Here is a 57671-nt window from a genome sequence, read left to right on the forward strand (position 1 = left end):
CATCCTTCGAGGATGTCACCCATGCAGATGAAATGATTAACGTCCTCAAGAGCCGCATTCCCTTCAGTTCTATTTCTTCTTCCAACGATTTCACGTTTTGTGTCAACAGTTTACTAAAGGGCGTCTGCCTGATTGTGGTTGCCGGCGCACCTGAAGTGTTATGTATCAACGTTTCTCAAACTAGCAAACGCAGTGTAGCGGAGCCAATGACAGAATCCACCGTACGGGGACCTCAGGTAGGATTTACGGAGGATATTACAGTTAATCTGTCGCTGCTCCGCAAACGAGTCCGCAACGTGCATTTGGTTATCGAGCAGGTCACAGCCGGTACGGAAACCGAGACCAACATGGCCTTGCTCTATCTGGACAATTTAGCATCCGGCCCAGTTATCGAAGAATTTCGTAAGCGTCTCGCAGCCATCCATACGGACAGCATTCTGGATAGCGCCTATGTGGAAGAATGGTTGCGGGAGCGTGCCTATTCGCCGTTCTCCACAATCCTTAGTACGGAGCGTCCGGATATTCTGACCTCGCATCTACTGGAGGGAGGGGTAGGCGTCCTGGTAGATGGAAGTCCTATTGCACTGGTCGGCCCCATTACTTTTTTTCAATTCTTCATTGCCCCCGAGGATTATTACCAGAGTGCTGATATTGCTACACTGCTGCGCTGGGTTCGCTTCCTGTCGTTTATGCTGTCCGTATTGGTACCGGCTCTGTATGTAGCAGTCGTGTCTTTTCAACAGGAGCTACTTCCTCATTCTCTCCTGATTAGCATTGCAGGGCAGAGGGAGGGGGTTCCTTTTCCCGCATTTGTTGAGGCTGCGCTGATGATGGTGACTTTTGAAGTGCTGCGCGAGGCGGGTCTTCGAATGCCACGGATCGCCGGGCAAGCGATCTCAACCGTTGGCGCACTGGTACTAGGGCAAGCGGCAGTTACAGCCGGGCTTGTCTCGACGGCGATGGTTATTGTAGTGGCGATTACGGCCATCTCCAATTTCGTATCCCCATCATACAGCTTTGGCATCACACAGCGGCTACTACAGTTTTTTTATCTGATGCTGGCTGGCGCGCTGGGATTTTTTGGTCTGCTATGCGGGGTCCTGATTACAGTCGTACACCTTGCTTCTCTAAAATCATTCAACGTTCCATACCTGTCGCCTATAGCTCCAACCGTGTTATCAGACTGGAAGGATATTCTTGTCCGTGTACCCCGGCCATGGATGGACACCTATCCCAAAATGAACGGAACCAGGAAGAGAAGAAGGAAAGAGCCATGAATGCTACCTTCCAAAAGCTTGCAGTCGCCGGAATCACGCTGTGCTGCCTGACCGGCTGCTGGGATCGAATAGAGATCAACGAATTGGCAGTCGCCGGCCTGACGGGATCGGAGATCGATCCACACACTCATGAGCAAATCGTGTATTACCAAATTATCAATCCTGGAGCATACGCCTCGGAATCGAGCAGTCGCAGCAAGGCTCCAGTGTACACATATAAAGTGCAAGGGAAGACCAAGGGCGGACTGGCTCAATTATCCAGTGTCACGTTACCTCGCAAGCTTTTTACAGATCATTATCAGTCTCACATCGTGACCGAACAGTACGCCAGAGAAGGCCTGCGCACCTTCTTGAACTATTATGAACGGCAGTTCAACAGGCGCTCGAGCCTCTATTTGTTCGTTACAGACTCTCCGCTTTCGGATGTGATGATGACCTATACGCCGCTGGAACAGCTGCCCGGACGGCTTTTGCGGTCACTCATTTCGAATACGAACAAGACCACAGGCCGAATCAGCCTGAAATCGCGGGTGAAAGACCTGGTAGAGAATATGGAATCATCCACGTTTACAGTGCTGCCCATAATCAGTCTGAAAGGAGAGAAACCGCTTCCTAGCACGACTCGTTTCGATGAGATTAACGGCAATCAAGGGAATTTAATGCTAACGGGAGCAGCCGTGTTCAAGCAGGATCGGATGATCGGGAAGATCTCACTTTGGGAGAATGGTTATTACAATTTATTGAAAGGTCAAGCTGGAAACTTCTTCGAGTCGATCGTGTTAGATAATCGGGTAGTTGATCTATATGCTCATAAAATAAAAACCAAGCAGCACCTGTCACTTATCAAAGGTGTACCTACCTGGAATGTGGAGATCACGGCCCATCTGGCTCTGCGAAATGATGAACAGACCGAGAAGCTGACTTGGGACAACTTATCCAAGATTACCGATCAATTTGATCTCAAGCTTATCGAGACTTCACAGAAACTCTATGCACAGGCTATAGACAAGAAGTGGGATTTGTTCGGGCTGGAAGACGAGATGAAGTACAAGCGGGGAAGCGCATGGAAGAAGCTGCAACAACAAGAAAATGGCTGGACTGAGACCAAACTGAACGTAACGATTAAAAGCAAAATTGAAGATATCGGGGAAATTGTTGATCCATATAAAGGAGGGGCAGGAAATGGAAAAGAGTAGGCTAACGGTTTGGCAGTTTTTTGTGCTGACCCTTTCCTTTCTAATCGGCACCTCCTTTTTCTTCATTCCCGGTGGCTTAATCGCCGTTGCCAAGCAGGACGCATGGATCGTTCCGTTATGGGCGGGAACAGCAGGTATTCTTGCCGCGTTGATCTGGTTACATTTATCCAAACTGCATTCGGGATTGTCAATCGTACAAATCTGTATCCAGGTTGTCGGCAAGCCGATAGGTAGTCTCTTAGCACTCTTGTATATCTTCTATTTCATCCAGCTTGCGGCTTTTATTACCCGGAATCTGGGTGACTTTATGAAACAAACGCTAATGCCGTTAACCCCATTAACTGTTTTTCATGTGATGTTCCTCTTTATTATTGGTTATGCAGTTTTCAAAGGGATTGAGACCATCGCCAGATCGTCAGAATTATTGTTTCTGATCATGGTAGTCACCTTTATTTTTGTGGTCTGTCTGGCACTGCTTGAGTGGGATTGGGGACGATTTCAGGGAATATTCCGCATGGATGTCTGGAAGACAATGAAGGAGACTAGTTCTATCTTTGGATTTCCGTTTCTGGAGGGGTTGATCTTTCTTATGCTGTTTCCATTTGTTCAGAGCAACAAAGTGAAGAGCAGCTTTATTCTGGCGTATGCGTTCGCGACGATTCTGCTAAGTCTGTCGACCTTTTTGACCATAGGCGTACTTGGCGTGACCCGCGCTTCCCACGATACTTATCCGTTCTTTGTCATTGTCCAAGAGATTCATATCGGCAACTTCTTCGAGCATCTGGAATCTACCATGGCGCTGATTTTACTGCTTGCGATTTTCATCAAACTGTCGATCGCTTACTATTGCTCTGTCCTGGGAATCTGTCAATTGTTTGAGATCAAGAACAGGTTTTGGGTAACGCTCGCACTTATTCTGCTAATTTCCGGTCTCGCTATGGGCTACGATAATGTGGTCGAGAATATAGAATTCAGCAAAAAATATGATTTTGAATACACGCTCTTGTTCAGTGTAATTCTGCCGTGTCTACTCTTGCTTGTCACATGGATTCGGAGAATCCGAAAGAAGCGAACGGAGGAGCCTGCCTCATGATCTGGTTTATTCTTTTTATGGCGGCGGCGATCGGGCTGAGTCTGAGGGTAATGGTAAGGGTGCGTACCCAAACCAAGGAAATTCTGGTGTTCTTGGTTATTGTTCTGCTGGGTTTCGCGGATTGGATTAGTATATTTACAGACCACAAGTTCAAACCAACCAAGCTGATTTCAATGCTACTGGATCTTGTGGGACTGTGAGAATTGGATTTCATCTAAGAGAAGATCAGTGATGATCCGATATAGTTAATGCTGAATATGAGCGGATACATGCGAAGTTCGTGATCATTTTAAGCCGTGCTCTTGTTTAACAGAACATTAACTCCATCCCGAACGCCAGCAAAGAGTTAAGGTTCTGTTAAAGTTATGTTTTACAAGAGCTAATCTTGGGTTGCTACAATGAGGGGGAAATAAGCGGGGGGATCAAAAAAATAAAGCACCCAGAGAGGAACTAATCTATGAAGAAAATACTGTCTTTTATGCTTAAATCAATAGGCGTTCTATTCTTGGCCATTATTCTTTTTGTTGTCGGTGTGTTCGTCGTCAATAAGGTCAGCAACAACGCGGAGCTGGGGAAGATAGAACCTTATGGTCAGAAGGTGTCGGTGGATGGAAAGAACATGAATGTCTTGATTGAAGGGAAGGGAGACGAAACCGTCGTGTTACTTACAGGCTTTGCAACAGCAGCCCCAGGCCTTGATTATAAACTACTGATAGACCAGCTAGCTCCCTTTTATAAAGTGGTAGTGGTAGAGCCTTTCGGCTATGGACTAAGTGATCTCACAGACAAAGAACGCACTATTGATAATATCGTAGCTGAGACTCATGAAGCGCTGCAAAAGTTAAATATCAACCACTACACACTGATGGCACATTCGATTGGCGGAATCTATGGATTAGAATACGTGAATAAATACGAAAATGAAGTTAAAGCATTTGTTGGGATTGACAGTAGTTTTCCAGCGCAATTGAGCAAGGAAGATGAAGAGTTTCCAACAGGAGTGTATAAGTTCCTTCGGGACTCAGGGTTCAACAGATTGCTCATGAAATTAAATCCTGACCAAGTGTTTGCACCGGACGGCGATGAGCATATAAAAGATCAAACTAGAATGATTACGCTTAAAAATGCGTTTAATTCAGATATGTTGAATGAAGGGGAGAACTTCGCGCATAACTTTAGAACTGCTGCAAGCTATAGCTTCCCTAAGAACCTTCCGGTACTCTTCTTCTTAGTCAAAGATACGACAGATGTTGCAGGCTGGAAAGAAGGGCATGAAGAGCAAATCAAAGACTCTGCATATGGAAAGATAATCGAGCTTGAAGGGGAGCATTATCTGCACCATACCCGTTCCAAAGAGATCGCGCAAGATTTCAGAAGCTTTATGGCAGAAGTTAAGTGAAAAAATATAAGGGCCGAATGAATCCATACTCCTATGGGTTCGTTGGGCTTTTCTATTACTTTGGTAACAAATTGAAATAAATATGTAATTACTTGTTGCAATTATTCCCAGCAGAGTGTATAACTATTAATGAAAACGATTACATTGAATGTTTGAATAAACCTGAGCCCGCTAAATTTGACTTGTTAAGAGGAGGTGTGAACGGAGAGAGCTGGTAAAAATCAGATTCGACACTATTTTTTGCTGCAAAATGAAATCGATTTCATTTTCTGCTATTTTGCATTATAGCCTACAAATCAAAAAGGAGTTGAGTTCATGAAAATATGGAAAAAGAGTGCTCTTGTACTGCTGTCCGGTCTTTTGATCTCTGCTGGTTCAACAGTACCTAATGCGGCCCACGCTGCTGGGGAACAGGTGGAGGTATGGATTTCGACCTCAGATCCCAATTCTGAACCCGCTGTTGGACTGAGTCCGACTGCCCGGCTGACCCGGATCGCGGATAAGAATTTCAGTAGTAATTCTGGCAATGCTGATGTCACGATTACAGTGAATGAGAACCAAAGGTATCAACAGATGGATGGTTTTGGCGTCTCTCTGACGGATGCTTCGGCCTGGCTTATGAACTACAAACTGGATAACACTAAACGTGCAGAAGTGATGGAGCGGCTGTTCGGAACTACGGGAATTGGTCTCAGCCTGCTGAGGCAACCTATCGGGAGCTCGGATTTTGCTTGGGCAGCCTATACGTATGCTGATGCGCCAAACGATACGTCACTGAACCAATTTACAATCGACCGGGACAAGGCTTATATTCTTCCAATGGTGAAAGCAGCTATCGCTAAGAATCCTAATATCAAAGTCATGGGCTCACCATGGAGTGCACCAGCCTGGATGAAATATTCCAATACGTTGAATGGTGGCAAGCTAAGAGCAGAGCACTATGGAACTTATGCGAACTATTTCAAAAAATACATCGAGGCCTATCAAGCAGAGGGAGTACCTATTTATGCCGTAACCCTGCAAAATGAACCCCTGTATGAACCATCCCATTATCCTTCTATGGGCATGAATATACAAGATCAAACAGGCTTTATTGGCGACTATCTCGGACCTACGCTGCGTAATGCAGGGATCAACACCAAAATCATCGCTTTCGACCATAACTATCTGGATTGGAACTTCCCTAATCAGGTTATTACCAATCTTAAGAATGCGGGCAAAGGCAGCTACGTTTCTGGTAGCGCTTTCCACCACTATGATAGCGGGGACGGCTCGCAGATGACTTCGATCCACAATAATCATCCGGATAAGGACGTCTGGTTCACGGAGGGTGGCTTCGGCAACTGGAATGATCCGCAGAACGGTACATCGAGCGGGTTCGATAATATGATCAATGAGTTTATCAATATTACGAGAAACTGGTCCAAGTCGATCATTACCTGGAACGCTGCCCTGGATCAAAAAGATGGTCCGGCCCTGCTTGCGGCGAACAACAGCAATAAAGGTATGCTAACGATCCGCAATTCGGATAACCGTAATGACGCGCCTGAGAACAATGTAACGTATCATAAGCAATACTATTTGCTCGGTCACTTCAGTAAATTTGTTGTACCGAATGCTTATCGCATTGACAGTAACACCGGATCAGAAGTTAAAAACGTCGCATTCCGCAATCCAGACGGCTCTAAAGTCGTAGTGGCGTACAACTCTTCCAGCGCACAGCGTAATGTGAAAATCCAGTGGGGCAGCCAAAGCTTCACTGTTACTATTCCAGGCAAGTCGGTCATGACTTACAAATGGAGCGGGACCGTTTCATAAAATCATATCATCAGGCCTTCGATACTTGATATCGAGGGCCCTTTTATGATCTGATGCGATTCTTTGTATAGATTTACTTCATTTTGGAAATACCGCCGCTGATCAGGTTCACTTTGATATCGAGCTTGTCAATGCTATTCGAATCGAGAGGTACTAGCCCCTTATCATTTAACTTGTTCCACGTTTGTGCATTGTTACGATAGAAGACATCCGATAGTCCATATACATCGGCACCAATCTCTAGACCTTTTGTGTAAGTCTTCATAATTTGCTCATTAATCTCTTCTATAGCTCTCAGTTCAAGCTTTTTCTTACTTAGATTTGTGCTGATCTCAGGAAGAGTGGCCTGCATAGACAATTTTATCTCGAAGACAGGTTTGCCGTTCTTCAGCTTGGGACGAATGGAGGATTTAATTTTGTTCATGACCAACAAAGCGAGGATGTCGTTTTGTTCATCCTTAATAACCAGGGGTGTTCTTATCGTACTTTTTTCAAGCCATCTATTCCCTAAAACATCGTTATCCTTCAAGCAGCCCCGAAATTGCTGGTTCTGCAGAAAACAAATTCCCTTCATGCTAATATTGGGTGAGGACGCTTTGTTACTGGTCCAGGCCGGTATAATTTCTAGATAAGGTAGTTGAACCGTTTCCGCTTTTTCTCTCCACTTCCAAATAAACTTGTAGAGGTACATCGGAGCGATGATGGAACTCTGTTCATAAATTCGCATAGGACTGTTAAGCTGCGAGTAGATCACCGATAAATCGGCGATTGACGTCGTATTCAGCACTTTATCCATGGAATCACTAGTCCCCATGGTCCAAACGGTATAACGAAATTCATAGTATCGATCCCACACTTCCAATACCTGGTTTACAACCTCTCTCTTCTTTAGCGCTGCTTCACTAAAAACGATCGTCTTCACATTACTCCAGACAATTCTTTGCGGGCTAGTCGAATACAAATTGAAAATCGCAGTATCAAAGGATTCACCGTCAGCTTTTCCTACGTATGTTTTCTGTTCCTGGGCTTGACCTGATTCTTTCTTGGCGATGCCACTAAAGTTAACCATCTGGATGTAAACAACGACCTTGTTATCTACATAATCGACTCCGAGTGTATTCACATAGATCATGTGCTCAATTTCCTTTGCTCCCCAACAACCTGTAAGGAGTGTGGAAAGCAGTGCAGGTATAAGAATGCATCGGATTATTCTCATTATCGATCTCGTCCTTTAATCCTCGTATTGTCAGTTAATCTTTTTTTCCCCCATGGCATTCTGAAAAACACCTTATACCATTCCTTAAACTGTGGCGGGGATAAAGGAGAAAGATAGTAGGTCCCGAAGGAACGTAAATTGACCATAAAGAGGATCAGTGCAAGCAGACAAGTCATCGTTCCAAACAACCCAAGAAACCCGCTAATGATGAGCACGGCAACCCGAAACAAGCTAACAACGCTAACTAATGACTGATTTACTAATGTAAAAGTGGCAAGTACTGAAATGGCGATAACCACAATCGTACCTGGACCTGCAATCCCAGCAGATATGGCCGCCTGACCAATAATCAGACCTCCCACCACCGACAAGGTCTGGCCAAAAGCGGAAGGCAATCGCATGCCCGCTTCCCGGAAAATTTCAAACAAAATAAGCATGACAATGGCTTCTAAAGGAGCGGGAAGAGGCACTCCCTGTCTGGAGTTGACTAAGGTTGCAAGCAATGTAAACGGGATTTGATCCTGGTGAAACGTAGTGATTGCGATCCAAAAACCCGGTAAAAACAAGGAAAGCAACACACCGAATACTCTTAATAACCTCGAAAAAGCAACAAAGAAATTCACCATATGTGCATCTTCCGAGGTGTTTAGCAAAAAGTTAAAGGTCACCGGCGCCATTATTACAGTAGGTGAACCATTCGTTAAAAGTACAAATTTACCATGAAGAAGCGAATTGGCTGCATAATCAGGTCTTCCTGTATAAGTGAATAATGGAAATAACGAAAATCGGGTCAGACTTTCTTCAAGCTGGGTACTACTAATCAATCCCCTCATTTGAACATTGTTCAGTTTTGTCTTTATTAAATGTAAAACATGAGGCTTGATCGTATCCTTGAGATATAAGAGATGAACTTTAGTCGCAGTTTGGGTTCCAATCGTGAATTCTTCAACCGCTAATAATTCGGTTTGGAGTCTTTTGCGAATAAGGGCAATATTGGTGAAAGAATCTTCTGTAAAGCCATCCTTCGGTCCCCGAGTTGACACTTCCGTATTCGGCTCCTCAGGTTGACGTTTAGGTGGATCAGCCAATTTGACAGTGAAGAACTGATTCGAAGGTGTAAATATCAGAAGAAGATCACCGCCCAGCACGGTTTCTTTCATCGATTGTTCGATCTCATCCATTGGCAGGGAAGTCATATGAAACGGAACCTTCTGCTGAAGATCAAGTCCATTGGATAAAAGGATAGATTCTGGAATTTTTTTTAATTCGGGTATAATGAATTGCTCCACCTTGACTACATCGCACAATCCCTGACAATAAACCAGTTGTACGGCATAATCCGAGGTAGACAAAGAGAGATCCATTCTCAAGATATCCGAACTTGACCCGAATAATGTTATAACTACATCCTCGATTTTTTGGGAATCCTTTTGCTCTTGCCCTGTCATGATGCTGCTTTCCCCTTTCGATGAGCCAAGCTAATCAACCCCGCAATAACTACAGAAAAAATCAGCACCCCCCATAAAGAAAAGGGAAGTACGTAGGAAGATAATAATTTCAGAAAAAATTGATCACTAAAAGGGATAGCTGTGAACACTACAATCATTAAAAAAATGCATCCAAGTATCCACATCTTCATTTTTTTGCTTTGAATTTGGAATATGTCGAGAATAAGGAACATGGTTAGGGAAATTCTCAGAAAAGCACCGCTGAACCATTGGTAAACACTAAAAAAGTCCAAATGCTCAATGTAACTGCCAATCGTCAATAATCTCCATTCTTCATATGCAGGAAACCTGAGTTTACCTGCCTCATCCGGACCAAATTCAACAATTGCTCCAATAATCGGCCCCATGGTGAGACCCAAAATAAGCAGGATCATAATCAGAAATGAAATGTAGGAGAGGCGAGATTTGATGTGATGCTGCATAAATAGAAGCATGATGACCTCAACAAAACCCGCACCAACGTAGAGAGTTCCGTTCCAGACTGGTTGTAGGCCATGCTCAAGTATAGGTTTTAACAAGGAATAATCTTTATGGGTTGTGTTAGAGAACATTATAAAAAAGCCCAATATAACAACAAAAGGCAATAAAATACCGGCGGTATTAGCGAGGGAATGAATGCCTAAATAAGCATTTATGGCAGAAATAAAAAGTAAGATGAGAGTAAGTACCAGTATGGGGGTCTCCGGGGAAAAGGTGAGATGCACCCAATATACGGTGTCCCTAGTTGTAAGCATGCATATCACAAACAAATATACGCCAGCGAACACGGCAAGCATACGGCCAACGAAGGGATGATATGCTTTTGCCAGCCATTCGAAAAGATGCTGTTTCTTAATTTTGGTACTGCTAATGTGCAGAATAAAAATCCAGACTAGCGCACAGGCGCCTGCCAACAGTACCGAGATCCAAGCGTCCCGCTTTGCCGCATCCAGCAGGATAGGAATGATGATGACATGATTTAGAAGGCCAGTGCTCAGCATAATAATCATGGTGGATTGAATAAACGAGATGTTTGTTTTTATTTTCCCCATCCTCCTAAATAAACCGGCTCATCTTTACCTTATAGTGTCATTCTTTTCAGTGAAATATTCTGCTAAATCATCGAGAAGCTTTTACGAAATAAGCAATACAACGCAAAAAAACGTAGTCAGTGCACTTATTGTGCAGCGGCTACGGTTTTTTCACTGTGGGACCCTGGTTCAGTTCTTTCGAGGTTTAACTTTTGCAAATAGCTTAATATTGCCCGATAAGAATAGCCCAATCACAACAACGACAGTTGCCACGATATCAAAGGAGGTTACTTGTTCATGGAGAACAACCGCTGCCAGAATAAAGCCGAATATAGGCGTCATGAACAACCAATTGTTAGCTCTAACAGGGTCTTGTTTTAATAGATAGAACCAAAGCAACATAGTCCCGATGGAGATGACGAAGACCAACCAAAGCAGCGAGCCAAGGAGATGCATATCCGGCTTTAAGAAAAAGATATCCTTTTCGAGAAAATAGGCAATGGGCAGTGCTACGATCCCACCGATACATAACTGCCACGTGTTGATCACGATGCTGGGTAAATCCAGATTGATCTTCTTGAAATAAACACTCCCCACTGCCATTGAGAGCATCCCGATCCCTAAAATGATCAGGCCGCTTATACTAGCCTCGCCACCCGCGATAGACGGCCAGGTAGCTATCAACAATCCGCAGGCCGCGACTAACATCCCCAACCATTCTTTTATCGAAATGCCTCGTTTCAGCCAGAGATAGGAGAGGAAGGCAACGAGAAAAGGATTGGTGGCCACGAACAAATTAAACAAGCCCGCGGACACATAGGTTAACGCCCAAAAAGTCGCTCCCAAGTAAATTGTTGTGTTCAGAAGTCCCAGCACAATTAGCGGCAGCCATTGCCGGGGCTTCGGCCAGGAAAATTTCCTGTTCAATCCGTACACATACAGAAAAAGCAGCAGTCCGGCCGAAAGAAAACGAAACGTGGCCAATGCCAGTGGTGTTGTAGAGTCCAACCCGAATTTGGTGGCTATGGCCGCAGAGGACCATAAGAATGTGAATAGTAAACCCAATGTTGTCGACATGATTCTGCTCCTTCAAATGAAATGCCCAAAAACCGCGATTCACAGACAATCACAGTTATAAGGGGAACTTGCCATGTACTTGCACGGGTCAAGTTCATATTCATTTTACAGGGTCAGAAGTGGGCATTTTTGTCTGGATTTCAGGTTGATTTTACACCGTGCCAGATGTGGTATGCTGTTTACGGTATTGGCTCGGGGTTGTCTTCTCGATTTGTTGGAACAAACGGGTTAAGGAAGATTGATGCTCCAAGCCTACTTGAAGGGCAATCTGCAGCATGGAGTAGTTGGTTTCGCGCAGTAATTGCTTCGCTTTATTCAACCGGACGTCTTGCAGATAACTGGACGGTGTTGTCCCAGTTTCTCTAATAAACCAATCAGAATAATATGACCGATTATAATGCTCTAGTTCCGCTAACTGCTGCACCGTTATATTCTCGTGATAGTGCTCATGAATATACTGGATGGATCTAGGCTGCCGCTGACTGATTAAATTATGCGAAATATAAGGGTACAGCTCTTTAAGAGCGGAAGGAGAGGCCGCTTCTTGGCTCAATTCATTCAGGATAAGATACCGGATGCCTTTCCACTTGTTGTTTAACGCGTACGGGGTTCCTTTATGGTCCAGCCTGCTGGATGGAATCATCACATCTGGAATATCCAACACCAGAAACTCGTTACGTACATTGGAATGAAAAGAATGATCACATTTAGGAGGGACGTAAAATAATAGCTCGTCACCGAGCACATAATTTTCAGCACCTGCTTCGATAGCCATTTCACCTTGCAGCGGCAAAATTAATTGTGCATAGGGGTGGGAGTGTGTCACCCGAGAGGCGGTATAGGTTCGTCGTTCTGCTATAAGTTCTCTATGGATGTTCATGGTAAGTTCCCCCTCGACAGTTCAACAACGTTAATATATATATCCTTACGATTACTTTTGCCTAATTCTACGATGAATTCATTGATCTAGCAATCCCCGTATTTCTGTCTGTAATGACTTAATGCGAGCAGCGGCCAGATGTAACGGTAGCTATGATAATGGATATAAAAGTTGCCGGGGAGACCAGCACCTGTTGGATAAACAGTCTTCCAATCATCTTCATGCATGGAGGTAATAAGCTTGCGAATCCCTTGATCTATCGCGGGTATTGGCTTTGGGTGAGTGGCGATTAGCGCATCTAAAGCCCAGGCTGTTTGGGAGGGGGTGCTTTCACCTAAAGGGACATAATGAAGAAGGCGATCACTATGGCAGGATTCTCCCCAGCCGCCGTCCGGGTTTTGGATGCTTAAGAGCCACTGGGCTCCTTTTTGCACGGAATCATGACTTGTCGGCACGCCGACAGCCACCAAACCGGTTAATGCAGCCCATGTCCCATATATGTAACAAACACCCCATCGTCCATACCATGAACCATCCTTCTCCTGATTATGGATTAACCATTTACTGCCCCGTTTGATGAATTCGTGCCGCATATCTAGCCCGGTAAAGTTCCCGAGATACTCCAAGGTACGGCCTGTAAGATCTGCCTCGGAGGGATCGGTGGCTGCGGATTTGGCACCGTCGATGGCGAGCCATGTGAGCATTTCTTTGTTGGTGTTTTTTTCAAAAGCCGGCCAGCCGCCGTCTTTATTCTGCATGGACAGCACCCAATTCAGTCCGCGATTCCAGGATTCCTGATACGCTCCCGTTGTTCTTGACAAGCTATAGAGCGCCCGTAATGCAGCTGTCGTGTCATCTACATCCGGATTAATCGTATTAGACTCGGAAAAACCCCATCCTCCCGGTTCTACATTGGGATTGTGGATGCTCCAATCTCCCCGTTTATGGTGCTGTCTAGACAGCAAATAGGATGCAGCACGAGTAATCGCTTTGTGATCATCTCCTATTCGGGACTCTTGCAAAGCATAAGAGATTAGAGCAGTATCCCATATGGTGGAGGGAGAGTTTTGCATTGTTGTTTTAGCTGGGGAACGGTACTGCATCGCTGTAAGTCCTTCAATAGCTTTAGTAATCAGAGGGTGCTGCTCATCGTATTTCAGGGCCAGCAGGGCAAAAATCATCAGAATTGTACTGGTAGCGTAGCTGTAGAGGGTGCTGTCAGATTCGATGCGTTGGAGTATGAACTGTTCTGCCTTGTCCCTGGCGGCTTCATGGATAGAGCGGGGTGTTCCAATAAGTCTGCTTAAACCTGAGTGAATGTCATCTTGCATCTCCTGATACCCGTGTAAGTCCGGCTCCTCAACGTCAATTCGTGAGTCTAAGAGGTCTGACAGGTCGGGAGCATCAGCGGTTGTAATCGAGAAACGCCGGTCGGCCATGATCAGCATAGGGGTGAGGTGGACTCTTGAATAACCGGAGAACTCATAATAATTAATGGGGAAGTAATTGGGGAACATCAGCACTTCCAGCGGAATGAGGGAGATCGATAAAGGCCATTTGGATTGCCCGGTAGCAGCGAGAATGGCTTTAGTTAAAATGCTGGTGACTTTTGCAAGTCCACCTTTGGACTGGATATAACGCTTGGCTCGCTGGATAGGCTCGTCTGTGATTTTGCTGTATCCGGAATAGAGCAGGGCGTAGTAAGCTTCCACAGTTGCGGATAAGTTCCCGTCCTCTTCATCTGGGTATAATCTCCAGAACCCTCCTGGCTGCTGTTCGTTAAGGATACGGTCATACAGCTTCCGGATCAGCGCCTCATTCTGCACATTCAATATCCGGAACAGAATAATGACATAGGCATCAATGACGATTCCGTTCTCAAAACAATAATGCCACGATCCGTCTTGCCGCTGCTGCTGCAACAGAAATGATGTCAGCCGGTCAATTTCCTTATCTACTGTGCTAAGAACATCGCTCATTCTTGGGTACCTCCGAAGACCGTAATTAGTCGCATTATATGAAATTATATGATGATGGAATGGTGGAGATGATTGAGTCAACTTTATTGCAGCAGCTTGTGGCAGAGCCAATAAGAGTTTTTGTTAGATCGGATCATGTAATTCTGAATAAAAGTTATAGGGCTGCAAAGTTGCTAGGTAGCAACTCTACAGCCCTATTGTAGCTTGAAAGCGATTCCGTTTATTAATTTTCAACTATTCAATTACTATGCGGTTCAACTTGAGATTGACTGGAGCGGCAAGGGTGTCGCCTACAGGGCATTTACTCTCTAGAAATTGCACGAATTGCTCGATTCTTTCGGCAGGCGATGAGGATTTTATGTAGAAGGTGTAGCGAATATCGGAGTATCCTGGACGGACTTCAGATCGGTTGAAAAATCCATCGAGATCCAGATCACCTTCAACCTCAACTCTGAAATCTTCCAGCTCTACTTCAAACTTGGGAGCATAGACTCGGGCTACAATGGATTGGCAAGCGCCTAAAGAGGCAAGCAAAGCCTCGACAGGATTCATTCCTGTATCCGTACCTCCAAGGCTTTGAGGTTCGTCGATGATGAGCTCGAATTGTCTTGCCTTCGTTACGACTCTGACGCCGTCTTGCAGATGGGCAGTGGCTTTGAACGTTTGAACATTTGGCATGAGGTAGGCTCCTTTTTCTGGACGCTCCATAAAGTGATGGGAAGCTTCGCGGTGTTTTAAATCCTAGTATTTAACTTTGATTAATTTAGATTATAGTTCTATTGCTTACAATCTGTCAATCTTTGAGAGATTAGCACCTAGACATTAATTTGAATTGGTTATTTGACGTATAAGTAGAGTGGTGGGAGAATTAGTTAATGAAAATAATTCCCCGATGTTACATTTTCAAAGGTCAGTATAGTCATTACTAAAATGGAAAGAAGGATGACGACATGGGAATGCGTGGATATTACTTTGCTATGGATGACAGCTTGGTGCAGCAAATCGCAGCAGGCGAGATTGCATTGAAGAGTTTGAAAATAGACGATTATCCCGGACTGGACATTGATAGATCCTGGGAGGCAATCCACTATTTGCTTTGTGGAGTTATTTCCGATGGAGATGCCCCTCTTGGCTATGTTGTTCCGCTGACGTCAGACAAAGGTATCGAATTCGGCTCATTCGGGGCGTTCTCCTTACGCGCCGGGCAAGTTGCAGAAGCGCTTCAGGCTATGTCTGAGCTGGATGAAGAGCAGCTCCGCCTGCGGTATGATTTCCCGGCCATGGTAAAGGAGGAGGTATATCCCCTTGACCCTGAAACTGTTTCAGACGAGGATAAGGACGAGTTCTTTGGCTATATGCTTCAGTATTTTAACGAAATCCAGCGTTTCTACAGCCAAACTGTAGCCGAGGGTAAAGGTCTTATCTTCTATATTTTCTGATTCCAATAATTTGAATCCTCGCAAGCGGCTGCGGGGTTTATGATCATTCCTGGGGTGTGAGTCATACGGAGGGGGTCTATGAGCTAAGTCTGATATAATTAATAGATGCAGAGATTAAGGGAAGGAATGTTATTGTGAAGAAAGTTATCATCATTGGATCAGGAATTCTAGGAGCTTCGACAGCTTATCAGCTAGCAAAAATGGGTGCAGAGGTCCTTATCATAGATCGTCAGGATAGCGGACAGGCTACGGATGCGGCAGCGGGCATAATCTGCCCCTGGCTTTCTCAAAGGCGCAATCAGGCGTGGTACCAGCTGGCAAAGTCCGGCGCACGTTTCTACCCCGGATTAATTACTGAACTCTTAAACGAAGGGGAAACTGAGACGGGCTATGCACAAGTAGGCGCGCTTAGTATTCATCATGATCTGGAGAAAATCGGGAAGATGGAGGAACGGGCGCAAATACGCAAAACTGATGCACCGGAGATTGGTGAAATAACCCGACTTGATGACAAAGAGACCCATGAGCTATTTCCACTATTAGAAGAAGGTTATCATTCTGTTCAAATTAGCGGAGCCGCTCGGGTCGATGGCCGTGCATTACGCGATGCACTGCTTCGATCTGCGCAAAGAAATGGAGCTGTCCTTGTACACGGGGATGCCAAGCTACAATTTCAAGAAAACCGTGTAACAGGTGCAACTGTCGGTGCACAAAGCTTCCTGGCGGATGAGGTCATAGTTTGTGCAGGGGCATGGGCACCACAGTTGCTGCAACCTTTAGGGGTTCAATTCGAGGTTCGTTATCAAAAAGCACAAATCATGCATTTGCAGGTCGAAGACCAACAAGATATAGGTAGCTGGCCGGTTATCATGCCGCCGTCTGACCAGTACTTGCTGACTTTTGCTGGGCAGAAGATTGTGATTGGGGCGACTCATGAGAACGAGATTGAAGGCTATGATACCAGGATTACCCCCGGGGGGATGCAGGAAGTTCTGAACAAAGGGTTAGAACTGGCACCTGTTCTAGCCAATAGTACGTTTCAAGAGGTACGAGTCGGATTCCGTCCGTTCACACCCGGTTTTCTTCCGGTGCTGGGGGCTATACCTGGCTGGGAGGGACTAATAGCAGCCAACGGTCTGGGAGCGTCGGGGTTGACGATGGGGCCTTTTATCGGCAGCCAGCTGGCGAAGATGGCACTGGGATTGGATCCCGATATTAATATCCTTGATTATGATATTGGACAAGCTTTGAGCAAAATATGAGTTAAGATCACTAACTAATTCTATGAGAGCCTCCTTATCTGTACGACGTACGGGTAAGGGGTTCTTTGCGTTGCATTCGATGTGAACATAATATATGCATGTAAACCCAAAACAAGGTAATAATACAGTTGTTATCGGTAACAAATGGAGGACTCAAATTTGAAACTTACCCGAAATCAAATGATGTGGCTCGTCTTTTGCATAAATGTCGGGCTTCCGATCTATCTGTCCGGGACGATGAAAGTCACCAAGCAGGACGCCTGGTTCAGTGTGATTCTGGCGGGCGTCGCGGGCTTTATCGTGCTGGCATTGGCCGTACGTAACGCAAAATATTTCCCGGGCCAGACTTTTATAGAATTCAGCCAGGAAGTGCTCGGCAAATGGGTGGGGCGGTTTTGGGTGCTTCCTTATTTAGCCTATTGGATGATTTCACTTGGGAATACCTTGCGATCCGTCGTTGATTTTATAATCATGGCTTTGTTTCGGGAAACGCCACTTACGGCTGTAGTTATTGTCTTGTTTGTCGTCGTTGCCTTTGCTGTAGCTACGAATGGAATCAACACCATCGCCCGCTGCGCCGAACTGATGGGACCTTTCATTGTGTTGATGTTTTTTTGTATATATATATTGAACTTGAGCAACCTGGATTTTGCATTTCTATTTCCTATCGCTGCTGATACGAGTCCTTTAAACATGGCTAGAGGCACCTTCACAATGATGGAGATGTACGGGGATTCTTATTTGCTTGTGTTGGTCTATGGATTCTTGAACAAACAAAAGGGGGTAACCCCGAAGATTTATGTCGGATTTGTACTGGCGGTTGGGTTAATGGTCCTCACAACGACTTTTATCCTGTTAACCTTCGGACCGGGACTGGCCGCTAAGATGCAATATCCGCTTTATGAGCTGGTCCGGTATATTGAAGTCGGTGAGTTTCTGCAGCGGCTTGAGGTCGTGATGATCGCGCTGTGGGTCTGCAGCGCATTCATCAAGCTGGGGTTTTATTTATTTTGCCTTAGTTACGGGACTGCACAGTGGCTTGGTATTAAGCAATGGAAGCTGCTCATTATTCCCATTTCGGTGCTTGCCGTATGGGCAGCGGGTCTTACGTCCAGTCTGCTGACAACCCGGGCGCTTCTCTTGAGATACATTGATCCGATAGTGCTTCCGCTGCTTTACCTGGTCCTTCCGGTAGTTCTCTGGATCATGATTCTGCTGCACAGACGAAAGCAACAAAAAGCACAAACTGGTGTAGTCCCCAAAATCCCCAAGGTGAGCCTGGGGTGGAAATGGTCCGGGGTTACGCTGCTGATTCTTATGCTCAGTATGTATTACTATGTGTACATTCACTATTTCAAAGTCTAGCCACATGAATAAATCAGGATAAAGCGAGGGATGGTTTTGAGTAACCTGCCACGAAACCCGTCACGGTCAGATCAAACTCCAGACCACGAGTCGCATTCTATCCGTTTGACGGAAGATCTGGATCAGACTGAACAAGCGATGCGGGATATTTTTGCTGACTGTACGGATGTTATATTCAGACACTTTGAGTTTGAGGGCCCTTCCCGGCTGCTCTTCATTTATCTTCAGGGCTTTACCGATCCTCATTTGTTGAATCTCGATATTATTAAGCCTTTGAGTGAGCTTCATAGTAACGAGCCCTTTACTGCTGACGTGCTCAAAACCTACGTATCTTCTATCTCTGAACCCATCACTGATATCGATGAGGCAGCGGGTGCGATTGCTTGCGGTGACATTGTCTGCTTCAGTCATGGGGAAGCGGCTGCGTACAGTATGGAAGTTAGCCAGCCTCCTAAGCGAAGTATTGAGGAGCCCAGCAATGAGGTCGTAGTTCGGGGACCCCGGGAGGGGTTTATCGAGGATTTGAACACCAATATTACGATGCTACGCAGAGCGCTACCTAATCCAACGCTTAAGACCGAGGCTTTCCATGTGGGGGAGACCGTCAAGCGAAAGGTTGTCATCGCCTACCTTAAGAATATAACGCCCGTCGACATCGTGAATGAAGTCAGAGAACGGATTCTGAACATAAAGGCCGATCAGGTCTCGAATTACATGGAAGAGTTCATTGAAGAATCCGCGTTTACCCTGTTTCCGCAGATCCAGAACACAGAACGGCCAGACATTGTCAGCTCCAGTCTACTGGAGGGGAAAGTGGCCATTCTTATCGATGGCAATCCGTTCGTCTTAATTTTGCCGATGACCCTTTTGTCAGGCCTGCAAGCGGCTGATGATTATTACGAGCGGTTCATTTATACGTCGGCAATCCGGGCGGTTCGGCTAATCCTGTTTCTCATCTCCATCTATCTGCCGTCCCTGTACATTTCGATCACTTCCTATCATCCCCAAATGCTGCCGACTAACCTGTTACTGAGCATATTGTCCGCACGTGAAGGGATTCCCCTGCCCGTTGTATTTGAGGTGCTTATTATGGAATTTATGTTCGAAGGACTTAGAGAAGCAGGGCTCAGACTTCCGAAGCAGATCGGCTCTGCAGTCAGCATTGTAGGTGCACTGGTCATTGGACAGGCGGCTGTTCAAGCTGGAATTGTCTCCGCTCCAATGGTAATCGTTGTTGCGGCCACCGGGATTTCCTCTTTTGCAGCTCCCCGCTACAATATCGGTACAGCTGCGCGCATGCTCCGGTTTCCAATGCTGATCCTCGCGGCGTTATTCGGTCTCTTCGGGATTATAATGGGGACGATTCTCTTGATCGTTCGTCTAACGAACCTGTCTTCTTTCGGCACTCCTTATCTGAGTCCACTCGTTGACAGGGAGGGCCAGTCCCTGCGGGATACTTTCATTCGCGCTCCGCGCTGGATGATGCACCGCAGACCGCGTCCGGCCGTGCGGAAAACACCTCCAACGTCCGGCACACCACGATCAAATCCGCGTGAGGAGAGGAATTCATGAGATGGATGCTTCACAGACTGCTTCCCTTGGTTATTATTTCCTGTATGCTCGCCGGATGCTGGGATCGGCTGGAGCTTAATGACCGTGCTGTTATTCTTGGATGGGGGATGGACAAAGATAAGGATGGACAATATTTGGCCAGTGCGATGATTTTCATCCCACAATCGAATACTAACAACAACGGCGATGGGAATTTAGCTTCCCTGAGCAAGCACTTTGAAGTATTTACTGGAAAAGGAAAATCGATTATGGAATCGGCTAATCAGATTCAACCCAAGTTGTCACGTACCATTTTTGCCGGAAACCGTCGAATGATCGTCATCGGCGAGAGTATGGCCAGAGATGGGTTATCCAATATTTTGGACGAATATAGCCGGAATAAAGATGTTCGTCTTAGAACCGATATGATCATTGTGGAGAAGGGGACCGCCTTAAGCTTACTGGAGATGGTGTATCCGCTCGAGGATTCTCCGGCGACGGGAGCGCTGAAAATACATCAAAACACAGGCGGATTGGCAGACAAGGCCATGGTCTATTTTCTGCAAGCTATTAATGATCCGGGAAAGAGCCCAACACTCCCGCTTCTATCTCTATCCAGCAAGGAGCAATCGCATAAACAGGAAATGCAAATGACAGGTATTGCGGTCTTTGATAATAACCTGAAAATGAAATACAAATTAAATGTGGAGGAGACTCATTCCTTTTTTTGGCTCACTAAAAAAATCAATAAATTCAGTATCACGGTCCCCATAAAAGGAAAAGGGGTGATCAATATGGATATGCACCGCTTGTCCAGTAAAATTGCCGTGAAACTGGTTCAGGGAAAACCGCAATTTGAAGTGAAACTCAAAGGTGACGTAGTGATCGTAGAGAACGAAACTGCGCTGCATCTGGATCAGATGGAGGATTTCAGAAAGGCCGAGGAAGCACTTAATCAAAAATGTAAAACAGATATGGAAGCCTTCCTTCAACATATTCAGCAGGAGAAGACGGATGTCGTTGGGTTTAACGGTTATATTCACCGCAAATATCCTCGCACCTGGAGAAAGGTGGAGCCTAGCTGGGGGCATGATTTTGCCAATGCATCTGTTAAAGTAGAGGCGAATATGACTCTCCGCCAAATCGGCCTCACCGGAACCTCTATCGAAAATGAGGAGGACCCGGACTAGAGCAGCTTAATGTATAAAATTTCATTGATGCTATACCTTTTGAAATATGGTGCTAGAGCGTCTGTCGATGACTCGAGAAGGGCACTTCAAGAAAGAAGCTTTTTTCAGAACAAGTGAAAGTGGGCAGCCTATGTGGCATGATGCGTATCAATATTCTATCTTGAATGAAGAATGGAATGTTGATCACTGTAACAAATGAATATTCTTTCAAAAAACACTGATTCCCCACGGGAACAGTGTTTTTTTACAATGCCTTAGGGGCATTCACTGAGTCTCACTATAGATGGTCATTGACTTTCTTCAACAACTCTTTGAAGGTCTGTCGCTCATCCTCGGAGAGGGATTGAATGATTTCTGCCTCCACCTGTTGAAAGGACTGCTCGAAGGCTTCAATAAGCGCAATGCCTTTGGGCAGAACATAGATATTCTTTTGTCGCTCGTTATGGGCAGGGATTTTACGTTCGATGTATCCCTTTTTTTCAAGACCTTGAAGCATGCTGGTGATGCTCGCGCCGCGTACGTGGAAATGATCGGAAAGATCCTTTTGAATCAGACCCTTATCTTGATGTTCATAAATATAGCCGATCATCTTACCTTGCTGAGAATTTAACCCCAATTCTTTGATGCTCTCGTCGGCTCGTTTCTTTATTTTCAGTGAGACAAGTTGCAGCAAATCCAGGCTGAGTGTATCTTGCTCGGTATCCATTAAAGTGCCCTCCTTTGAAATTTGAACAATTATACTTCTAACTATCAGTAGTTGAACTATATAAGGATTTTCTAGTGTTTGTCAACCAACGCTATTAACAAACATCGCTTATAGAGCTTCTTGACAGGTAAATTGAATTAAAGTTATCATAGATACATTAGGTCTGTAATTGAAAAGATGAGCTTCTTGCTTAATATACACTGCCCTTACGACTGTGAAGGGCAGTGCTACAGTTCATTTAATTATAGATATAATATATCTGTATAGTATTTAATATATCTGATGGAGGTATTCAACTTATGACGATCTACGATTGTGCCATTGTCGGCGGCGGGCCGGCAGGATTAAATGCCGCACTGGTGTTAGGTAGAGCGAGAAAGAGTGTGGCGCTTCTTGATAACAGTCAGCCCAGAAATGGGGTGACACATGCCTCTCACGGATACCTTACACAGGATGGGGTTACGCCAGCCGAGTTTCGTCGTGTAGCCTATGAGGAGGTGTTGCGTTATCCATCTGTTCGCCATTTACCGACCGAGGTGATTGATATCCAGAAGACAGATCTTAGTTTTTCTCTGTCCACCTCTTCCGGTGAGCCTGTGATAGCTCGCAAGCTGATATTGGCTACCGGGATGAAGGAGGTGTTTCCCGAGATTGAGGGGCTTCGCGACTTTTACGGGAAAAGTCTGTTCAATTGTCCTTTTTGCGACGGTTGGGAGCTGCGAGATCAACCGCTTGTTGTCGTTTCCGACAATCCTGGTGTATTCCATAAGGTCAAGCTGGTCTTGGGCTATAGCCAGGACATCGTGGTTTGCACGAGCGGCCATGATATTCTGAATACCGATCAGCGGGAGCAGCTTACATCCAGGGGTGTGTCTATCGTGGACACGCCTGTCGCAGCTTTTTCCGGGAGAGAGGGGCTGCTGGAACGGGTACATTTTACAGATGGCACGATTGTGGAGCGCAGGGGAGGATTTATTGATCCTACTTTACTGCCTCACGCCCGGTTCGATAAATCATTAGGCTATGAGATTGCGGACAACGGTGCGATCGTTTCTGATGAGACGGGCAGAACCAAAGTAGCTGGACTATACGCAGCCGGAGATTCGGCCTATGTGATGCCTTCTCAGTTGATTTATGCCGCTGCTTCCGGCAGTAAGGCTGCAATGTCTGTTGTTGCTGATCTGATGGAAGAAGATTGGAGTAAATTCTCGAAGTAGGCTCTGAATAGAGAACTTGGGAACAAGTGAAAATCAAGAAGGCTTCTCATGGTTCGATTGAACACGTGAGGAGCCTTTTTATATGCAAACTTTGATTATGCATTTTACAAATTTATTTTGCGAATGTATCGGTCATCCATTGCGAGAATTTAGCTTTTTCTTCAAATTGAGGGTAATGAGCGGATTGATCGTATATTATAAGTTCCTTCTGAGGCGCCTCTAGCTTCTCCATATACTTATGAGCTGAATCCGCAGAAGTCATATAGTCGTATTTCCCCATAATAAAGTACACAGGTAAATTTAGTTTGGTGACTAGGCTTGGTAGAGGTTTATCCATAGCTGGCTTTAATAAAGTATCCTGTGAGTAAAATAAGCCGCGATAAAAACGGATGATATCCAGTAAGTTATACTCCGGTCCGAACAGGAAACCGTCCCTTATGTCGGTAGCTTCATCGATCAATCTTGCTGCCCCGCCATATTTTCGGAGATAATCTCGTGGAGCTAACTGCTCGCCACTCTGGATTTTATCGGTTAATCCTTGCAAATGCTGGACATCGGTTGTATTGCCGCTTGATTTGGCTTGATCGATCATGTAATTCAAGGCATCCAGTTCACTCTCTACGGTATCTGCCATCTGACCAATTCCTATGTAGGCTTCATATTTTTCAGGAGCTTGCTGTACTGCCTGTGTAGCAATATAGGTACCAAACGAATGCCCCATCAGAATAACCTTCTTCTTATCCAAACGATCACTTATATAATCTGTCAAAACCAGCAAATCCTTCACTAATAGATCACTCGTGAGATTCGAGTAGTCTTCTCCAAAGTGATACGATTTCCCGGTGGCCCGTTGGTCATAATGAACGATCGTGAAGTGCTTTTCTAATTCATCCTGGTATTTGGTCACATAAGGTATTTCAGAAACACCTGGACCGCCATGTACAAAAATGACAACAGGATTGCTCTTGTCCTGACCCCGGATCATCAATTCATGACCAGTGCCATTAATTTCGACTTGCTTGAGTTCGCTAATGCTGTTTTCTCCTTTTATTGCGGGTGTCCATGTTGGGAAGATCAACCCTATGCCCACAAGTAAAAGAATCGCGAGTCCGAGATACAGCAGAATCCGTTTTACTTTTCTAATAATCTCATCTCCTTTATCTGGTGTAAAAGAATAATATAGCATATAAAGAATTTTTACCCAATACAATAATAACCTTTAATTGGCTATAGTGGATAATTATTAAACGTGTAGAAAATATCAATAAAGTAATACACTTCTTTTATTTACATAATAGATTATGATTTTACAATAATCATTTTTTTCACAAAGGAGCTGAACAGGTCTTGATCAAAATATCCGATCACTCGCTGGACACAATGGCCAAGAAATTCGGTACCCAAATGGATGCCCTGACTTTTGTGGGCGGTGGAGGAGAGGAATCAGACGGTATTCTCTATGGCTATCGTTCCGGGTCCCGCGATATGGTTCTCAAGATTATGGCCGTTCCGAAGAAAGATGCTGATAGGGCATTTAAAGAAATGAACGAACGCACCCGGTTTATCAACTATCTAGGAACACATGGGATGGACATCGCTTATCCGGTAATGAATGCGAACAATAACCTTATCGAAACACTGGATACAGGTGACAATATCCTGGTAGCTTATACGATGGAGAGAATCCGCGGGAGTGTTCCAGGGGTCAATGATTTCACCAAGGATTTCCACACCAGATACGGAGCAATGATAGGAAAGCTACACCGGCTCACAAAGGATTATCCCACTTGGAAAGGGAATGCGCAGGAGAAAGACAGTGACGCAATGAACTGGGAGGGTGAATGGAACTCCTTTTATTCATGGTGTAAAGATGTAGAGGTTAAGCAGGCTTGGAAGAGCCTTAAGCGTGAACTGTCTGAACTTCCGATAAACCGGGATACCTTTGGCTTTATTCACAACGATCCGCATATAAATAATATTATGCTAGAACAAGACCGGATTGTCCTAATCGACTTCGATGTTGCCTGTTATCACTGGTTCGCGAATGATATTGCTATCGCTTCACAGTTTCTGTTGTTTTCGACAGCTGGTGGAATGAAAGAGCCGTTCAAGGATATGGATAGTTTGAAATCTTTCTACACGCATTTTATGAACGGTTATGAGACGGAAAATCATCTGGACGCCTTATTTCTAAATAACCTCGAATTATTTATAAATTACCGCAGATTGCTGATGTATACTGTTTCTCAGAGTTGGCTGGAATCGAACCCACAGGAAAATGAAGCGTGGAAGCGAATGATCCTGAACAGCCCGCAGCTTCATTTATTCAATTAAATCTAGTTCAGCTGGTGGACCCTTGACTAATATTATGGTTAAGGGTCTTTTGTATCTCTGAAAGTAGCGTTTCGGTCAGATCAATTACAATTCCTGTCTTTTTAATGAAGTAAATCCAAACAAATTATCGGGATTATGTCGATAAATAAATATATTGCTAGTAATTATCAACTCTGGAGGGATACTATTGAACTACTCAACGTTAGGAAAACAATTTATTGCTGGCGAATGGAGAGATGGCAAAAGCGGTAAAACGCTGGTCGACATTAATCCTTACAATGATGAGGTAATTACCGATTTTCAAATTGCGAGCGTTGCAGATATTGATGATGCTTATCAGGCTGCCTATAAAGCTAAGCTCGAATGGGACAAGGTTAACCCGTATCATAAACGTGATATCCTGGAGAATGCGGTTAAATATATTGAAGCGAATGAAGAAGAAATTACGTCCATCATTGTTCAGGAGCTGGGCGGAACACGGCTGAAGGCTGCTTTTGAAATCGGACTTGTGAAAAATATGGTTAAGGAAGCGGCGACGTTCCCACTTAGAATGGAGGGTAAGATTCTACCTTCTACAGAGGACGGTAAGGAGAATCGCCTATACCGCATTCCGGCTGGCGTAGTTGGTGTAATCAGCCCATTTAACTTCCCGTTCTTCTTGTCGATGAAGTCAGTTGCTCCAGCACTGGGGGCCGGCAATGGGGTAGTGCTGAAGCCGCATGAGGATTCCCCTATTACTGGTGGAACGCTGATTGGCAAGATCTTTGAAGAGGCGGGTATCCCGAAAGGTCTATTGAATGTTATAGTTACAGACATTAACGAAATTGGTGATGCGTTCGTCGAACATCCGATACCGCGAATCATTTCCTTCACAGGCTCGACAAAGGTCGGAAGCTATATTGGCCAGCTGGCAGTGAAGAACTTCAAGAAGCCACTGTTGGAGCTCGGCGGGAACAGTGCGTTCATCATTCTGGAGGATGCAGATATCGACTACGCGGTACAAGCGGCGACATTTAGCAGATTCACGCACCAAGGCCAGATTTGCATGTCGGCCAACCGGATTTTAGTACATAAGAACATCTATCAAGATTTTGTCGATAAATTCAGTGCGAAGGTCTCTACGCTTACAACAGGTGATCCGAGTGAGCCAGGGACCATCATTGGCCCTGTTATCAACAATCGTCAGGCTGACACGCTGCAGAAGCTGATTGCGAGGGGGATTGAGCAGGGTGCGGTTCCGCTGTTGCATGGTAAAATTACCGGTAGATTGGTAGAGCCTACAGTACTGGCCAATGTCACACGTGATATGGATGTAGCTCAAGAGGAGTTGTTCGGCCCCGTTGTGTGCATCATTCCATTCGAGACAGAAGAGGAAGCGATTGAGATTGCTAACGATACTCGCTTTGGACTTAGCGGGGCTATTCACACTTCCAATCTTGAGCGTGGTGTAGAGATGGCGAAGAAGGTCCAAACGGGTATGATCCATGTGAACGATGTCACGATTAATGACGAGCCTATTGTAGCTTTTGGCGGGGAGAAGCAGTCCGGTTTAGGCCGATTGAACGGGGAATGGAGCCTGGATGAATTTACTACGTTGAAATGGATTTCGGTTAATTATGGCCAAAGGGCATTCCCGTATTAAGAACTGGAGGAAAACGAATGAGTACAGTAACTGAAGAGCAAACACAGCATGAATTGATTAGAGCTTTTGTAAAGGTAGCTCCACTATTGAATAGCCTTACTAACGACGACATTACGATTGGCATTTATGACACGGAGAAGCTGATCATCAACATTCCAGGCGCTACCTTCTCACTGAATGTCAGCCCCGGGGACCCGCTACGGGAAGGGGATATAGTAACGAATGCAATCAAGGCTAATAAGCCTTTGTCCGCTGTCGTTCCCAAAGAGTTGTTCGGATTTCCACTTGCTGCACACGCGATCCCGCTGCATGATGAACAGGGCAGAGTTATCGGCGGTGTAGGGATGGGGACCAGTCTTGAGAAAGCAAATAAGCTTTTTGAGATGGCCGAGAGCTTCTCAGCAATTGTCGAACAGACTACTGCATCTATTGAAGAGATCAGCGAGGCTGTAACTCATCTAACCGACCGTGTGACTGACGTTACGAGTCAAGTGAAGGACGTTAGCGCCAGTGCGCAGCAGATCGGTAAAATTTCCACTGTGGTGAAGGAGATTTCGGATCAGAGTAACATGCTAGGTCTTAATGCTGCCATTGAAGCGGCACGAGCAGGGGAAGTGGGCAGAGGTTTCTCCGTTGTTGCCGATGAGATCCGGAAGCTGGCGACAAGCTCGAAGGAGAATGTAGACCAGATTAATGGGATTACGAAAAATATTCAGGAACTTCTACTACGCTTAAATAATACGTTCACTGATATTCACAAGCTAGCCGATGGTCAATCAGGCGCGATTCAGGAATTCACTGCAACCATCCAGGAGATCAGTGCTAAAGCAGAAGAATTAGCGCAGGTAGCGGAAGAATCCCTTTTTTCCAAAGATAACGGGTAATAAGGAGTAACTAGAAGAATCCCAATTTCTCAGGTTTAAAATGAGAGGTTGGGATTTTTTGCTGCTCCATTAAGGGGAAGATCAATCTCATTTGACCAAAATAACATTAAGCTTAGGGGTCACTTTAGTTCAAACCATTTTTTCTATATCATGTAAACCTAACAAATGATACGGTGAATTCATAATAATCACATGCCGTATCTGTGGGGAGGACACAATGTATACATATCGGAAAAATGAGGGTCCGTTGCACGCTATGTTGAATGATTTTACCACAAATGGTCATATACCGGCATTAGCTGTCGGAATAGTGAAGGGCAACGAAATTTACTTTACAGGTGGATATGGAACAGCCAATCTATCGACTGGTGATCCTGTTGTTCATAGCACTTTGTTCCACCAAGCCTCCGTCTCCAAAACATTCGTTGTTACGGCCATTATGCAATTGGTTGAGTGTGGACAATTAGATCTGGATTCTCCAATCACGAAATATCTTAGTTACTTTAAACTGGATGACGATCGGTATCCAAATATCACAGTTAGGCAGCTTCTGAATCATACCTCTGGCATGCCGGACGAAGAAGATTATGCGTGGGATCGGCCGGAATATGACGAGCAAAGTCTTGAAAGATACGTAAAGAGTATCAGCTGTTACAAGCTACTGAGTGAGCCAGGACTTAATTTTGCTTACAGCAATATAGGCTATGAGATTTTGGGTGACTTGATAGCAAAAGTGAGCGGTATGAGCTTCGAGCAGTACATGCAAGAATATATTCTTGCACCGGCAGGGATGCAGTCCAGTTCCTTTTTGAAACAGGAGGTGGAAGCTCAGCTTGCCGCACCCCATGTGCTAAGGACTTCGGATGGCTACGGCGGCTATATCAGTGAAGTATTTCCTTACAATAGGGCACATGGGCCTAGTTCTACTCTGTATACCAACGTTGAAGATATGTGTCAGTATATGCTGATGCATCTTAATCAGGGTCTTGCAAAGAATGGATATCGTGCCTTGCAACCTGACTGCTATGATGAAATGTGGAAGCCTCATGCTACAACGGGGTACGGGCAAGAGAAGAATCAGATTGGTCTGGGCTGGTTTATGGGGGAATATAAGGGTCACCGAATCCTTTCACATTCAGGATGGGATACTGGCTTTCTAAGTGATCTGATTCTGCTTCCTGATGAAAACATCGCTATTTCTGTGATGACCAATTGCGACTACATCTGGCTTGGTAGCGTAACCTTTCCAATTCTTGATCTAATGCTTGGTTCGAACATTCAGCAGCTAAAGAAATCAATGGCACATAAAGTTGCTGAGTTAGTCGTATCCGATGGAGTAGAGAAGGCGTTGGAAGAGTATCATCGCATCAATGGAATGGAGTATGGGCAGTATTATTTAGTCGATTTTGAATTTTTGCGAATCGCCGAAGCATTAACTTGGAATGGCCACGAAGAGGACGCTTTGCGCATTCTTACCTGTGCTGCCGCAATATTGCCTGATAGTGAATCAATTTCTAGAAGGTTGCAGCTATAGACTCTGAACGGGGAATATTTCAGGCTATCCACACAAGCCGTCGAAGCCACATGGCATCGACGGTTGAATTTTGTAAAAAACATTACAGCCGCATTGGATCAGACTTCTTTTCCGCAAGGTCTTTCTTGTATGCAAAAAAATTATCGGCATCAGCAATCCCCAATCTCAACACTCAAGCTTCTCAATCCGTTGAAGAAATTCAGGTGCATATTGATCAGTCTGTCTAAAAGACTTGGAAAGCTCCGTGATGATCGCCCCCATTTCTACAGCAGGAAGTGGCATGCCGTTCATGAGCCAGTCAACCATGATTCCGAACGTTCCGCTCAATTGATACTTCAGCGTATATCTATAATAGAGTTGTTTTCTTAATTCTTTCTCATTTCGATATAACTTACTATAGGTGCGTTCCAAACGCTCGAAATGATTCATTAATAAATGTTCAATGTTAGCTTTCATTAACCTCGTTGTGATGTTGCTCTCCCGCTCCAATTTCTCAAAGAGAAGCTTCGGAATGACATCCTCGTTGTCTTCACTGTACAATCTTTTAATATCCGTAATAAATTCATTAAAGAGTGTCTCCAGATACGTATCAACAATATCATCCTTACTCTTATAATTCCTGTAAAATGTCTGTCTGGCGACACCCGCTTTATGGGTAATGGCGGCAATCGTGATTTTCTCATAAGGGATGGTCTCAAGCAGGATCAGCAAGGCTTCCAGTATCCATTCTCTGGTTCGTTGAACTTGAGTATTGACTCTGTGTTGTAGTTGCAACACTTTCACCTCTTTTGTCCATTTTCGCCCATCCGACGGGTATTTCGTTTGAACTCCACTTCTATTCAAATTATAATACACTAGCAATAACTGTAACAAATGTCACCTTTACAACCTTATCACAGGCACGAAAGGAATGAACATTATGGGACAAAGATTAGAATGTGGTAAAGCTATAGTAATCGGCTCAGGTATTGCTGGATTAATGGCCGCACGAGTTTTGTCTGATTATTATGAGGAAGTCCTGATTGTTGAACGTGACGAATTCCCCACAGAACCTGTAAGTCGTCAAGGTGTACCCCAGTCGTTTCATCCCCACCGTGTGCTTCCCCGTGGCAGAATGATTCTTGAACGCTACTTCCCTGGCTATATAGACACTTTAATAGAGCTGGGCGCTCAACCTACCTTTGGAGAGTCAACAGTATCGGTTAATAAGTATGGGAGCTTTGTCAACCAAATCTCTGATAAAGATGCTTCTAGCAGCAGAGTTCTGCTGGAATGGGTTCTTTATCAGCGTGTTCAGCAGACTTCAAATGTAAGCTTTCTCACAAGCACAGAGGTCAAAGGGTTAATGACTTCAGAAGACCAGCAAACGATCATAGGTGTGTATACGAAATCTCGTGACGAACTGAAAACAGAAGCTTCATTGACAGCGGATCTGGTGGTAGATGCAGCCGGCCGATCTTCTAAAGTCATCAAATGGCTTGAATCGCTCGGACAACAGATTCCAGAACCGGAAATTCTGAAAGTTCCGCTTGGCTATAGCACCCGTAACTATAAAATCCCTCCACATGTTGATCAAAAATGGAAATCCTTCTTCTATGATACTCAGGCGGGCGAAGGGGTAAGTGCCGTCATGGTGCACCGGATTGAAAATCATATTGCGGGTGCAACCATCGCCAGTGCGGGAGGAGAACATTATCCTTCAACAAACACTGCTGAATTTGAAGAAGAGCTCAAGCGCTTAGTGACGCCGGATATAGCAGAGCTGCTCGAAGAATTAGAGCCGCATCAAGGACCACGGGGGTATCGGTTGGCGGAATCTGTTCGACAGCATTTTGAGCAGCTGGAGGGCTGGCCTTCAGGACTGTTAGTGCTAGGGGATGCCTTATGCAGCTTTGACCCTATTTATGGCCAAGGCATGACTGTTGCTGCGATTGAAGCCGAGACTCTGGCAGCAAGCCTGGAAGAGCAGCTAGCCAATCCTCAGCCTGAGTTTGAGCTACGTGCGCTGCGCAGAATGCAGCAAGCTCTTGAGCCTGCATGGTGGCTTAGCTCTGTTTCAGATTTACGTTGGAAAGGTGTCGAGCATGTCTATTCCAAACCATTGAAGGGCATCAGATTTGCCCAGAAATATATTGACCTATATACGAAAAAAGCGACTAAATTGGCCATTGAAGAAGGCAACAAGGCTTCCTTTTTCACCCTGTTTATGATGAACGGATTAGTCCTTCATCCTCGTGAATTTTTCAATGCTGATATACTGACCATGCTGTTGAATGACAACGGATCTGTGCAAGAGCAGCAATTAAGAGCAGAGCTGGGAGTAGAGGACCCTCAGAAGTTCCAAGACAGAATCGATGAACTTATTCCTTCTTTTGAAGCTGCCTACGATGACCGCCTGAAGGAGATACTGGCCGCAATGTATCAGCATGCAGCAGCAGAGTAATTTATGTCCCTACTAAAAGAACGATCGCGATGATTCGCGATCGTTCTTTTTTTGACTATGACAATGTTTGTCACTATTAATGGTTATACTTTCGCTTGTAAGTTCAACTTAAATCTTATTTCGAAAGGGGAAAGATTAAAAATGTCGAATTCTCATCATGAAATTACACCAGTGCGGAAATATTTTAAATCAGGAAATCTCCAGCTATCCTATCTAGACTTTGGCGGGGAGAGCGAACAAACAATGGTGATGCTTCATGGGGCGATGGCAAATGCCAGAACATTCTCGGAATTAGCGGTTAAATTCGCTAACTGGCGAGTGATTTGCTTAGATCAACGCGGTCATGGTTGGAGTGAGCATGCACCTGAGAGGGAATACTCTAGAGATCATTATGTCACGGATGTGCTGAATCTGATTCAAACTGAGCTTGGAGGGCAAGCTGTAACAATTCTGGGACATTCCTTAGGTGGGATAAACGCTTATCAATTCGCCGCCCGTTACCCTGAATTGGTCAATGCCGTGATTGTCGAAGATATCGGTGCAGAGATTCATTCGGACTTCTCCTTTGCGAACAAACTCCCATACCGATCAGCATCATTAAAAGAACTAAGAGATTCGCTTATAAACATAGGCCTCCGGGCGATCGATTATTTCTCAGAAAGTGTGCTGGAGGATGAACAGGGCTGGGGGTTCCGCACCGATCTGAAAGGTTTGCAAACTATCATAGTGCAAGTAAATGGGGATTGGTGGGAAGATTGGTTAGCATCCAGCTGTCCTATCCTGCTGATTCACGGTAGAAAAAGCTTCTTTTTCGACTTACCCCAAGCGAAACAGATGGAAGCAAGCAGGCCAAACACAAAACTTGCTGTTTTCGAAGATTGCGGACACGGTGTCCATTCCGATGATTTGAATGGTTTTTATCAAGTTATGAATGAATTTCTTAATGACCTAGGAATTCTCGATAATCCCGCCGTGTTCGGCAATATCCATAAATGTTCCAATTGCTATATTTAAAATACAGCCTCAGCAGTTCCATATCTGTGGTAGTACGAAAAAAAGACTGATGCCTCCTCACTGCCCTTCAGCAAGCTGACCATAGGAACACATCAATAACAATGAAAGCAAAACAAAAAGACGAGCTGAAAGCCCGTCTTTTTGTGCTGCCTTTGTAGTAATAACTACTTCTTTACTTGAAAATTGGAATGTTCATCATTTGATCACTTGCTGGCGCTGGCGACCCAAGACTGCTTTATCCATCTCCACCATTGGTAATGAAGTCGAGTTCATTCTTCTCGTAGCGTAATACATTAATCCTACTACAAGCCATCCAGAACCTAGCAGCAATGAAGAGATATCCAGCAGTGTTATGAGATAAAATACAAATCCAGCGCCGATGAGCGGACAGAGCAATCGTAAGAATAGATCCTTCGGAGAACGTTGTTTTTGACGAATCACATAATGGAAAATGACGGAGAGATTCACGAACAGAAATGCGGTTAATGCGCCAAAATTAACAAATTTTATCGCTGTTTCAAGACTGATGAAGATCGCGGATAACGAGATTACGCTTGCCAAAATAATGTTGAATACAGGGGTTCTTAATGTAGGGTGGACAGATGCGAATTTTCGCGGCAATAGTGAGGTTCTACCCATTACGAACAGTAGGCGAGTCACAGTCGTCATAGAAGACATCCCTTGGGACAGTACAGAGAAGATAATGACAAAGGTGAAGATGGAAGCAAGCAGACGTCCACCGATGGATTGCATAAGTTCAAATCCTGCCGAGTCCACGTTGCTGGAAGTGAAGGAAGGGTACATTTGCTGAATGAGATAGGCAGTGCCGAAATACATTAAGCCAGCCAACAAAACAATGATAAGAATGGCACGGGGGATGATTTTTTTCGGATTCTTGGTTTCTTCAGCCATCGTAGTAATGGAATCAAATCCGAGGAAAGAGAAACAGACAAGCGAAGCTCCAGCAAGGATAGATGAGAAAGACACACCTTCTTTAACTGCAAAAGGGTTCAATCCTGCAGTTATGCCACCTTGCAGCGCTTTATACACCAGCAACGCGCAGAAACCGGCAATGAAGAGGATCTGCATTAGCACAAAGATTTTACTGACATTGGCTGAAGTCTTAATCCCGATGATATTAATGATCATAACTACAAGGGTACAGCCAATAATCCAGACGGAAGAAGGGATGGAAGTGAATTGCGCATGCAGATTAATACCGAACATGAGTACTGCAATGATACAAGAGAATAGATAATCCAGTAGAATGGCCCAGCCCACCAGGAAGCCAATGAAAGGATTCATGGACTTCGTGACATACGTGTACGCAGAACCTGACACTGGGAAAGCGCGAGCCATTTGACCATAGCTCAAAGCCGTGAACAAGATCGCTACAAAGGCCAGGAGATATGCGGCCAGAAGCATACCGCCGGATCCTGCATATAACACACCGAAGCTGGTAAAAAAAATCATGGGCGACATCCAGGACAACCCCATAGTCACGACATGCACCAGAGATAAATTTCTTTTTAGGGTCAGATTATCTGACATAAAAATCTCCTCCTTCATTTCACGTAAAATACTTGCTGTTTTGCGCTTGTGTCATGACACCTCACATTTAATCAGGGTTTTTCGTAAAAAACAAGCTTTTTTTCTTTGGTTTTCAAAAATAAAAGCAATAACCTAACATTAAAATCATCGCTATTATTGAAATAACACAAAATCAAAATAATTCCTTGTCATTATGTTCATTTGTATGTTAGGATTGTTTACACAAATCGAATATCAAATGTTTTCTAGGGTTCCGAGCTGCTCTGGCGGTTGGCTGGTCCGAGAGAAAACGCATGGATGCCACTTCGCAACTATGTACACGGCGGGAAAAAAGCCCGGGAGAATTTACCAAGTCTTATCTTTGGTATTTCTCCCGGGCTTTTTTATTTTTTTCACTAACAGGAGGGAATGACATGAGTTCAATCCGTATTCAAGCAGGCGGCAAATGGTCTGGTTACATCCGTAGAGGGAAAAGCATCCGAATTACAGCAGCTGGCGAACGTGCCAATCTGACAACACTGCTATTTCATGCGTCTGATCCTTCCGAGCGCTATAACATGCCTGACACCTTAAAAGCTCAACATACGGCTTATTTGACAGCCGGCCATGTACTTATGAGTGATCAGGGCCGGGTGCTTGCCTCGATCACCGATGACACGGTGGGCTGGCACGACACTTTAGCTGGCTATACAACCCGTGATATGACGGATAGAAAATATGGTTACAGCCGTTATCAGGATGAACGTAATGCCTGGTTCCGCAGCGGTTATGAGAACCTGATCGTTGAGATGTACCGGCATGGGCTAGTCCCGCGCGATCTTAGTACTCCGGTGAACTTTTTTTCCAAAGTGGTGTGTGAGCTGGACGGCACTATGACATATGTGCAGCATCCAACGGCAGGTACATCGGTTACTCTACGCACGGAAATGGATGTACTGCTCGTGTTGTCCAACACACCTAATCCACTGGATCCGGAAGCGAGCTACCCCGATACTTCCATTGAACTCCTGTTCAGTGATGCTGAGCCTATCAGACCTGATGACCGCTGCTTGATTCACTGTAATGAGAACCGGAGAGCTTTTGAGAATACATGGAATGCCTATTCGTTACTGAAGGGAGCGAACTAACATGAGCACTTATACATTTGAACCCATCCACAGCACGCTCGACCCGGCCAAAGCTGTTTATGACAAAATTATACCGGCAGGTGAGGGCTGGATGCATGATCTTGCCGCTGGACAGGTGCTCCGCATCCTTGATCTGGAAGGAAACCAAGCGGTCGATACGTTATTTTACGCGGCTGAAGATCCTGCAGATCACTATAGCGCTATTCAGACGATCACCAGACAGCAGAATCTGTATTTGACGACAGGCTCAGTGCTGGTCGCTGAATCCGGACGGGAGCTGCTCCGGATCACCGCAGATACTTGCGGACGGCACGATACGATTGGAGGAGCTTGCTCGGCTCAAAGCAACACTGTCCGTTATGCTCACGAAACGCTTCCCATGCATAATTGCCGGGACACGTTCATGTTGATGCTGTCGGGTCGGAGTGAATTTTCCAAAAGAGATCTCGTGCCCAATGTGAACTTCTTCATGAATGTGCCCGTTACACCGGAAGGTGAGCTCACCTTCGCAGATGGTGTGTCCGGTCCGGGGCGTTATGTGGAGCTGGTCGCGCTGGTTTCTGTAACCGTGCTGATCAGTAACTGCCCGCAGCTTAATAACCCATGCAATGCCTACAACCCTACACCCGCACAAGTGCTGATCTGGGATGCAGAAGGGAGCGAATCTCATGTTTAAAAAAGTCCTCATTGCCAATCGCGGTGCCATTGCTGTAAGAATTATTCGTACGTTGCGCAGCATGGGCATTGCATCAGTTGCAGTGTATACCAAGGCTGACCGGGACAGCCTTCATGTTGAACAAGCGGACGAATCGATCCTGATCGGAGACGGTCCCGCTAAAGAAAGCTATGTGAACGCAGAGCTTATTTTACAGACAGCGGTAGCGGCCCAAGCAGATGCGATTCATCCGGGCTATGGATTTCTGAGTGAAAATGCTTCGTTTGCGAGAGCCTGCGGAGAACATGGTATCACTTTTATTGGCCCTTCCCCGGAGCATATTGAGATGTTTGGGCTAAAACATACCGCACGTTCCATTGCCGAGCAGGCTGGTGTTCCCCTGCTGCCTGGTACAGGGCTGGTTCCCTCCCTTGAACTGGCGGTCGAACAGGCTGCAGAAATTGGATATCCGGTGATGTTGAAAAGCACAGCCGGTGGCGGCGGGATTGGGATGAGAATATGCGCCGATGAATCGGCGCTGCGCGAAGCCTATGATTCTGTAACGCGTCTGGCAACGACGAACTTTAACGATGGCGGCGTTTTTCTGGAGAAATACATTGCACGGGCTCGTCATGTGGAGGTTCAAATCTTCGGGAATGCCCTAGGCGAAGCCGTTGCTCTAGGTGAGCGGGATTGTTCAGTACAACGGCGGAACCAGAAGATCATTGAAGAGACCCCTGCTCCGAATCTGCCGGATAGCACGCGTCATGAGATGCACGAAAGCGCTCGGCGTCTGGCGGCGACAGCCGGGTACCGCAGTGCGGGGACGGTAGAGTTTTTATACGATCCTGAATCGAAGGGATTCTATTTCCTGGAAGTGAACACTCGGCTTCAGGTAGAGCATGGTGTAACAGAGGAGGTGCTGGGAGTAGATCTGGTGGAATGGATGGTCATGGAGGCTGCCGGAGACCTTGCGAATCTCGCCGAACGCATCCGTACTCCGCAAGGTCACAGTCTTCAAGTTCGATTGTACGCCGAGGATTGCTTCCATGATTTTCGTCCTAGTGATGGTCGTATCGATGATATTGTATGGCCGGAAGAGGCCAGAATTGAAACGTGGATTCAAAACGGTCTTGAAGTGACTACGCTGTATGATCCAATGCTTGCCAAAATCATTGTTCATGGGGATTCAAGGCCTGCGGCTATTGCGAAAATGAGAATGGCGTTAGACCAATTACGTGTGTACGGAATAACGACGAATCAGACTTACATTTATACGTTTCTGGCTACAGACCTGTTTCAAGAAGGACTTGTCTATACGAATATGCTAAATGGGTTCAATCCTGTCGAACATGCACTTGAAGTGCTTGACGGGGGAGTCCAGACAACCGTGCAAGACTACCCTGGACGAAAAGGCTATTGGGATATTGGAGTTCCGCCTTCCGGGCCGATGGATGCTCTGTCCTTCAGAATAGGGAATCGCTTGCTCGGAAATGCCGATAGTGCACCTGGACTCGAAATGACCTTGCGTGGCGGGTCCTATCGCTTCAGGAATGAGATGGTATTTTGCCTTACCGGATCAGATATGGCAGCTACGCTGGATGGCAAGTCTGTACCCTTATATACACCTACACTGGCAGGCACAGGCTCGACGCTGGTTTTGAATGAATCTGTCAGCGGCATGCGAAGCTACTTGCTTGTAGGCGGCGGATTTGATATGCCCCTAACTCTCGGCAGTGCCTCTACATTTACACTGGGCGGATTCGGGGGCCACATGGGCAGTGCACTTCGTCCCGGCGCGGTCTTGAAGGTGCATCGCCATCAGGGTACAATCCAGCAACCGCTCTCGCTGCAAGCGATCCCTGAATTTACACAGAAGTGGACCATTGGTGTGATTCCGGGGCCTCATTGTACGGAGGAGTATTTGCTAACTGAATATTTGACGCAATTAACGGAGACGGAGTGGGAAGTGCATTTTAACAGCTCACGGACAGGAGTGCGGCTGATCGGTCCTGCGCCATTATGGGCAAGGGAAGACGGTGGGGATGCAGGACTTCACCCCTCGAACATTCACGATAATGCTTATGCTGTCGGTGCGCTGGATTTGACCGGAGACATGCCTATACTGCTTGGACCGGACGGACCGAGCCTGGGAGGATTCGTATGTCCGGTTACGACGGCTTCCGCCGAATTCTGGAAGGTGGGCCAGCTGCGTCCGGGCGACAAAATCTCCTTTAAACTGATTACGGTAGAAGAAGCAGAGCAGCTTAGAGAGGAGCAGAATTCCTTCCTGGACGCCATAGTGCACGGTCAAACCACGCCAACACTGCCCCAGTTACAGGACATTTCTTCAGGTGATTATATGCCACTGCTTGCTTATGAAGAGGCTGGGCGCCGTTTCAAGATCGGGATTCGTTGTTCTGGAGACGAGAACATTCTGATTGAGTACGGTGATCGTGAGCTGGATCTGCTTTACCGCTTTCAGGTGTATGTCTTAATGCAGGCGGTGCAGGATAGCGGCAACATTCCTTTTATAGAAATGACGCCGGGCATCCGGTCGCTCCAAATTCATCTGGATACGACCCGAATTACGGTCAAGGAAGCGGCTGCGCTCATTCTGGATCTGGACCTGCAATTGCCGTCACTGGAATCGATCGAAGTCCCTTCGCGAATTGTGAAGCTGCCCTTGTCATGGGACGATCCCGCCACTCAGCTTGCTATTGAACGTTATCAGCAAAATGTACGTCCCGATGCTCCTTGGTGTCCGAGCAATCTGGAGTTTATTCGTCGCATGAACGGATTAGGTTCATTGGAAGAAGTCGCAGAGGTAGTATTCAACGCTTCCTATCTCGTTATGGGGCTTGGAGATGTGTATTTAGGGGCACCTGTAGCCGTACCACTTGATCCGCGCCATCGGCTCGTTACAACTAAATATAATCCTGCGCGTACATGGACACCGGAGAATGCCGTAGGTATTGGCGGAGCTTATTTATGTGTCTACGGGATGGAAGGACCGGGGGGATACCAGTTTGTAGGCCGGACGGTGCAGATGTGGAACAAGTTCAGATCTACGGCGAATTTTGAGCAAGGAAAACCCTGGTTGCTGCGCTTTTTTGATCAGATTCAATTTTATCCTGTGTCCCAAGAAGATTTGCTGCAGATGAGAGAGGATTTCCCGCGTGGAGAATTTGTTGTAGAGGTAGAGGAGACTACCTTTAATCTGGGAGATTATCTCCGTTGGCTGGATCAGATACAGGAGCATTCATCCGCTTTCCGCCAAGCACAACAGGCCGCATTTCAGCAGGAGAGAGCCTATTGGAAGGAGCTTGGTATCGCAGAGCATGTGTCTGAACCGGAAAATATCGACGTGTTGGAACAGCAAGAATTGCCTGAAGGAAGTATGGGCCTGAGCAGTTCTATGTCCGGAAGTGTATGGCGGGTGCTGGTGGAAGTGGGGCAGAAGGTTCGGAAAGGCGAAGACCTAATAATAGAAGAAAGTATGAAAATGGAGTTTCCGCAAAAAGCGCCTTATGACGGAATTATCGCTTCAATCTACGTATCGTCCGGTGACCAGGTGCGTGCCGGAGACTGTATTGCTGCCTTGTATCCAGCTCAGGAGGTGAATGCTTCATGACGATGAAATCTGTACCTAATCTGTTGTCGGTCGAAGTTCTGCACAAAGGATACTGCAACCATCAGTTTACGCCTCAAGATGTCATAGCGGCCATTATTCAGCGGGCAGAGCAGACTCAGGAGAAGAATATATGGATTCTGGCGCCGTCACTAGAGAGAATTCAGCCGTATTTAGATCAGTTGGAGCAACTGGATCCGGAAGACTGCCCGCTCTGGGGCATTCCGTTTGCGGTCAAAGACAATATCGAGGTTGCTGGCTGGCCACTGAGCGCTGCCTGTCCTGACTTTGCTTATATACCGGATCATCATGCGACAGTAGTGGAACGGCTAATCTCAGCAGGGGCGATCCCTGTTGGTAAAAGCAATCTGGATCAGTTCGCAACCGGACTGGTCGGCACCAGAAGTCCCTATGGCGATACACATAACGCACTCCGTGCAGAATTGATCAGTGGAGGATCGAGCTCTGGTTCGGCAGTGGCTGTAGCTTGCGGGCAGGCTGCCTTTGCGCTGGGGACAGATACAGCCGGTTCGGGGCGCGTTCCCGCAGCCTTAAATCATCTGATCGGCTATAAACCAGCCGTGAGCGCATGGCCTACTAAGGGTGTACTACCGGCTTGCCGCTCTATTGATTGTGTGACTGTATTTACGCATGTGCTGGACGATGCGGAACGTGTGGACCTGGTCGTTCGTGGAATAGATCGAGAAGATCCGTATTCGTTAGATCGCCCCCTGCGGCGGGGAGTTATGCCTGATACTCTTTTGCTTCCGAAAGGATCGCTTCAGTTCTACGGGCCTTTTGCCGAGCAATACGAGGAAGCTTGGAATCGCAAGAAACAAGCAATAGCAGAAATGGGGGTGCGCGTGAAGGAAGTTGACATTTCCTTGTTGGAGGAAGCAGCGGCGCTCTTGTATGAAGGTCCTCTGGTGTCAGAACGCTGGACGGATCTTGAGGATTTTGTAGAAAAGCATCCAGGCTCCGTCTTTCCTGTGACAGAAACGGTTCTACGCTCGGGTAAGAAAGAGGAGTTCACCGCTGCCGCTCTTTTCAAGGCACAACATAGATTGGCTGAGATTCGCCGTAGCATTGCTGCACTGCTTGAGGGGAATGTGCTCGTGTTGCCCACTTGCGGTGGGACCTGGACAAGGGAACAAGTAAAAGCGAATCCAATCGAGACTAATAGTAAAATGGGACTCTACACCAATCATTGCAATTTGCTCGATCTCAGTGCCCTTGCGCTGCCTGCAGGGTGGGCTGAAGCCGGACTTCCCTTTGGAATCACACTGTTCACATTACCGGAAGAAGAAGCTAATCTAGTTGTTGCCTCCAAAATCCTGCTTCAGCAGGAAGACAGGATTACAGTTGCAGTGTGTGGATTGCATATGCGGGATATGCCGCTTACTAATCAAATGACGGGACTCCGAGCTGTTTTTCAGGAGGAAACCGTAACCGCACCAAGGTATAAACTGTATAAACTTCAGACGCAGCCTCCTAAACCGGGCCTCATCCGTGCAGAACAAGGGGGATCGTCTATCCTCGTAGAGTTATGGGAAATGCCCAGCGCTTCCTTCGGCGCATTTACAGCTTCCATTCCTGCTCCGCTCGGTATAGGGCAAGTGGAGTTAAGTGATGGAAGGATAGTTAGCGGGTTTCTGTGTGAACCTTATGCTACTGTGAATGCAGAGAATATTAGCTCCTTTGGAGGTTGGAGAGAGGCAGCAGTACTCGGATGATATTTGTTTGATAAAGGCGGTTTTCTAAAAGATTGTTGCTATTCTACGGGAATTGTCTGAGAAAGACAACGGAACATATCCGAACGCCAACGTTATTTATGCAAGGATTGTGAGAAAAGCTTCAACGATATAAGTGGAACGCCCCTTTCTGGCACACACAAGCCGGAGAAGTGGATGCTGTATTTACAAGAGAGAAATCCTTTTGACGTGTGATCACCTTTATCGGTCTAGACTTCTCTAACGTTGCCTGCCCAATCCTTTTTATCAAGTTTATAATAGTTATATTTTTTATTGTCAATCTCGATAATACTCTGAAAGTTAAGACCACATTTTTGTATTACTCTATTAGACGGAACGTTTTGTAATAGAGCAATAGCACTAAGCACCTTAACGTTCGTATTCTCAAATAAATAATTAATCATTCCTTGTGCAGCTTGGGTTGTATAGCCTTTATCTCTATGATCCTTGGAAATTGCATATGAGATTTCTCGGTTCGGTGGCGATAATTCGTCTTTCATCCCTGAGTAACACCAGCCGATAAATTCTCCTGTCTCTTTCAAAACAATTCCTAAACGAAGACGATGATCACCAATGTCTTCACCCTTCAAAACCGCATGAAGAAACTGTCTATTCTCTGGAATTTCATAGTTCATAAACCAATCTTTCCGTTGCTCTTTAGATACATTAAATCCTGGCAAAAACCCATGTATTTCAGGTTGCCAGGTGAGTGAATGAAAATCATCTAAATCAGTAACTAAAAATTCTCGTAGAATTACATCCTTACATTCAATCGTAAAAATGTTTTCTTTAGAATCGGAACGAGCATTAGTGTTCATAATACATCTCCCTCTATAAACTGGACTAATGTCTATAATATCTCTTTAAGTGAATCTATTGTGAGGGTAAAATTACTATAACTGTTTTTTATTTAGCAGTAATATTTCAGAAAATAGCCTTAAGAAAAGATTCTACCAAAAAATCAGAGGTTGACAGTACGCAGTGATAAAGCGAAGGATCGCGGGGATTACCCGAATCTTCTGGACATTACAGCTGCCGGACATATATTGGCTCATGAAACTGTACTTGATGGAATAAGAGAAGTACAAGAAGAAATAGGAATAGACGTTGCCATTCATGAACTAGAGCCATTAGGAGTTATTGATTATATTGCCGAGCAACCTAACTTTATTGATAAAGAGCTAGCGAATGTATTTCTCTATAGATACACACAAACACTTGAAGATTTTACATTACAAGAAGAAGAGGTAGCTGGAATTTTTAAGGTGGAATTTGATGATTTTTATGATCTTTGGTTAGGGGAGAAGGATCAGATTCAAGCCAGTGGATTTATTATAAAAAGCGGTGGGTCAAGGGTTCTGGTGAATAAGTCGTTTGACAAAAATCATTTCGTTCCTCATGAGGAATCTTTTTATCAAGAAGTGGTGAAATTAATGAAGGAAAAGTTATAAATAAAAAAGTATTGACGACTCTGAAAACGTTTTGATATATTTTGATTATCAACTAGAGCATCATTGAAAACATAATGATCGCAAAGAAGAGGAGGGAAACGTTCTGTCTGTCAACATTAAAGATGTCGCGAAGAAGGCCGGCGTTTCCATCTCGACCGTATCCAGGGTACTGAATAATGGGAAGTATGTGAAACCAGAGGTTAGGCTTATTGTGCAACAAGCAATAGAAGACCTCAACTTCGTTCCTAACAGCATTGCCCGCAGTCTGGTGAGCAAGAAGACGAATCTGATTGGTGTAATCGCTTCTGATATCTCTACCAGCTTCTTCTCCTCCACGCTAAGTCATATTGAGGAAGCTGCAAGCCAGAATCGTTACAACATTCTTGTGGGTAACATCAAAGATAATCTGGACAAGGAATTGAAGTATCTGCAGGTCTTTAAGGAGATGCAGGTCGACGGCATTATCATTATGCATGAGATGATGGATAAGCATATTGAGCGGTTTCTCCAATCGTTGACGACGCCCACCGTATTTTGCAGCGCCAAACCGAATTCATCAGTGAATTGTCCCTCGGTTAACATTGATGATATGCAGGCGTCGTATGACACTGTAAAACATCTGATCTCGTTGGGACATCGGCGTATCGCTTTTATCGGGGGAGATACGAAGGAGCTCTCGACAGGGCGCTACCGTTATGATGGCTACTTGAAAGCACTCGTGGAAGCGGGGATCTCGGTGAATCCGGATTGGGTCCGTTTCGGTAATTTCAAACAGCAGGATGGATATGACATTATGCAGAACTTCCTCCAAAGCGAACAATTGCCGACCGTTGTCTTCGCCGTCAGCGACGATATGGCCGTAGGAGTGCTCAATTGCATTGTCGACCATGATCTAAAGGTTCCAGATGACATTTCGCTTGTCGGGTTCGATGATTCGAGCATTACAGAAACGGTCCGTCCGAAGCTCACTTCATTGCATCAACCGATTCAGCAAATCGGACAAATGAGCGTTGATATTCTGATCAAAATGATCGAAGGGCAATCGCCAGGGGTCAAGGAAGTAGTACTTAGCCACAAGTTAGTAGAAAGAAACAGTCTGAGAAGCTTGCTGTAAGAATCTCGGACATCTTTTTACTCAAATCTGATAACGTTACCAGATAATCATCTGATAAAACACTTACAACTCTTTTATTTATAACTGGTAACGTTACCAGAATAAATAATGAATATTGATAGGAGGGAAGCCTTTTGGAAGCTGAAAAATCATACGATGTGCTGCTCGTGGGAGCAGGAAACATTGATATCGTCGTAAGCGGCTGCAACGCCATTCCGGATGCCGGGCAAGAGATTCGGGTTCCGAATATCTCTTTTCACATCGGGGGCGGGACTGCACTCAGCGGGTTAGGCATGGCCAAGCTTGGAATGCGTCCGATAATAACTGGACTTGTGGGCGACGACTATTGCGGAAGGTTCATCATTGATGAACTTCAGCGTTATGGGGTAGCGACAGACATTGCTTTTAGCCAAACACAAAGTACAGGGATCAGCATCGCCTTTAATCCGGAAACGGACAGGAGCTTTATCACTCACGATGGTACTGTCACAGCGTTTACGCTGAATGACGTTAATGAGCAGCTGTTGTCCGAAGTCCGGCACGTCCATATCACTGGATATAACGGGCGCTCCAACCATAAGGAATATATGACTTTCGTTAAGAAGGCGAAGCAAGCCAAACTGACGGTTTCCATGGATGTTGGGTGGGATGAATCTGGCGAGTGGTACGAGGGGATCTATGAGGTCATTCCATTCGTCGATGTGTTTTTTTGCAACGAGCTGGAAGCTCTCCACTATACACGTAAATCCTATGTCCAGGAGGCACTCTCTGTTATCGCCGTTCATGTACCTGTAGCTGTCGTCAAGCTTGGAGAGCGGGGAGCAATTGCTGCCCGTGGAGGGACGATACTGCATCATCCTTCTTACCCCGTAACAGTTGTGGATACCACAGGCGCTGGAGATTCATTTAATGCCGGTTATCTCTATGGTTATTTGAATGGTCATGATTTGAAAAGCTGCTTGACCCTTGGTACCGCCTGTGGCTCGTTCTCAGTTACGAATCGTGGAGGCAACGCAGGATTTCCTACGTTAGCTGAATTGACCGCATTTTTGGCTGGGAATTAGTCGCAGTTTCTATAGCTTCATTCTTAATTCCATATTACATTTGAGGAGGATTTACAATGAAATTGGCATTAATTGGGGGCGCGGGTGTCCGCGCGGTATTTTTCACTAAGAGTTTAACGATGTTGGCCCAAGAGATTGGCATCACGAAATTCGTCATGTATGACATTAATCGCGAGAAGTTAGAAATCATCGGCAAGCTGTGCAAGCATGTCGTTGCAGAAAGCGGCATTCCGATGGAGCTGGAATTTAGTGATGATATCGAGTATGCCCTTACCGATGCAGATTACGTGATCACAACCATTCGGGTAGGCAATGACCGCTCCCGCGTAATCGATGAGCAAATTGCCCTGAAGTACGGCGTGATCGGACAGGAAACAACGGGTCCAGGGGGCTTTTCTATGGCGATTCGTACGATCCCTGTACTGCTGGATTATTGTGAGAAAATCAAACGTCTGGCCCCGAACGCGTGGGTGTTCAACTTTACTAATCCTTCCGGGCTTGTCACTCAAGCTATGCATACCGCTGGTTATGATCGCGTGATCGGAATTTGTGATACACCAAGCTCGACCAAGATCCGCATTGCCGAAGCGATTAACGCTAACCCAGACGAACTTTATGTGGAGTTTGTTGGATTGAATCATCTCTCCTGGATTACAAGCGTCGTACAGGACGGCGAAGAATTGCTGCAGGACCTCGTATCGGATAAAGCATTTATTGCCAAGGTCGGCGAGTTCAAAATGTTTGATCCCGATTTGATCGATACACTAAAACTGCTGCCTAACGAATACTTGTATTACTACTATAACCGGGAGCAAGCGGTTGAGAATATTATGAAGAGCGGCGATACCCGCGCCAAGTTCGTCGAAGCTAATAATGCAGAGATGCTGCGTGTGCTGGGAGAAATGGACATCGACGCTGATCCGGAAGCGGCACTGCAAACCTACCTGCGGTTCATGCACAAACGTGAGTCTTCTTATATGGCTATCGAAACAAGCAAAGGCCCAATTGAGCAGCCTGCAGAGGACGAGAAGCTCGAAATGCCGAATACACTCGGTTATGCCGGTGTGATGCTAGACTTCGCAAGAGCAATGAATCAAGGCATTGAGAAGCATATTGTGCTGAACATTCCAGCTGGCGATTATGTCGAAGGTTTTGAGAAAAATGACGTTCTTGAAATCACTTGCCGCATGACAGCTGAAGGCGCGGTTCCGGTTACGCCGAAGAAACTGCCTGAGCATGCTTATCAACTGATGAAGAATGTGAAGCTATTCGAAAGATATACGGTAGAGGCTGTACTGAACAAATCCAAAGATTCCGCAATCAAGGCTTTGATGGTACATCCACTGGTTAATTCCTATTCCATGGCCAAAAGCTTGGTGAACGATTATCTCGAAGCCTATGAGGATATTCTCGGAGAGTGGAAATAAAGAGAAGCCGACAATAGGAGATACCTATATGGACATAAAAGGAATTGGAATCAGTCTGAATGCGGACATGGTGAATGGAGATTTAGAGGTGCTGGAACGCCACCTAGGATATATTGCAGATGCCGGGTGCGATTACGCCGAGCTGATCTTGCATGGGCTTGACGTAGTGATTGGGGGCCGTGTTCACCAGAAACGGCTGGAGAGAGTGCGCCAGGTGCTGGACAAATACGAGCTCGGATATACGATGCATTTACCCTATGAATTGAATTTATTGTCGTGCGCCAAAGGCGATGATTACGAAAGGGTCTTTGAAGCAGGCATTGAGCTGTCAGCTGCGATTGGCGCAGACACCATCGTGTATCATAGCTCCTATGCTGAGTTGACGGATCATAATCTTATGCAGCATTATTTCCCCATCTATGGCCGGTTGCCCCGGGAAGAGCTGTTTCAGATATTGCTTGAAGAGGATGCTACGAAGCTGCGTAGATTGGGGAGCATAGCTAAGGACGCTGGAATTACGATTGGGGTAGAGAACAACATCTGGTACGATATTAAAAATGAGTACACCTACGGCATTAATCCGCAGACAGTGGTGGAACATATTCGCTATGTCGGACTGGACAATGTAGGGATTACACTAGATATTGGCCATTGTTATCTGACTTCCATTGCTTATGGTTATGATTTTCAAAAAGCCATTGAAGCTGCGTTGCCTTATGTGAAGCACCTGCATGTACACGATAACTTTGGGGAACTGTACGATGCCAAGGCATACATGAGCAATCTGCCTTATGGTTATGGTGATTTGCATTTGCCTGTCGGCTGGGGCGATATCCCTTATGAGAAAGTTTTTGAGTGGATAAATGCGTATCAAAGTATTGTAAATATGGAGATTGAGTTCCGGCTGTATCCTCATTTTCAGGAAGCTGTCGAAGACATGAAGAAACTCTTGGCCAAGTAAGTGTATATGTACAGATTCATTGATTATCAAATGAGCAAAAGTCCGCGATTCCGCGGGCCTTTGTTCATTTTTTTGTTGATGATCTTATAGAAGAAGTATTCAAAGTAGCAGATGAAAATCTTTACGAAAAGGCCTGGATTTGGGATCGATTCGGAGAGAAATTCAACAAAGCAAGACGAAGAAAATGATTAGTAGACGCATATTGTGCAGTAAACAAAGAAAAAACGACCCATAGCGTTGATATGAGTCGAGTTAATTTAACAAGTCATCGGGCCAATGGAGTTAATAACCCTACTCATTAGGATTTATAATAGCTAACACCTGATGATCTTCCCAAATCCCATTAATTTTAACATTTTTTATTGCTATTCCTTCCTTATGAAAACCTGCTTTTTCTAAAACTCTTATAGAACCGATGTTGTGTGGTTGCACTCCGGCTTCAATTCTATGTAAATGAAGGGTATTAAAAGCATAATTGACGATTAACTTAACTGATTGTGTGGCAAAACCATTTCCATTATGTTCTTGATCTAAGAAGTATCCAATGATAGCACTTTGAAGATCACCACGCATAATTTGGAATAAACTGATGGTGCCAATGAGTTGATGAGAGTTATCTTTATAGATACCAAAATAGTATTCGATATCTTTTTGTTTATTTTTCTCACGTTTTACTATTAACTCTTGCTGTGCTTCTAAAGACCAGTAGTTAGCAGAGCGAGTCATTGAATAATTTGAAAAAAATGATCGATTTTTATTTTGCATGAGAAGTAATTCCTCAGCATCTGAGAGAATAAATGGTCTAAGAAGAATATTTTCACTTTTTAGCATCTAATCTACCTTTCATTTGTTTAATACATGACATTATATCAGAAAATATAATGGTAGAAAAATTATTCATAGCATTAGTTAATGCACAGTGCGAAGATACCGAACAATAGCCGCATATGGCGTATCAGGGGGAGGGGGCGTAAACCGATATATTAGTGAACCTCCAAAGTTGGGGACGGCTACTAAATCTTTTTCTTTTTGAATACACCAAACACCACCGCAAGAATTAAAACAACGAGTAAGAATTTCATTGATATCACCCCTTTTGGGGATTATAGCATGCTCTGCCTTGTTTGAATATTGAGGATCTGAGAGGATGAAAAACTTTGTTTAAATGAGTAGTTCATTTGAAGCACTAAGACACCAAACAGTGGACCCGAACACTGGACAAGATAACAAATCTATATGGTTTTGACAGGGGGCTCCCGGAATGAGAAAATGTTATTTCATAGAACTACAAAACATTACTTGGAGGCTTATCAATGAATCAGCGTTTTCGGATAACACGATCGATGCAGGAAAACAATGTGGAGCAATCCATCTCCTTGGAAGAGTGCAAGAACTACTTCTCATCCCAACCGGACTTTACATACTCACAGGTGCTTACGGTTAAAGGACCAGAAAGTACCATGTCTATCGATGGTGATTTTTTTATGTGGACGCTCTCGGATGTGGAGATTCCCTTCCGGCTTTACATGGGAGATATATATGTAGCTATTTCGCATGATGCTATTGTTCCCAAAATGCTTGAGATTGCGACAGATCTCCGTGCGGATATAGTTGAAGGGTAATCTAAGCGAGACCCATTGTAGCAAATCTCAATAATTAGGAGATGCGAGAAATGGTGACCATCGGTATATAAGATGTTGTTTCTGTGGTGAAGTGCTTCCGGCAATCTGGGAGAGATATAAAGAAGATCCTACGGACAAGGGCTATTAGGGTGAACCACCTAGCGAATATTGGGACCTGATATACAAATAAGAACCAAGACCCCTTATAAATGCTGGTGTGATAAGGGTCTTGGTTCTTTTTTATGAAAAGATCACGAAAAGATCACATTTCTTGTAATTGTAGGTCATTTAATCTCTTGCTGAAGTATGTTCTGACGCCTGGAGCAATGTTAGCATTCATACGCTCAGTGACGTGGTATCTGCGAGGATGAATTGCCCTTCGTGGAAATTATTATGATTTCGTCAAAATCAAAAATTCTGACGAATGTATCATTCTTTGGAGGAGTCATTTCCCACGCATATCGATTGTTAGTAAGGTGGTAGATTGTTTTATGTATATCGCAAATTGTTTTGAATATCTTGTAGTCATTGTCTATGCCATGAGGTTTAGCCTTCTGTAAAAATTCTTCTATTTCGTCTCGTTCAAGATATTTTTCTAACATTAATGTGCATTAGGGAAGAGAAGGTCGTTTTGATAACGAAATGATGTTTTTGTCCTTATCATCACCATGGTCCGCATTTTCTTCTATCTCTTTTTTCTCATCGTGAAACTCAACAAGAGCTTGGGCCGTGATGTAATCAAATGGAGTGTAATTATTACTTGGTAACTTTCTTGTAAGTAATATCTTGATAATGATGATTGCTAATAAGATATTGACAATGCCGAATGCTCCAACTAACATGAATTGTAAAAAGTTAATTGTTAACACCTCCTTTGTTTAATTTTATAATTAAATGTTAATATTTTCAATCAACAAGATTGCTCCAGGTCAGTAAAATGGTCTTGTGCTTCTTTGTAACAAAGTCCAAAAGCACGAATCCTATGTATTGTAGCTGCTGATCATAATCATGCACTTTACGAAGGGTTGATCGGTCAAGAGAACGTTCAACTTATCTATCCGCTAAAATAATATCAATTCATGGTGAGGATGATACAGATGGTAGAGCCGCAAGTATACGTCCGTTTTCCGGAAGAGGCGGATGCTGCAGAGTTGGCAGCATTGTACAAGCGTAACCGGGAGTTTTTTGAGGAGTTTTCGCCAAGTGTTCCAGAGGAGTTCTATACGGAAGAATATCAGCTTCAGAAGATTACTAAGGATAAGACCGATAGAGAAGAGGATCAGCGATATAACTTCTTGGTATGTCACAGGGAGGACGATCGCATTATTGGTAGCGTAGGATTGAGCTTTGTGTTGCGTAGCTCGCTGCAAAGCTGCATGATCGGGTATAGTCTGGATCGGGATTATAACGGCAAAGGTTATATGACAGAAGCTGTGAAGCAAGTGGTGCGCTATGCATTCGAGGAGCTGAAGTTCCACCGGATCACAGGGGAAGCCTCTCCTCGAAATCCTGGTTCTATTCGTGTGCTTGAGAATGCCGGGTTCCATAAAGAAGGCATTTCCCGAAGCAATGTGAAGATCAACGGGGCGTGGGAGGATCATCAGGTTCTGGCCATTATCAATCCTGCAGATTGAATCTAGTCCAATATTCAAATATATCAATATAATTTAAAAAAGGTCGATATTTCTGACAACAGAAACATCGACCCTTTTGCCGTGTACACCTATTTATAAGTAAAGTGCTCGTTACCGGAGCAAGTTACTGCTGACTACAGGGAGGCCAGGGATCATTTTTTCAACGGCTCGACACCGATCGTAAGACCGGTATCACCGGGATCCTTCATTTTAATATTTGTAATGTACCAGCCTTCATAGCCATCGGAGGTCAGTTTCTGCACGGTGACAACTGCAGACCCCGTGCCTTTCCAATTGGAAGCGCGAAGACCATAATCGAATGAGAATTGAGTCGTTGTCTTATTCAGAGCTTTTGTTTTGAGCTTATCAATCTCAGTCATATGTGGACTCGAGCCGCCTGTTGTCCAGTAATAATCATCGAATTCTTTCTTAGTTTTAGCGCGCAGATCAGGGGAGAAAACAGCATATTGCAGTGCGCCGTTTCGAGTCTGAATGCCTTTGACCCATGTATTCAAAGCTTCTTTGGCTGTGGATGGGACCAACCCGGATTCCAAACGTTTGATCTGAATCGCTTGTAGAGCGGAGTCAGGCAGCGTCACTTGAACTTCATTCTTTTTTGCATCATATACCGCTTTTCCTTTAAATTCTTCTGCAAGTTTATCTATCGGAACAAGCACTTTACCATCTTGGACTTGAAGATCCAGTGTGCTGGATACAAACTCCTGGCCATTAATAAATAGACTCAATTTTGATCCTGCATAAGCGGAGCCTACAGCAAGCATTGCTCCAAGACCAGTACACAGCACAATTTTTGACAGGGATTTCATAGATTGCACCTCTTCTTTTTATATACAACAATAGACGATTTTTACTGAAATTAAGTTTCATTTAAGTTTCATTATGGTAACAAACTAGAGTTATGATCATACAGCCCGGGTATAATTATACTGAGGTTTTTTTAACATGGGGTGAAGGGTCAAATAACATACTATGAATCGTTGACACGACACCAAACCGAATCTTATTATTTAAAATGCATATGCAGTTTATTTTCTTGAGACAGGAGATCGTTATGACCCAAGAATACATTGAAATCCGCGGTGCTCGGGAAAACAATCTTAAGAATGTATCTTTACGAATTCCCAAGCGCAAAATCACCATTTTTACCGGCGTTTCCGGCTCGGGTAAGTCGTCGATTGTGTTCGATACCATCGCCGCTGAATCCCAGCGTCTGTTGAATGAAAATTTCAGCATCTTCGTCCGTACTTTTTTGCCGCGTGTACCACAGCCGGATGCTGACGCCATTGAGAACCTCAGCATGGCTGTGATTGTTGACCAGAGGCGCCTGGGTGGCGGTGCGCATTCGACCTTAGGGACGATTACCGATATTTCGCCCATTCTCCGTCTTCTGTTCTCCCGTGTAGGTCAGCCGCATGTTGGTGAAGCTCACATGTTCTCCTTCAATGATCCGCAGGGCATGTGCCCCGAGTGTAGCGGCATCGGTCGTAGTATGGGGGTAGATATGGCCAAGGCAGTCGATATGTTCAAATCGCTGAATGAAGGGGCAATTATGCTGCCGGACGCCACGGTGAACGGTATGGACTGGACGATGACCGTGCAGGCAGGCTCCTACGATCTAGATAAGAAGTTGAGTGATTTTTCTAAGGATGAACTGGAGGAACTGCTGTATGGCAAGGCCAAGAAGGTAGGGACACAGTTTGGCGGAAAAACTATAAATATTACTGTAGAAGGCTTCATCGAAAAGTTCATCAACAAGTATATCAAGCGGGATATTAAAGCGATGTCAGAGCGTACCCAGAAAAAAGTGGAGCCGTTTATCATCGAAGGACCCTGCCATCTGTGCCATGGCGCTCGTCTTAGCCAAGCAACGCTCAGCTGTAAGATCAACGGCAGTAATATTGCCGAGCTTTCATCTATGGAGGTAGGCCAACTGATCGGGGTTATCAAGGACATTCAAAGTCCGATAGCTGCACCGATGGCTAAAGCCTTGTCAGACAGATTGCAGCACCTTGTGGATATCGGTCTGGATTATCTTACTCTTGATCGTGAGACCGACACTTTATCCGGTGGGGAATCCCAGCGTGTCAAAATGGTCAAGCATCTGAGCGGGAGTCTAGTGGATGTGGTGTATATTTTTGACGAGCCGAGTGTTGGTCTGCATCCCCGTGATGTACACCGGCTTAATGAATTGCTGCAAAAGCTGCGCGATAAAGGTAACACGGTCATTGTCGTGGAACACGATCCCGATGTGATTCAGGTCGCTGATCATATTGTGGATGTCGGTCCTTATGCCGGCAGCCATGGCGGTACCATTATGTACGAAGGTAGTTTCTCCGGCTTGCTGGAGTCGGATACATTGACGGGCAATCATATGAAGCAGGCGATGCCGATCAAGGAGCATTTTCGCCAGGCCAAGGATCAGCTATCCGTCATGAACGCCAGTCTGCATAACTTGACCAATGTTAATGTCGATATTCCAACAGGAGTATTAACGGTAGTGACAGGCGTTGCCGGTTCGGGAAAAAGCACATTGATCAACGATGTGTTTTTGCAAAATCATCCTGATGCAATCGTGATTGACCAGTCGGCGGTCGGTGTCTCAACCCGTTCCAATCCGGCCACCTATACGGGCATTATGGACGATGTGCGCAAGGCTTTTGCATCTGCCAATAAAGTGAACGCCGGTTTGTTCAGTTTTAATTCCAAGGGGGCTTGTGAGAACTGCCAGGGCCTTGGTGTCGTCTATACCGATGTGGCCTTTTTGGACAGTGTAAAAACAACCTGTGAGGTATGCGGCGGTAAGCGGTTCAAAGAAGAGGTACTTGACTACAAGCTCAATGGAAAATCGATCGCTGATGTGCTAGAGATGACCGTTGAACAAGCGCTTGCTTTCTTCGAAATCAAAGAAGCCAAGCGCAAGCTGCAGGCCATGAGCGATGTTGGTCTGAATTATCTGACGCTCGGTCAGCCACTCAGCACATTGTCGGGTGGGGAGTGTCAACGTATCAAGCTGGCCAGCGAACTGCACAAAAAGGGAAGTATATATGTGATGGACGAGCCGACAACCGGACTACACATGTCGGATATCACTCATCTGCTGGACATTATGAATCGTCTAGTGGATGCCGGTAATACGGTAATCGTAATCGAACATAACCTGGACGTCATCCGTAATGCTGATTGGATCATTGATATGGGTCCTGAAGGCGGCAGCAAGGGTGGTAAGGTTGTTTTCGAAGGTACACCAAGAGCGCTTTTAAGCGCAGAACAATCACTGACAAGCAAATATTTGAGCAGGAATTGATCCCCGCCTTTGTTTAATCGAGAAAAACAAACATTTCAGCCCTTTCGCTTCCCCAGAGGAAGTTGGAAGGGCGTTATTTGTGTTCCAGAGACTGACCTTACCATTTGATCTCCGACCAGTATTACATTTCAAAGCATTAAATGCTTGAATTCAAGCGGGGCATACCTAAAGAAATTAGCGAGTACGTTGACGGACTTAACCATTGGGGGATATTCTGGAAATACATGTCCCGATCACCAAGCCTGTGTTTACGATCATAGTGATTGTCGTCGGGCTTTTAAAGGCTGAAATTTGGCAGTGGTAATCATTTATCTTCAGGAAGAAATGGAGAGGTCCACATGACAGTCACACGAACAAGTGAGTTAAACAAGAGCTACACAATGCCACTAGATTATATCGAAAGCGTATATGCTGGTTGGCTCGGAAAAGTCATTGGAGTCCGGCACGGCAGCAACATCGAAGGCTGGAGTTACGAGCGAATCGCCAGAACGTATGGTGAAATTACCGGTTATGTGAATCAGTTCAAGCATTTCGCGGCAGACGACGATACTAATGGACCGTTATTCTTCCTTAAAGCATTGGAGGACTACACACATACTACCGATATCACGGAAGAACAGATGGGGCTGACTTGGCTTAATTATGCCCCCGACGGTCATGGTTTCTTCTGGTGGGGCGGATATGGAAAATCGACGGAACATACCGCTTATCTGAATTTGAAGCATGGGATAAAAGCACCGCTATCCGGTTCGATTGCCGTCAATGGTGCGGCTGTAGCAGAACAAATCGGAGGGCAGATATTTTGTGACATCTGGGGTTTGATCGCTCCGGGGAGACCGGAATTGGCTGCAAATTATGCGGGGAAAATGGCCAGCGTATCGCATGACGGTAACGGAAAATACGGAGCTATGTTCATTGCTGCCTGCATCGCCGCGGCCTTCGGGGAGAAGGATGTATCTCGTATCATTGAAACTGGATTATCTGTCATTCCGCAGGAAAGCGAGTACTTCCGGATGACACGTGACATCATGGCTTATCATAGCAGCAACCCCGATAATTGGAGAGAGGCATTCGCTTTCGTGCAAGGCAATTATGGGTACGATCGCTATCCAGGAGCTTGTCACATCATTCCGAACTCGGCGGTCATTGTTCTTTCCCTGTTGTATGGAGAAGGCGACTTCTCACGCAGTATCAACATTTGCAATATGTGCGGATGGGATACCGATTGCAACGTAGCAAACGTAGGGACGATCATAGGTGTTCGGGTAGGACTGGAGGGCATCGATGCCTCCTGGCGTGAACCGATCAACGATATCCTGATCTGTTCCGGCGTGATTGGCACGCTCAATATTCGTGATCTTCCCGATACTGTTTTTGAAATCGCACGAATCGGTTATACGATAGCGGACGAAGCTTACCCGGAGCGTTGGGCGCCTTGGCTGAACCGGGATCACCTCCGCCGTGGCCCTCGTTTCCATTTTGAGCTGCCGGGTTCTACGCACGGATTCAAGGTGGAATGTGATGAGGGATCGAATGTTACCGCATTCGTCCAACATTCAAACGCCATATCTGCATCGGGCACCAGTTCCCTGAAAGTCGTGTTCGACAATGCATTTGAGGGGAATGGGTATCGGGCTTATTATAAGACCTATTACATACCAAGTGACTTTAACGACAGTCGCTATGACCCTAGTTTTTCTCCGCTATTGTATCCTGGTCAGTGGATAAGCGCCAAAGTCAGCTTGCCTGCCGATACGACCGTACAAGCGATAGCGCGTCTGTATGTGAAAGACATCTATAGCAAGCAGAGATTCTACAGTCCAAATGTTCCATTGGAAGCGGGGAAATGGACAGAACTACAATATGGGATTCCCTCCATGGCAGATGTCTGTCTTGGAGAGATCGGCGTAGAGGTCATCCCAGTTGCAGAAAATTCGAATCTGGGCCCAATGAGTCACAGCCTCGTTTATTATGTAGACCACTTCGATATTACCGCAGGTGGAGCTGCTTACTCCCTTCAATTCCAACGTGTACCGATGGAAAAGTGGACCCCCCTTCATCAAGAAGTTAGCCAGTTTACATATCTGCGGGGTTTATGGTCTGTGGATGAAGGAAAACTCGTGGGCAGTTATTACGGGGAGCCGGCAGAGATCTATACAGGTGATATTGAGTGGAGCAATTATCGTTTCGATGCTGTGCTTACCCCGAAGCGAGGTGACGAACATCATCTGCTTTTCCGCGTCCAGGGGGGCATTCGTTCATATGCAGTCGGATGTGCAGAGGGTGGAAAAATCAAGCTGTACAAAAACAACAACGGGTATACTGAGTTGGCTGCGGTCGACTTTCCTTGGGTCATCGATCAGAGTTACCAAATCGGGGTTGAGGCGATCGGCAACCGATTTAGCATTTTTGCGAACGGAGACAAAATATTAGAGTTTGAAGATGAAGAGTCTCCATATTTGACCGGGCAAATCGGGTTTGCTAATTTTCAGGCAAGCCGGACAGAGTACGAATCCTTTCATATTAAGTGCACGTACTGACGTAGTAGGAGTGTTCGGAACGTAAATCATCTGCAAAGTATTGATATATTCAAAATATGGGTTATAATGTAATAAAATAACGGATCGGTGGGATATATATAATGATGATGATGACAGTGTTCCTGACAGAAGTAAAAGGGTGATCTTTTAACCTAATAACGTATGAGCCAGACTCAAGCACTCTTTATTTTATCTAGGGTTTGTTTGCGAATGACTTGGTTCATACACTCTGTTATGAATTGTCATCATTATCATTGCTTTCGTACTCTATGCTATGGACAGGTATGTCTTATTTAGCATAGATGCGATGAATAAGCCGTGGAATGAACGTTGGTTCATTCTGCGGCTTTTTTTGTTTTCACACAAGAATATGAATTAAAGAGGAGAGATTGAGAATGAGTCAAACGAAACCGGAAGTATCGATGGACAAAGTGCAAGAGTTGATTAAAGCTCGCTTGGGGAAATCTGCTGAGAACATAGGGACGATCGAAGGAGGCAATTTTAGCAGTGTTTTCTCATTTGTAATTGATCAGAGTGAGTACGTTATTCGTTTTAGTGCCGACGAAGATGCCTATGTAACAGAAGAATATGTGTCGAATTTGCTTACTTCTAATCATGTGTTATTTCCAAAGATAGTTGGATCAGGGAAAGAGGGCAACTTGAAATTTTGTATTTCAGAAAAGATATCGGGCAAGGTACTGGCTGAGCATGACGTAGAACAGAGAACTAAGCTACTCCCGGATCTGATCCATCAAATTACGAGAATGAACCAAGTGCCTTTGAA

At 45.2% G+C, this 57671-nt stretch carries 47 protein-coding genes, 1 pseudogene and 1 riboswitch (2 of these 49 running past the window's edge); of the genes and pseudogenes, 33 read left to right on the forward strand and 15 right to left on the reverse strand.

Going from position 1 to position 57671, the window contains the following annotated elements:
- From AC3Y23_RS09175 to AC3Y23_RS09200, 6 genes are all read left to right on the forward strand, one after another.
- On the forward strand, positions 1–1277 hold the 3' portion of the coding sequence (locus AC3Y23_RS09175; RefSeq protein WP_379197914.1) for a spore germination protein. The gene continues 241 nt to the left of window position 1, outside the view; the window shows 1277 of its 1518 coding nt (coding positions 242–1518); the start codon falls outside the window, past its left edge; its stop codon occupies positions 1275–1277.
- Complete coding sequence (locus tag AC3Y23_RS09180) at positions 1274–2473, forward strand: Ger(x)C family spore germination protein (RefSeq protein ID WP_379197916.1); 1200 nt, start codon at positions 1274–1276, stop codon at positions 2471–2473. Before AC3Y23_RS09175 ends, AC3Y23_RS09180 begins: the two co-directional genes overlap by 4 nt.
- On the forward strand, positions 2460–3566 hold the full coding sequence (locus AC3Y23_RS09185; protein ID WP_379197918.1) for a GerAB/ArcD/ProY family transporter: 1107 nt from the start codon (positions 2460–2462) through the stop codon (positions 3564–3566). Before AC3Y23_RS09180 ends, AC3Y23_RS09185 begins: the two co-directional genes overlap by 14 nt.
- Entirely contained in the window at positions 3563–3766 is a 204-nt protein-coding gene (locus tag AC3Y23_RS09190) for a hypothetical protein (RefSeq protein WP_379197920.1), read from the forward strand. The genes AC3Y23_RS09185 and AC3Y23_RS09190 overlap by 4 nt, the downstream gene beginning before the upstream one ends.
- A 257-nt stretch (positions 3767–4023) precedes the next feature.
- Entirely contained in the window at positions 4024–4965 is a 942-nt protein-coding gene (locus AC3Y23_RS09195) for an alpha/beta hydrolase (protein ID WP_379197922.1), read from the forward strand.
- A gap of 315 nt (positions 4966–5280) precedes the next feature.
- On the forward strand, positions 5281–6783 hold the full coding sequence (locus AC3Y23_RS09200; RefSeq protein ID WP_379197924.1) for a glycoside hydrolase family 30 protein: 1503 nt from the start codon (positions 5281–5283) through the stop codon (positions 6781–6783).
- Between the two features lie 73 nt (positions 6784–6856).
- Here the strand turns inward: AC3Y23_RS09200 and AC3Y23_RS09205 are convergent, their stop codons facing one another.
- The 7 genes from AC3Y23_RS09205 to AC3Y23_RS09235 all read right to left on the reverse strand — a co-directional run bounded on the left by AC3Y23_RS09205 (position 6857) and on the right by AC3Y23_RS09235 (position 15131).
- On the reverse strand, positions 6857–7999 hold the full coding sequence (locus AC3Y23_RS09205) for a Ger(x)C family spore germination protein (protein ID WP_379197926.1): 1143 nt from the start codon (positions 7997–7999) through the stop codon (positions 6857–6859).
- Positions 7999–9447 carry a spore germination protein gene (locus tag AC3Y23_RS09210; protein WP_379197928.1) on the reverse strand — a complete coding sequence of 483 codons (1449 nt, stop codon included), beginning with the start codon at positions 9445–9447 and terminating at the stop codon, positions 7999–8001. Before AC3Y23_RS09210 ends, AC3Y23_RS09205 begins: the two co-directional genes overlap by 1 nt.
- A complete protein-coding gene (locus AC3Y23_RS09215) occupies positions 9444–10538 on the reverse strand; it encodes a GerAB/ArcD/ProY family transporter (protein WP_379197930.1) in 1095 nt (364 codons plus the stop codon). Before AC3Y23_RS09215 ends, AC3Y23_RS09210 begins: the two co-directional genes overlap by 4 nt.
- Positions 10539–10706: 168 nt before the next feature.
- Positions 10707–11594 carry a DMT family transporter gene (locus tag AC3Y23_RS09220; RefSeq protein ID WP_379197932.1) on the reverse strand — a complete coding sequence of 296 codons (888 nt, stop codon included), beginning with the start codon at positions 11592–11594 and terminating at the stop codon, positions 10707–10709.
- Positions 11595–11745: 151 nt separating this feature from the next.
- On the reverse strand, positions 11746–12474 hold the full coding sequence (locus tag AC3Y23_RS09225) for a helix-turn-helix transcriptional regulator (protein WP_379197934.1): 729 nt from the start codon (positions 12472–12474) through the stop codon (positions 11746–11748).
- Between the two features lie 86 nt (positions 12475–12560).
- The gene (shc, locus tag AC3Y23_RS09230) at positions 12561–14453 is read right to left on the reverse strand and encodes a squalene--hopene cyclase (RefSeq protein ID WP_379197936.1); all 1893 of its coding nucleotides are present in this window, start codon (positions 14451–14453) and stop codon (positions 12561–12563) included.
- A gap of 234 nt (positions 14454–14687) precedes the next feature.
- Positions 14688–15131 carry an OsmC family protein gene (locus AC3Y23_RS09235; protein ID WP_175371058.1) on the reverse strand — a complete coding sequence of 148 codons (444 nt, stop codon included), beginning with the start codon at positions 15129–15131 and terminating at the stop codon, positions 14688–14690.
- Positions 15132–15403: 272 nt separating this feature from the next.
- Between AC3Y23_RS09235 and AC3Y23_RS09240 the strand changes: the two genes are divergently transcribed.
- The 5 genes from AC3Y23_RS09240 to AC3Y23_RS09260 all read left to right on the forward strand — a co-directional run bounded on the left by AC3Y23_RS09240 (position 15404) and on the right by AC3Y23_RS09260 (position 21260).
- Positions 15404–15892 (forward strand): YfbM family protein, encoded by a 489-nt coding sequence (locus tag AC3Y23_RS09240; RefSeq protein ID WP_379197938.1) that lies wholly within the window; start codon positions 15404–15406, stop codon positions 15890–15892.
- 134 nt (positions 15893–16026) lie between these two features.
- The gene (locus AC3Y23_RS09245) at positions 16027–17154 is read left to right on the forward strand and encodes an NAD(P)/FAD-dependent oxidoreductase (protein WP_379197940.1); all 1128 of its coding nucleotides are present in this window, start codon (positions 16027–16029) and stop codon (positions 17152–17154) included.
- 159 nt (positions 17155–17313) lie between these two features.
- Positions 17314–18519, forward strand: coding sequence for a GerAB/ArcD/ProY family transporter (locus tag AC3Y23_RS09250; protein WP_379197942.1), 1206 nt, complete (start codon positions 17314–17316; stop codon positions 18517–18519).
- Between the two features lie 36 nt (positions 18520–18555).
- Positions 18556–20091, forward strand: a complete 1536-nt coding sequence (locus AC3Y23_RS09255; RefSeq protein WP_379197944.1) for a spore germination protein — start codon at positions 18556–18558, stop codon at positions 20089–20091.
- Entirely contained in the window at positions 20088–21260 is a 1173-nt protein-coding gene (locus tag AC3Y23_RS09260) for a Ger(x)C family spore germination protein (protein WP_379197946.1), read from the forward strand. The genes AC3Y23_RS09255 and AC3Y23_RS09260 overlap by 4 nt, the downstream gene beginning before the upstream one ends.
- 277 nt (positions 21261–21537) lie before the next feature.
- On the opposite strand, the gene AC3Y23_RS09265 is transcribed toward AC3Y23_RS09260, so the two are convergent.
- The gene (locus AC3Y23_RS09265) at positions 21538–21966 is read right to left on the reverse strand and encodes a MarR family winged helix-turn-helix transcriptional regulator (RefSeq protein WP_379197948.1); all 429 of its coding nucleotides are present in this window, start codon (positions 21964–21966) and stop codon (positions 21538–21540) included.
- A 299-nt stretch (positions 21967–22265) separates the two neighbouring features.
- Here AC3Y23_RS09265 and AC3Y23_RS09270 point away from each other — a divergent pair, with 299 nt between their 5' ends.
- Positions 22266–23183: an NAD(P)/FAD-dependent oxidoreductase gene (locus AC3Y23_RS09270; protein ID WP_379197950.1), complete on the forward strand. Its 918-nt coding sequence runs from the start codon at positions 22266–22268 to the stop codon at positions 23181–23183.
- 112 nt (positions 23184–23295) lie between these two features.
- Here AC3Y23_RS09270 and AC3Y23_RS09275 read toward each other — a convergent pair whose 3' ends face one another.
- The gene (locus tag AC3Y23_RS09275; protein WP_379198570.1) at positions 23296–24327 is read right to left on the reverse strand and encodes an alpha/beta fold hydrolase; all 1032 of its coding nucleotides are present in this window, start codon (positions 24325–24327) and stop codon (positions 23296–23298) included.
- Between the two features lie 203 nt (positions 24328–24530).
- Between AC3Y23_RS09275 and AC3Y23_RS09280 the strand changes: the two genes are divergently transcribed.
- The 4 genes from AC3Y23_RS09280 (at position 24531) to AC3Y23_RS09295 (ending at position 29577) form a co-directional block, all read left to right on the forward strand.
- Positions 24531–25517, forward strand: a complete 987-nt coding sequence (locus AC3Y23_RS09280; protein WP_379197952.1) for a phosphotransferase enzyme family protein — start codon at positions 24531–24533, stop codon at positions 25515–25517.
- Positions 25518–25704: 187 nt separating this feature from the next.
- Positions 25705–27159 (forward strand): benzaldehyde dehydrogenase, encoded by a 1455-nt coding sequence (gene yfmT, locus AC3Y23_RS09285; RefSeq protein ID WP_379197954.1) that lies wholly within the window; start codon positions 25705–25707, stop codon positions 27157–27159.
- Between the two features lie 17 nt (positions 27160–27176).
- Positions 27177–28043 (forward strand): methyl-accepting chemotaxis protein, encoded by an 867-nt coding sequence (locus AC3Y23_RS09290; RefSeq protein WP_379197956.1) that lies wholly within the window; start codon positions 27177–27179, stop codon positions 28041–28043.
- A gap of 256 nt (positions 28044–28299) precedes the next feature.
- Positions 28300–29577: a serine hydrolase domain-containing protein gene (locus tag AC3Y23_RS09295; protein ID WP_379197958.1), complete on the forward strand. Its 1278-nt coding sequence runs from the start codon at positions 28300–28302 to the stop codon at positions 29575–29577.
- Between the two features lie 165 nt (positions 29578–29742).
- On the opposite strand, the gene AC3Y23_RS09300 is transcribed toward AC3Y23_RS09295, so the two are convergent.
- Entirely contained in the window at positions 29743–30351 is a 609-nt protein-coding gene (locus AC3Y23_RS09300) for a TetR/AcrR family transcriptional regulator (protein WP_379197960.1), read from the reverse strand.
- A 136-nt stretch (positions 30352–30487) separates the two neighbouring features.
- Here AC3Y23_RS09300 and AC3Y23_RS09305 point away from each other — a divergent pair, with 136 nt between their 5' ends.
- Together AC3Y23_RS09305 and AC3Y23_RS09310 are read left to right on the forward strand one after the other, a co-directional pair.
- The gene (locus AC3Y23_RS09305; RefSeq protein WP_379197962.1) at positions 30488–32020 is read left to right on the forward strand and encodes an FAD-dependent oxidoreductase; all 1533 of its coding nucleotides are present in this window, start codon (positions 30488–30490) and stop codon (positions 32018–32020) included.
- A 141-nt stretch (positions 32021–32161) separates the two neighbouring features.
- The gene (locus AC3Y23_RS09310) at positions 32162–33034 is read left to right on the forward strand and encodes an alpha/beta fold hydrolase (protein WP_379198572.1); all 873 of its coding nucleotides are present in this window, start codon (positions 32162–32164) and stop codon (positions 33032–33034) included.
- A gap of 195 nt (positions 33035–33229) precedes the next feature.
- Here the strand turns inward: AC3Y23_RS09310 and AC3Y23_RS09315 are convergent, their stop codons facing one another.
- Complete coding sequence (locus tag AC3Y23_RS09315; protein ID WP_379197964.1) at positions 33230–34585, reverse strand: APC family permease; 1356 nt, start codon at positions 34583–34585, stop codon at positions 33230–33232.
- Between the two features lie 234 nt (positions 34586–34819).
- Positions 34820–34929, forward strand: a riboswitch (guanidine-I (ykkC/yxkD leader).
- Positions 34930–34998: 69 nt separating this feature from the next.
- Here AC3Y23_RS09315 and AC3Y23_RS09320 point away from each other — a divergent pair.
- From AC3Y23_RS09320 to AC3Y23_RS09340, 5 genes and pseudogenes are all read left to right on the forward strand, one after another.
- The gene (locus AC3Y23_RS09320) at positions 34999–35712 is read left to right on the forward strand and encodes an urea amidolyase associated protein UAAP1 (RefSeq protein WP_379197966.1); all 714 of its coding nucleotides are present in this window, start codon (positions 34999–35001) and stop codon (positions 35710–35712) included.
- Position 35713: 1 nt separating this feature from the next.
- Positions 35714–36388 (forward strand): urea amidolyase associated protein UAAP2, encoded by a 675-nt coding sequence (locus tag AC3Y23_RS09325; RefSeq protein WP_379197968.1) that lies wholly within the window; start codon positions 35714–35716, stop codon positions 36386–36388.
- On the forward strand, positions 36381–40001 hold the full coding sequence (gene uca / locus AC3Y23_RS09330) for an urea carboxylase (RefSeq protein ID WP_379197970.1): 3621 nt from the start codon (positions 36381–36383) through the stop codon (positions 39999–40001). Before AC3Y23_RS09325 ends, uca begins: the two co-directional genes overlap by 8 nt.
- A complete protein-coding gene (locus AC3Y23_RS09335; protein ID WP_379197972.1) occupies positions 39998–41731 on the forward strand; it encodes an allophanate hydrolase in 1734 nt (577 codons plus the stop codon). The genes uca and AC3Y23_RS09335 overlap by 4 nt, the downstream gene beginning before the upstream one ends.
- An 81-nt stretch (positions 41732–41812) precedes the next feature.
- Positions 41813–41920 (forward strand): annotated as a pseudogene (locus tag AC3Y23_RS09340) (IS1595 family transposase); the annotation flags it as partial.
- A gap of 38 nt (positions 41921–41958) precedes the next feature.
- On the opposite strand, the gene AC3Y23_RS09345 reads toward AC3Y23_RS09340, so the two are convergent.
- A complete protein-coding gene (locus AC3Y23_RS09345; protein ID WP_379197974.1) occupies positions 41959–42567 on the reverse strand; it encodes a GNAT family N-acetyltransferase in 609 nt (202 codons plus the stop codon).
- Between the two features lie 150 nt (positions 42568–42717).
- On the opposite strand from AC3Y23_RS09345, the gene AC3Y23_RS09350 reads away from it, so the two are divergent.
- From AC3Y23_RS09350 to AC3Y23_RS09370, 5 genes are all read left to right on the forward strand, one after another.
- Positions 42718–43200: an NUDIX hydrolase gene (locus AC3Y23_RS09350; protein ID WP_379197976.1), complete on the forward strand. Its 483-nt coding sequence runs from the start codon at positions 42718–42720 to the stop codon at positions 43198–43200.
- 115 nt (positions 43201–43315) lie between these two features.
- Positions 43316–44314 carry a LacI family DNA-binding transcriptional regulator gene (locus AC3Y23_RS09355; RefSeq protein WP_379198574.1) on the forward strand — a complete coding sequence of 333 codons (999 nt, stop codon included), beginning with the start codon at positions 43316–43318 and terminating at the stop codon, positions 44312–44314.
- A 134-nt stretch (positions 44315–44448) separates the two neighbouring features.
- Positions 44449–45378, forward strand: a complete 930-nt coding sequence (locus tag AC3Y23_RS09360; protein ID WP_379197979.1) for a carbohydrate kinase family protein — start codon at positions 44449–44451, stop codon at positions 45376–45378.
- A 56-nt stretch (positions 45379–45434) separates the two neighbouring features.
- Positions 45435–46805: a family 4 glycosyl hydrolase gene (locus AC3Y23_RS09365; RefSeq protein WP_379197981.1), complete on the forward strand. Its 1371-nt coding sequence runs from the start codon at positions 45435–45437 to the stop codon at positions 46803–46805.
- Positions 46806–46833: 28 nt separating this feature from the next.
- A complete protein-coding gene (locus AC3Y23_RS09370; RefSeq protein WP_379197983.1) occupies positions 46834–47766 on the forward strand; it encodes a sugar phosphate isomerase/epimerase family protein in 933 nt (310 codons plus the stop codon).
- A gap of 291 nt (positions 47767–48057) precedes the next feature.
- Here AC3Y23_RS09370 and AC3Y23_RS09375 read toward each other — a convergent pair whose 3' ends face one another.
- On the reverse strand, positions 48058–48597 hold the full coding sequence (locus tag AC3Y23_RS09375) for a GNAT family N-acetyltransferase (RefSeq protein ID WP_379197985.1): 540 nt from the start codon (positions 48595–48597) through the stop codon (positions 48058–48060).
- 482 nt (positions 48598–49079) lie between these two features.
- Here AC3Y23_RS09375 and AC3Y23_RS09380 point away from each other — a divergent pair, with 482 nt between their 5' ends.
- Positions 49080–49388 (forward strand): hypothetical protein, encoded by a 309-nt coding sequence (locus AC3Y23_RS09380; RefSeq protein WP_379197987.1) that lies wholly within the window; start codon positions 49080–49082, stop codon positions 49386–49388.
- A gap of 611 nt (positions 49389–49999) precedes the next feature.
- On the opposite strand, the gene AC3Y23_RS09385 is transcribed toward AC3Y23_RS09380, so the two are convergent.
- Entirely contained in the window at positions 50000–50257 is a 258-nt protein-coding gene (locus tag AC3Y23_RS09385; RefSeq protein ID WP_489980827.1) for a DUF3951 domain-containing protein, read from the reverse strand.
- A 228-nt stretch (positions 50258–50485) separates the two neighbouring features.
- Between AC3Y23_RS09385 and AC3Y23_RS09390 the strand changes: the two genes are divergently transcribed.
- Positions 50486–51022 carry a GNAT family N-acetyltransferase gene (locus tag AC3Y23_RS09390; RefSeq protein ID WP_379197991.1) on the forward strand — a complete coding sequence of 179 codons (537 nt, stop codon included), beginning with the start codon at positions 50486–50488 and terminating at the stop codon, positions 51020–51022.
- 152 nt (positions 51023–51174) lie between these two features.
- Here the strand turns inward: AC3Y23_RS09390 and AC3Y23_RS09395 are convergent, their stop codons facing one another.
- A complete protein-coding gene (locus AC3Y23_RS09395) occupies positions 51175–51849 on the reverse strand; it encodes a stalk domain-containing protein (RefSeq protein WP_379197993.1) in 675 nt (224 codons plus the stop codon).
- 245 nt (positions 51850–52094) lie between these two features.
- Here AC3Y23_RS09395 and AC3Y23_RS09400 point away from each other — a divergent pair, with 245 nt between their 5' ends.
- The 3 genes from AC3Y23_RS09400 to AC3Y23_RS09410 all read left to right on the forward strand — a co-directional run.
- Positions 52095–54347 carry an ATP-binding cassette domain-containing protein gene (locus AC3Y23_RS09400; protein ID WP_379197995.1) on the forward strand — a complete coding sequence of 751 codons (2253 nt, stop codon included), beginning with the start codon at positions 52095–52097 and terminating at the stop codon, positions 54345–54347.
- A gap of 338 nt (positions 54348–54685) precedes the next feature.
- Complete coding sequence (locus AC3Y23_RS09405; protein WP_379197997.1) at positions 54686–56887, forward strand: ADP-ribosylglycohydrolase family protein; 2202 nt, start codon at positions 54686–54688, stop codon at positions 56885–56887.
- A 395-nt stretch (positions 56888–57282) separates the two neighbouring features.
- Positions 57283–57671, forward strand: the 5' end (the start) of a protein-coding gene (locus AC3Y23_RS09410; RefSeq protein WP_379197999.1) for a phosphotransferase family protein. 535 nt of this gene lie beyond the right edge of the window; the window shows 389 of its 924 coding nt (coding positions 1–389); the start codon lies at positions 57283–57285; its stop codon lies off the right edge, out of view.

It is taken from the genome of Paenibacillus sp. MAHUQ-45, from assembly GCF_058133325.1.

Coding starts and splice junctions, on each gene's coding strand:
- AC3Y23_RS09270 (WP_379197950.1), top strand. CDS start 22,266: ATGACGATCTACGATTGTGCCATTGTCGGCGGCGGGCCGGCAGGATTA.
- AC3Y23_RS09390 (WP_379197991.1), top strand. CDS start 50,486: ATGGTAGAGCCGCAAGTATACGTCCGTTTTCCGGAAGAGGCGGATGCT.
- AC3Y23_RS09395 (WP_379197993.1), bottom strand. CDS start 51,849: ATGAAATCCCTGTCAAAAATTGTGCTGTGTACTGGTCTTGGAGCAATG.
- AC3Y23_RS09310 (WP_379198572.1), top strand. CDS start 32,162: ATGTCGAATTCTCATCATGAAATTACACCAGTGCGGAAATATTTTAAA.
- AC3Y23_RS09190 (WP_379197920.1), top strand. CDS start 3,563: ATGATCTGGTTTATTCTTTTTATGGCGGCGGCGATCGGGCTGAGTCTG.
- AC3Y23_RS09335 (WP_379197972.1), top strand. CDS start 39,998: ATGACGATGAAATCTGTACCTAATCTGTTGTCGGTCGAAGTTCTGCAC.
- AC3Y23_RS09325 (WP_379197968.1), top strand. CDS start 35,714: ATGAGCACTTATACATTTGAACCCATCCACAGCACGCTCGACCCGGCC.
- AC3Y23_RS09380 (WP_379197987.1), top strand. CDS start 49,080: ATGAATCAGCGTTTTCGGATAACACGATCGATGCAGGAAAACAATGTG.
- AC3Y23_RS09210 (WP_379197928.1), bottom strand. CDS start 9,447: ATGACAGGGCAAGAGCAAAAGGATTCCCAAAAAATCGAGGATGTAGTT.
- uca (WP_379197970.1), top strand. CDS start 36,381: ATGTTTAAAAAAGTCCTCATTGCCAATCGCGGTGCCATTGCTGTAAGA.
- AC3Y23_RS09405 (WP_379197997.1), top strand. CDS start 54,686: ATGACAGTCACACGAACAAGTGAGTTAAACAAGAGCTACACAATGCCA.
- AC3Y23_RS09290 (WP_379197956.1), top strand. CDS start 27,177: ATGAGTACAGTAACTGAAGAGCAAACACAGCATGAATTGATTAGAGCT.
- AC3Y23_RS09295 (WP_379197958.1), top strand. CDS start 28,300: ATGTTGAATGATTTTACCACAAATGGTCATATACCGGCATTAGCTGTC.
- AC3Y23_RS09305 (WP_379197962.1), top strand. CDS start 30,488: ATGAACATTATGGGACAAAGATTAGAATGTGGTAAAGCTATAGTAATC.
- AC3Y23_RS09205 (WP_379197926.1), bottom strand. CDS start 7,999: ATGAGAATAATCCGATGCATTCTTATACCTGCACTGCTTTCCACACTC.
- AC3Y23_RS09195 (WP_379197922.1), top strand. CDS start 4,024: ATGAAGAAAATACTGTCTTTTATGCTTAAATCAATAGGCGTTCTATTC.
- AC3Y23_RS09260 (WP_379197946.1), top strand. CDS start 20,088: ATGAGATGGATGCTTCACAGACTGCTTCCCTTGGTTATTATTTCCTGT.
- AC3Y23_RS09220 (WP_379197932.1), bottom strand. CDS start 11,594: ATGTCGACAACATTGGGTTTACTATTCACATTCTTATGGTCCTCTGCG.
- shc (WP_379197936.1), bottom strand. CDS start 14,453: ATGAGCGATGTTCTTAGCACAGTAGATAAGGAAATTGACCGGCTGACA.
- AC3Y23_RS09345 (WP_379197974.1), bottom strand. CDS start 42,567: ATGAACACTAATGCTCGTTCCGATTCTAAAGAAAACATTTTTACGATT.
- AC3Y23_RS09370 (WP_379197983.1), top strand. CDS start 46,834: ATGGACATAAAAGGAATTGGAATCAGTCTGAATGCGGACATGGTGAAT.
- AC3Y23_RS09240 (WP_379197938.1), top strand. CDS start 15,404: ATGGGAATGCGTGGATATTACTTTGCTATGGATGACAGCTTGGTGCAG.
- AC3Y23_RS09315 (WP_379197964.1), bottom strand. CDS start 34,585: ATGTCAGATAATCTGACCCTAAAAAGAAATTTATCTCTGGTGCATGTC.
- AC3Y23_RS09180 (WP_379197916.1), top strand. CDS start 1,274: ATGAATGCTACCTTCCAAAAGCTTGCAGTCGCCGGAATCACGCTGTGC.
- AC3Y23_RS09225 (WP_379197934.1), bottom strand. CDS start 12,474: ATGAACATCCATAGAGAACTTATAGCAGAACGACGAACCTATACCGCC.
- AC3Y23_RS09400 (WP_379197995.1), top strand. CDS start 52,095: ATGACCCAAGAATACATTGAAATCCGCGGTGCTCGGGAAAACAATCTT.
- AC3Y23_RS09265 (WP_379197948.1), bottom strand. CDS start 21,966: ATGGATACCGAGCAAGATACACTCAGCCTGGATTTGCTGCAACTTGTC.
- AC3Y23_RS09365 (WP_379197981.1), top strand. CDS start 45,435: ATGAAATTGGCATTAATTGGGGGCGCGGGTGTCCGCGCGGTATTTTTC.
- AC3Y23_RS09215 (WP_379197930.1), bottom strand. CDS start 10,538: ATGGGGAAAATAAAAACAAACATCTCGTTTATTCAATCCACCATGATT.
- AC3Y23_RS09185 (WP_379197918.1), top strand. CDS start 2,460: ATGGAAAAGAGTAGGCTAACGGTTTGGCAGTTTTTTGTGCTGACCCTT.
- AC3Y23_RS09375 (WP_379197985.1), bottom strand. CDS start 48,597: ATGCTAAAAAGTGAAAATATTCTTCTTAGACCATTTATTCTCTCAGAT.
- AC3Y23_RS09200 (WP_379197924.1), top strand. CDS start 5,281: ATGAAAATATGGAAAAAGAGTGCTCTTGTACTGCTGTCCGGTCTTTTG.
- AC3Y23_RS09235 (WP_175371058.1), bottom strand. CDS start 15,131: ATGCCAAATGTTCAAACGTTCAAAGCCACTGCCCATCTGCAAGACGGC.
- AC3Y23_RS09320 (WP_379197966.1), top strand. CDS start 34,999: ATGAGTTCAATCCGTATTCAAGCAGGCGGCAAATGGTCTGGTTACATC.